The organism is Pseudomonas sp. BIOMIG1BAC (genome assembly GCF_001705995.2).
In the GTDB taxonomy this organism is placed as follows: Bacteria; Pseudomonadota; Gammaproteobacteria; order Pseudomonadales; family Pseudomonadaceae; genus Aquipseudomonas; species Aquipseudomonas sessilinigenes.
The window spans coordinates 6,642,871-6,690,000 of sequence record NZ_CP049045.1; the positions used below are offsets into that span (position 1 = coordinate 6,642,871).

Below are 47,130 nucleotides of genomic sequence, written 5' to 3' on the forward strand. Positions count from 1 at the left end.
CGGTCTGGGGCCTGGCCATTGTGGTGCCCAGCCTGTTGCCGGAGTTCAGCCCGCTGATGCTCAGCTGTGCCCGCTTCACCCTGTATGGTGCATTCTCCCTGCTCCTGGCTGCGCCCCAGGCACGCGAGCTGCTGCAGCGCTTGACCTGGAACGACGCACTGCTGCTGGTGAAGCTGGCACTGACCGGCAACCTGATCTATTTCATGCTGCTGGCCAGCGCCATTCAGTGGGCCGGTGTGGCCAGTACCGCGCTGATCGTCGGCCTCTTGCCCCTGACCATCACCCTGGCCGGGCGCGGGGATGCCGACGCGGTGCCGTTGCGGCGCCTGCGCTGGCCGCTGCTGCTGGTGTTCGGCGGGATCTGCTGCATCAACCTCGACACCCTGCTCACCGCCCAGGGCGATTCGCCGGAGCTGGGCCAGCGGGCCTTGGGCCTGCTGTGTGCCTTCGGCGCGCTGCTGTGCTGGACCTGGTTCGCCAAGGACAATGCTCGCTACCTCAAGAGCAGCCGCTTCGACAGCGGCCAGTGGTCGAGCCTGTGGGGCATCACCACCGGCCTGATGAGCGCCGTGGTCTGGCTGCTGGCCCAGGGCCTGGAGTTGCCGGGCACGCGGAGCGAGGCCAGCGACCAGCGCTGGATGCTGTTCTGGGGCCTGAGCCTGTGCAGCGCGGTGCTCGGCTCGTGGTTCGGCAATCGCATGTGGAATGCCTCGACCCGGCGCCTGCCACTGACCCTGAGCGGCCAGTTGATCGTGTTCGAGACCCTGTTCGCCCTGCTCTACGGCTTCATCTGCCTGCAGCACCTGCCGAGCTTGCTGCAAGCCAGCGCGGCGTTGTTGTTGCTGGCCGGCGTGCTCTGGGCGGTGCGCCGGCACCTGCCCCAGGCTCACTAAGGGCCTCAGCCCGAGGCCGCAGAACAACCCGGAAGCGCCACCGGGGAGCGGGGCAGACGCAGGGCCAGCAAGGCGCCCAATAACGCCAACAGGGCACTGGCGGCGGTGGCCAGCTCGATGCCATAGGCCTGGTTGCCCACCGGGCCCAGGGTGTTGGCCAAGGACACCAGCAAGGCCAGGCCCAGGGCGCCGCCGATCTGCTGGCTGGTGGAGGCCACGCCCGCCGCCACGCCCTGCTCGGTCGCGGCAATGCCCTGCCCCGCCGAGATCCACATGGTGTTCCAGGTCATGCCCTGGCCGATGCTCATGATCACGATCCCGGGTAACAGGCCGACAAAACCCCGGCTGCCCGGTAGCGCCAGGTAGATCATGCCGATGCCCAGGGCCCCGGCCAGCAAGCCGCAGACCAGGACTGCCCGCAGGCTGGCGCGCCGCAGCGCCCGCTCGCCCAGCCAGATGCCCAGGGTGCAGAGCACCGTCGAGGGCAGGAAGGCCAGGCCACTGTGCAACACACTGAACTGGTAGACCTGCTGGAAGTACAGGCTGAGGAAGTAGTACTGCACCCCGAAGCTGCTCATGAACAACGCGGTGATCAGCATCGCCATGCGCAGCTGTGGATAACCCAGCAGACGCAGGGGCATCAACGGGTCGCGCCCCAGGCGCTCGATACGCAGGAACAACCCGAGCAAGGCCAGCGCCAGCAGCAGGCAGGCCAGGGTCGCCGGGGCGGCCCAGCCCCATTCCGGCCCCTGGACGATGGCGAACACCAGCAAGGTGCCGCCCAGGGTCACGCTCAAGGCGCCCGGCAGGTCGAACTGGCGCCCGCGCTGGCGCGGCGGATCGGAGGGAATCCAGCGCCGGGCCAGCAATGCACACGCACCGGCCAGGGGCACGTTGACCAGGAACACCGCCGCCCAGCCCCAGTACTGGGTCAGCACGCCCCCCAGCAGCGCCCCCAGGGCCAGCCCGGCCGCCGACGCTGCGCTCCACACCGCGAAGGCACGGTTACGCGCCGGGCCTTCGGCGTAGTAGGTATTGATCAGGGCCAGGGTCGCAGGGAACAGCATCGCCCCTCCCACACCCTGCACCGCTCGCGCCAGCACCAGCCACAAGGCACTGCCCCCCAGGCCGCCTGCCAGCGACGCCAGGGCATAGAGCCCCTGGCCGACGATGTAGAAACGCCGCTTGCCCAACAGGTCCGCTGCCCGGCCGCCCAGCAGCAGGAAGCCGCCGAAGGTCACGCTGTAGGCACTGACCACCCATTGCAGCTGCTGGGCGGAAAAGCCCAGGCGCTGGCCGATCTCCGGCAAGGCAACGAAGACGATGGTGGCGTCCAGGGCAATGATCAGCTGGGCCGTGGCCAGCAACAGCAGCATCCAGCCCGACGGCTTGGCTAGTGGGTTCGCGGACATCGCGGGACTCCTCGGATGAAATGACGGCGGCCAGTTTCATCGATGCGTTTTAAATGATAAACAAGCCATTCTTTCTTTCAGTAATGACTTTAATCATGGATCTGAACGCCCTGCGCCTGCTGGTCCGAGTGGCCGAAACCCGCAGCTTCACCCGCGCCGCCGGGGACCTGGGGCTGACCCAGTCCGGCCTGTCCCGGGCCATCTCGCGCCTGGAACAGCAGTTGGGCGTGCGCCTGCTGCAACGCAACACCCGCAGCGTCAGCCTGACCCCGGACGGCCAGATGCTGGTGGAGCGTGCCGGGCCGCTGCTGGCGGAACTGGTCCAGACCGAGAGCCTGCTGTTGGAACGCCGCGACTCACCCACCGGCGTGCTGAAGATCAGCACACCCTCACTGTTCGGACGCAAGGTGGTGATGCCGGTGATCGGCGGCCTGACCGAGCGTTATCCGGCCTTGAGCATCGAGGCGGTGATGACCGACCGGATCGTGGATATCGTCGATGAAGGTTTCGATGCCGTGCTGCGTACCGGAACCATCCAGGACCAGCGCCTGATCGCCCGCCCCCTGGCGCCGCTGCGCTGGGTCACGGTGGCGGCGCCGGCCTACCTGGAACGCCACGGCACGCCTCGGGACCTGGCCGAGCTGCAACGCCACAACTGCCTGGCCGTGCGCAACCTGCGCAGCGGCCGGCTGGTGGAATGGCAATTCATGGACCAGGGCAAGCCCCTGGATCTGGCGGTCACGGGGCGTTTGATCTTCGATATCGGCGATGCCCTGGTGGACGCCGTGCTGGGTGGTTTCGGCATCGCCCAACTGATGGAGTTCGCCGTGCGCGAAGCCCTGGACGACGGGCGCCTGCGGCCCATTCTCCAGGCATACGACGGGCGCAGCCGCGAGCTGTCGCTGGTCTACCCGCCCTCGCGCCAGTGCTCGGCAAAACTCACCACATTCGCCGCGGCCCTGGGCCAGGTGAGCTGGTAAGGCACGTCAGCCCTCTTCCGGCGCATCCTGGGTCACACTGAGCACGCGCGGCTGGGCGATCCGCAGGTAGTCCTCGGTGGACAGCACCATGGATGCATCCAGGCGCCCGGCATTGAAGGCGATTTGTTCATAGCGCGAAGTCAGCTGCGGATCGACGATCAACGAGATCCGTGGATCGAAGCTCAGCGGTGGGATGGCTCCGATCACGCAGCCCGTCAGTTCCCGGGCCAGCTCCGGCGCCACGAGCTGGGCTTTCTTGCCTCCCAGGGCCGCGCCGACTTTCTTCATGTCCAGCTTCTGGTCCCCGGACAGGATCACCAGGGCGTAGGCATCGTCACCGCCCTTGAGGCCACACAGCATGGCCTTGGCCCCCTGGCCCGGCTCGGTGCCGCGAATCTCGGCGACCCGCGCCGACTGCCCTTCGGCCGGATGCTCGATCACCCGGTAACGGGCCTGGTGACTGTCCAACAGTTGCACCAGGCGCTGAAAAACATCGTGCATATGAATCCCTTGTTAGAAATGCCCGGCGCCGATTCAAACACCCGCCAGGGGCGCTGGCCAGCACCGCGCAGCTACAAGCGCACCGGCATGGACGATCCTAGACGGCAACGCCTGCGCGGCTACGCCCAGTCCCTGGTTCACACATCGCCAGCCAACGGTAGCTGGCGCCCGTCAAGGCTGTCGCCAATGGCCAGGAAATGCCCGCCGGCCACATGGTGCAGGGTGCGCAGCCGATCATGGCCGTCGAAGTGCCAACGCCCCTCGCTGAACACTCGCGAGTCGGCCTGGGCGGCAATCACTTCGCCGAGGAACAAATCGTATTGCTGGTGGTTGTGGGGCTCGGGTAGCAATCGACACTCCAACCAGGCCACGCAACCTTCCAGCAACGGCGCGGCACAGGTCTGGCCGGCGAAGGTGGCCAGGCCGTAGGCGCTGAATTTGTCGCGACCGGCCCGGCTCATCTCCAACCCTGAGCTGTTGCCCAGGCTCTGGGTGATATCGACCTGTTCCACACAAGGCACGTTGAGCACGAAGCTGCCGGACGCCTCCAGCAGTCGCCGGGTCCAGGTGCTCTTGTCGAGCACCACCGCGACCTTCGGCGGTTGGAAATCCAGGGGCATGGCCCAGGCGGCGGCCATGATGTTGCGCTGCCCTTCATGGGCGGCGCTGACCAGGACGGTGGGACCGTGGTTGAGCAGACGATAGGCCTTGTCCAGAGGGACCGAACGACGAAATGCGGGCATGGCAGGCTCCTGAAAAAAAGCGATTGTAGCGCCACTCCCTGGCGGTGCAGATGGGTCGATTGGATGGATTTCCTGGATTATCCGTCCAGCGCTCGGCGGCTTATCCACAGCGCCCCAGACACTAGACTCAACCTTCATTTCAACAGTTGAAGGATGCGCACCATGGCCGACCATTCCCTGAACGACAAAGTGGTGCTGATCGCCGGAGGGGTGAAAAACCTCGGCGGCCTGATTGCCCGCGACCTCGCCCGCCACGGCGCCCGGGCCGTGGCCGTGCACTACAACAGCGATGCCAGCCAGAACGATGCCCAAGCCACCCTGGCCGCCCTCCAGGAGCTGGGAGTCCAGGCCCATGCCTGGCAGGCCGACCTGACCAGTGCCAGTGCAGTGGAGCGCCTGTTCAGCGAAGCCAAGGCGCGCTTCGGCAAGATCGATATCGCCATCAACACCGTGGGCAAGGTCCTGAAGAAACCCATCGTCGAGATCAGCGAAGACGAGTACGACCAGATGTTCGCGGTCAACGCCAAGAGCGCTTTCTTCTTCATCAAGGAGGCCGGCAAGCACCTGGAGGACAATGGCAAGCTGGTGACCCTGGTGACTTCGTTGCTGGGCGCCTTCACCCCTTTCTATGCCGCCTACGGGGGTTCCAAGGCTCCGGTGGAGCATTTCACCCGGGCAGCGGCCAAGGAGTTCGGTGCCCGTGGTATCTCGGTGACCGCGGTGGGACCGGGGCCGATGGACACGCCATTCTTCTACCCGGCCGAAGGTGCCGATGCCGTGGCCTACCACAAGAGCGCTGCGGCGCTGTCACCCTCGAGCAAGACCGGCCTTACCGATATCGAGGACGTGGTGCCTTTCATCCGCCATCTGGTGACTGAAGGCTGGTGGATCACCGGGCAGACCTTACTGATCAACGGCGGCTACACCACCAAGTAATCCTGGCGCTCAAGGGGTAAATTGGCCTGCCGGGCTGCACGTAGCCCCAGGCTGAAGTCAACCGGCATTCCCCGAACCAGGACAGTTGTGACGATGGATAAACTTGAGCAGTACCGGGTATTCATCCAGGTGGCCGACATGGGCAGCTTCATCAAGGCCGCCCATGTCCTGGAATTGCCCAGGGCCACGGTGTCATCGGCGGTACAGCAGTTGGAGACCGGCCTGGGTACCCGCCTGTTGCACCGCACCACTCGCCACGTACAACTGACCGCCGACGGCGCCATTCTCCTGGAACGGGCCCGCCGCCTGCTGGCCGACGCGGCAGAACTCAACCAGCTGTTCCAGCATCGCCAAGTGGATGTCAGCGGTCGCTTGAACATCGACGTCCCCAGCCGTATCGCCCGGCGCCTGGTGGTTCCAGCGCTGCCCCAGTGGCTGGCGCAGTACCCCGGCCTGCAACTGGCCCTGGGGGCGTGCGATCGCAGTATCGACCTGGTCCAGGAAGGCGTGGACTGCGCGATCCGTGTCGGCAGCCTGGCCGACAGCAGCCTGGTGGCCCGCCCCCTGGGGCAACTGGCCTTGATCAATTGCGCCAGCCCTGGCTACCTCGCCGCCCATGGCGAACCCCACACTCCCCAGGACCTGCAGAACGGCCAGTGGATGATCGGCTACGCCTCTCCCGACACTGGCCGCGAGCAACCCTGGGAATACCAGCTCGAAGGGCGCGAGCACCTGCTCAGCCTGCCCAGCCGGGTGATCGTCAACAACGTGGAAAACTACATCGCCTGCTGCCGCCAGGGACTGGGGCTGATCCAGGTGCCGCGCTTCGATGTGCAGCACCTGCTGGACCGTGGCGAGCTGGTGCAAGTTCTGCAGGGGCTGCCAGTGGCACCGATGGACATCTGCGCGCTGTACCCCGACCGGCGCCATCGCTCGCGGCGGCTCAATGTATTCATCGAATGGTTTGCCGAACTGGTCCGGCCACACCTGGAACCATGAGCGACGGGCTTGCCCAAGGGCAGCGAGTCATGAGATGAAGGCGCCCCCAACGGACTGAGGCACACGGACCATGGCGCACCTGCTGATCGTCGCCCCACAGCTTGACGACCTGAATGACCTGTTGGCATTCGAAGAAGAGAATCGCGCCTTCTTCGAAGCCTCGATCAACGCACGGCCCCCCAGCTACTACTCCAGCGAAGGCGTCGCCCAGGCCATTGTCCAGGCGCAACAAGACGCCGAGGCTGACCGGGGCTATCAATTCCTGATCCGGGAAAGTGGCTTGCTAGTGGGACGAATCAATCTGCATCGGGTCCAGCGCCCGTATTTCAACTGCGCCGAACTGGGCTACCGGGTCGGTGCCCGCTTCACCGGTCGCGGGATCGCCAAGAACGCGGTGACCCAGGTGCTGCAACGGGCATTCGAGGAGTTGCGCCTGAGCCGTATCGAGGCCAATGCCCGGCCTGAGAACATCGGTTCGGTACGCGTACTCGAAGCTTCCGGCTTTTCCCGCTATGGCCATTCACGCCGCAGCTTCCAGTTGCACGGGCAGTGGTTCGATCGCTTGCACTACGAATGTCACTCACCGTTGCTGAGCTGACCTGACGAGCGCCCGCCACGCAGACGAGCGCCCCTGGCGACAGGCGACTCAGGTCGACAACTGGTTGGCGAACTGCCCTACCGCACTGACCACTTTCTGCGCCCCGTCCTGGATCTCGACGATCACCGTCCCGGCTTCCGCCGCCAGGGCCAGGCCCTGCTCGGCGCGTTGCTTGCCTTCGGCCATCAGCTCCACCGCCGTACGCGCCATGTCCTGGTTCTGGCGCACCACGCCGACGATCTCGTCGGTCGCGCTACTGGTACGCGAGGCCAGTTGCCGCACCTCGTCGGCCACCACCGCGAAGCCACGCCCTTGCTCGCCGGCCCGGGCTGCCTCGATGGCAGCATTGAGCGCCAGCAGGTTGGTCTGTTCGGCGATCCCGCTGATGGTCTTGACGATACTGGCGATCACCAGAGATTGCGCGCTCAAGGCTTCGATACCGTCGCCCGCGTCCTGCATGTGCCTGGCCAGGTCCTGCATCACGGTCACCGCTTCGGTCACCACAGTAGTGCCGCGCTGGGCGCAGGTGTCGGTCTGCAACGAGGTGTTGTAGGCGATGCTGGCGGCTTCGGCCACCGCCAACTCCTGGTTCACCTGGTCGGTGATCACTGTGGCGAACTTCACCACCTTGTAGAGCTTGTTGTTGGCATCCAGCACCGGGTTGTACGAGGCCTCCAGCCAGACCACCCGGCCATGGGCATCGACGCGCTTGAAGCGTTCAGCGATGAACTCGCCGGCGTTCAGGCGCCGCCAGAACTCTTGGTAAGCCGCGCTGTTGTACTCCTCGGGCTCGCAGAAGATGCGGTGATGCTTGCCTTGGATCTGCGCCAGGCTGTAGCCCATGCTCGACAGGAAACGCTCGTTGGCGCTGAGGACGTTGCCGTTGAGGTCGAACTCGATCACTGCGGTGGAACGCACCAGGGCGCCGATCAGGTTCTCGTGCTCGCGGGATGCCTCGATGGTACGGGTCAGGTCGCTGGAGAAAATCGCGAAGTACTTGATCCGTCCCTCGGAATCGCGCACTGGCTGGGAGATCGAACGCAACCAGGCTTCCTGGCCATTACCGCGCAACAGGCGCACCGCCCCGGCAAAGTGTTCGCCGCGGGTCAGGGTGTTCTTGAAGCGCAGATGGAATTCATCGTGCTTGACGTGCGCCGGGACGATGTCTTCCAGAGGACGTCCCACCAGGTCGCCGCTCTTGTAGAGCATTTCCTGGGCGAAGTTGTGGTTGACCGATTGAATCCTTCCATCGGCGCTCAAATTGATCACGAGCATCTCGCTTTCAAGGCTTTCCTTCACTTGCTGAAGGCTCGAAAGTTCTTCACGAAGAGTCGACAGCTCTTGCTTCAAGCGTTTATTGAACATGGGGATGTACCGGGGGACTGAAAAAATAAGCTGCTTTGGGCCTAACATCGGCCCTGAAATACATTTCTTAATAGCCGTTGGAAGCTGTCCGACGAAAATAATTCAACGCCCCGCAACCCCCGTTGAAACAGGGCTTTGGCCAATGGTTCGAGCTCTCGAAGAGCGCGTATAGTCCAAACTTTGGAAAATCAATGACGATTGACGGAGTTGGACCATGGACGCATCACGCAAGGCACTTTTCCAGCAGGCCGCGGCACGAGTCGGACACTGTTTCGAAGGGGAAATGCGCATTGGCGGCAACTATGTACCGGCCGTACGCAATGACGATGAGGTCTACGTCAGCGGCCAGATTCCCCGCATCGACAACACCGTGATGGTCGTGGGCCGGGTGGGCGCCGAGACCTCCCTGGAACAGGCGCGGCATGGCGCGCAGATCTGCACCTTGCGGGCCCTGGCGATCCTCGAGCAGATGCTCGGCGATCTGCAGCGGATCAAGCGCATCCTGCGGATCAACGTCTACGTCCAGAGCGCGGCGGACTTCACCCAGCAGAGCGAAGTGGCCGACGGTGCATCGGAAATCCTGTACTCGGTATTTGCCGAGGCCGGCGTACATACAAGGACCTCGATAGGGGTCTACCAGTTGCCGAAAAACGCCTCGGTGGAGGTCGACATGATCGTCGCCCTGCATCCCGGATCGCACCAGGACTGAAGGGCAGCACGCTGGCCGGGCAACCACTTCGGACCCGGCCAGCGCAGCGGCAGGCGGGCAGTGGCCATCCATGGATCAACTGCCATTGTTACGGCACTGGCCCATGATCTGGTACTCGATGGTCATGAGCTGGCCCGTGGAGTCCTCATAGGTCATGCGCGAAGGCACCACCTCGCAGGACTTGATCGGCGGGGTGATGCTGACCACCTTGGCGATGTCCAGCTTCATGCCATAGCGATAGTTCTGTACCACTGGCGCGGCCTTGCCCTGCTTCGCCGCATAGCGCTCCATGGCCTTCTCGTTTTGCTCCATGGCCCGGGCAAAAGTGCGATCGCCGCCACCTTCGGCCAACGCCAGGGAAGAGATGGCAAACAACATCGCGGCAATGCTCAAGTTAAGTGGTTTCATGACAATCTCCTCGTTCGGTTGACAGCTACGAGGATAAGAAACCGACCCTGTCAGAATGATCGCGTGCGCATTACTTATCTGTAAGGCGCCTCTCCGGCCTCCGGCCAGCCTCAGGCAACGCCCGGCCCACAAGGGCTACAGCTCATCCGGGCGATCCCTCGCCAGCCCTTTTCTTGCGCAATTGTAATGGTCGGGTCACCCCGTCGTTATCTGCGGTTTGCAACTATCGACAGCGGTTCCGGGCGCGGCGATGCCCCGGCGGCCAAACCAATAAGAACGCCTGCGGCGATATAAAAACCGATAGCCGCACACTCAGGAGCGCCCTCCCATGCGTATCAACCCTCTTCTGTCCCTGTCCGCACTCACTGCGGCACTGGGGCTCGGTCCTATGGCGGCGGTAGCTGCCGAGGAACGTCCCGAAGGCTTTATCGAAGGCAGCCAGCTCAACCTGCTGCTGCGCAACTTTTATTTCAATCGCGACGATCGCAAGGGCCAGTCCAGCCCCACCGGCAACGGCTACTCCGAAGCCTGGACCCAGAGCCTGATCGGCAAGTTCGAGTCAGGCTTCACCCAGGGCACCGTGGGTTTCGGCCTCGATGCTTTTGTCATGCATGCCTTCAAGCTCGACTCGGGCACAGGGCGCAGCGGCGGCAAGGGATCGTTCGGCATGCTGCCGGTGAACGGCAGGAACGAGCCGGCCGACAGCTATGGCAAGGCGGGGGGTGCCGTGAAACTGCGGGCCCTGGATACCGTGGTCAAGGTCGGCGACGTCTTCCCTACAACCCCCGTACTGCAGTACGGCGATTCGCGGGCACTGCCCCAGAGCTTTCGCGGCTTTACCCTGGAGAACACCAGCCTCAACGACCTGAAACTGCAAGCCGGACGCATGCATGGTGTGGGCTCGATGAACCAGAGCAGCCTGCGCGATAGTTTCGTCACTTTCTACAAGGAAACTCTGAAAAAGACTTTCTGATTTGGCAAAATACCGCGACCCCACCCACCGAGTTTCCCGATGAAGCAGATGACCTTCGCCGACGCCGAGTACGCTGGCAAGCGCAAGCAAACCCGCAAGGAGTTGTTCCTGATCGAGATGGATCGGGTGGTGCCGTGGAAGGGCTTGATTGCTTTGATCGAGCCACATTATCCGAAAGGTGAAGGTGGCCGTCCGGCCTACCCGTTGATGGCGATGCTGCGTGTGCATCTGCTGCAGAACTGGTTCGGCTACAGCGATCCAGCGATGGAGGAAGCGCTGTACGAAACCACGATCCTGCGCCAGTTTGCCGGGCTGAACCTGGAGCGCATCCCCGACGAAACCACCATTCTCAACTTCCGCCGCTTGCTGGAGAAACACGAGCTGGCGGCCGGCATCCTCGCTGTCATCAATGGCTATCTGGGCGACCGCGGCCTGTCGCTGCGCCAGGGCACCATCGTCGATGCAACGCTGATCAATGCGCCCAGTTCGACCAAGAACAAGGACGGCAAGCGCGACCCGGAAATGCACCAGACCAAGAAGGGAAACCAGTATTATTTTGGCATGAAGGCCCACATCGGCGCCGATGACGAATCGGGTCTGGTGCACAGCGTAGTGGGCACGGCGGCCAATGTGGCGGATGTCACCCAGGTGGACAAATTGCTGCATGGCGACGAAAACGTGGTCTGCGCCGATGCAGGCTACACCGGTGTCGAAAAGCGGCCCGAGCATGAAGGACGTGAAGTTATCTGGCAGGTGGCGGCACGCCGCAGCACCTACAAAAAACTCGATAAGCGCAGCGTGCTGTACAAAGCCAAGCGCAAGATTGAAAAGGCCAAGGCTCAGGTGCGCGCCAAGGTCGAGCATCCGTTCCGGGTAATCAAGCGCCAGTTCGGTTACACCAAGGTGCGCTTTCGCGGCTTGGCCAAAAACACGGCGCAACTGGTGACACTGTTCGCTCTGTCGAACCTGTGGATGGCGCGCCGACATTTACTGACGAATGCAGGAGAGGTGCGCCTGTAATGCGGGAAATGGCCACCGGAGTGGGGTCCGGGTGGCGAAAACGTAAGAAATACTCGTCGAATTGATTGTTTTTTGATCATTTGGCGAGTTTAAAAGTTGCGCTAGGTGGTATGCCGGGGAAATACATGGCTACTTCAGACCATCCACAAGGGCCCGGTGGACTCGCCCTGGGTCAGCTACTTCGGTGGCGACTACCAGATCAATCCCAACCTCGGTTTCAGTCTCTACGGCAGCCGCCTCAAGGAGGTGTGGGACCAGCGCTACTTCGGCGCCTCGGCCAAGTATCCGGTGTCCAACCAGCTCACGCTGTTCAGTGGCTTCAACTACTACAACGTGGTGGACGAAGGCCGTAAGGAACTGGGCGAGTTGAACAACAACATCTGGAGCGCCAAGGTCGGTGCCACGCTCGGTGCCCACACCCTGGCCTTGTCCCATCAACGCAACAACGGCAACAACCCCTTCGACTACCTGCGCCAGTCGGATTCGATATTCCTCGACAACTCGATCCAGTACAGCGACTTCAACGCGCCCAAGGAGCGCTCGTGGATGGTGCGCTACGACCTCGACATGCAAACCCTGGGCATCCCCGGGCTGACGTTCATGGCCCGTTACGGACGAGGCAGGGGGGCCGACTACAGCCACGCCAATGCCCAGTACATGCAACGCGATTCGGCAGGCGCTCCGTTGACCGGCCAACGTCGCTGGGAACGGGACATCGAGGCCAAGTACGTATTCCAGAGCGGGCAGCTCAAGGACCTGTCGCTGCGTATCCGCCAGGCCACCGTCCGCTCCAGCCGGTTCGAGTCGGACCTGGAGGAATTCCGCCTGATCGTCGAATACCCCCTGGCACTGCTCTGAAGGCTCTGGCCGGGCAGGTTGCAGCCTGCCCGGTGTTAAAACTTCTTCACAGACGCTTGGCTTTCAGAACTGTAATATCAGCCTCACCTTCTCGTTAGGTTGGTCTCCATATACTCCCGGACATACTTCGATCCGCTGTGTTCCTACCAGCGACCGGCCTGCCAGGAGAGAGAACATGCGCCCAACCCAGCTATTACTGACCGGCCTTCTGGCTGTCACCTGCTCCACCGTGTGGGCCGCCGATGGCAGCGAACGTTCGCAACAAGCCCGCACAGCTTTCCTGGCCAGCCAGGAACAGATACACGGCGAATCCGGCCGGGAAACGGAGACCGCCACCACCGACGCCCCTTCTACGCCCAGCAAGGCTGGCGAAGATATTTGACGGCGTGGGTCCACAGAGCACATTCATCTCTTGAAGCGTTTTCATGATGCTCCTTTGGAAAGAGATGAATTTTCAGCGCCCCTCGGGGCGCTTTTTTTTGCCTTCCTCTCGCCCGCCTTCATGACAACACCACCGATCGCAAGCCCCGCAAACCTGTAGCCACTGCCGCAGGCTGCGCCCGGGCGCATAGCGGCCGCAACATGAGGTCGATCGGTCGATCGCCGAAGGCCCTACGGGCCTTGTCGCAGCCTCGCGTTGCTCGGCAGCGGCTACAAGGAAAACCGGATACATCTGCCAACAAGCCGGGTCAGGGCTAGGTTGAGACCAATCGTTCAACCTGATGGAGCGCAAGGGAATGAGGGACTGGCCTGATGGTTACCGTCTGTTCAAGGGACGGCGTTCGGAGATTGGCAGGATCTATTCCGTGACGGTTGTCACCGAGCACCGGCGCAGAATGTTCGACGACTCCCAGCTCGGCCGTCTGGTGGTCGAGCAACTCAAGGGTCAGCACGAGGCAAGCCTGACTCGGACCCTTGCCTAGGTAGTGACGCCCGACCACTTGCATTGGCTGTTTCAGCTGCAGAAATGCTCTCTGGAGGAGGCGTTGTGCCGTCTCAAGTCCAGGAGCGGACGCATTATCAACCTGCGCCTGAACAACCTTGGCCGACTTTGGCAGAAGGGGTATTACGAACGGGCCGTGCGCCGGGAGGAAAACCTCAAGACAATTGCCCGTTACATCATCTGTAACCCGGTCCGCGCCGGCTTGGTCCAGCGTGTAGGCGACTACTCCCTTTGGGATGCGGCTTGGCTCTGACCTTTAGCCGCAGCCCGCAGGGCCTTCAACAATCGACCGGGCATTCTCATGTCGCGGCCGCTGCGCGTCCGTGCGCAATCTGCGGCAGCGGCTTCACGCAGCCGGTCCCGGGGGCGATTACACAGGCATCACTCCTCCCGGCGGTGGGCCCATTGGTACAGCGCGGGCAGTACCAGCAGGGTAAGGATGGTGGAGGACAGGATGCCGCCGATCACCACCGTAGCCAGGGGCCGTTGCACCTCGGCTCCAGTACCGGTGGCCAGGGCCATGGGCACGAAGCCCAGGGACGCCACCAGCGCCGTCATCAGTACCGGGCGCAAGCGAGTCAGGGCGCCCTCGCGGATGGCCATGGGCAACGACCGCCCCTCCTCCCGCAGGTTGCGGATGAAAGCAATCATCACCAACCCGTTGAGCACCGCGACCCCCGACAGGGCGATGAAACCGACCCCCGCCGAGATCGACAGCGGAATGTCCCGCAGCCACAAGGCCATGATCCCGCCTGTCAGGGCGAAGGGAATGCCGGTGAACACCAGCAGCCCATCCTTGAGGTTGTTGAACATCATGAACAGCAGGCCGAACACCAGTAGCAGGGCCACCGGCACCACCACCCGCAGGCGCTGGGACGCCTCCTGCAACTGTTCGAACTGGCCGCCCCAGGTGGTCCAGTAACCCGCCGGGACTTTCACCTTGTCGGCGATCAGGGTCGTGGCTTCCTCGACGAAGGAGCCAATGTCGCGCCCCCGCACGTTGGCGCTGACGATCACCAGGCGCTTGCCGTTTTCCCGGCTGACCTGGTTGGGGCCCAGGACCAGGTCCAGGCTGGCCACTTCCGACAGCGCGATGAAACCGATCTGCCCATTGACGCTGCCTGCCGTCGCGGGGATTGGGACCAACAACCGCGACAACCCATCGATGTCAGTACGCAGCTGATCGGACAGGCGCACCACCATGTCGAAGCGCCGATCGCCCTCATACAGGATTCCAGCCTGGCGCCCACCCACGGCCACCGCGATGGTGTCTTGCACATCACCGACGTTGAGGCCATAGCGCGCGGCTTTGTCACGGTCGATATTGATGGTCAGCACCGGCAGCCCGGTCGTCTGTTCCACCTTGACCTCCGAGGCGCCCGCCAGGCCCTGCAAGGCGCTGGCGATCTCGTTGGCGGTCTTGTTCAGCACCGTCATGTCGTCGCCGAAGACCTTGACTGCCACATCGCTGCGCACCCCGGAAATCAGTTCGTTGAAACGCAACTGGATCGGCTGCGACAACTCATAGGCATTGCCCGGCACCATGGCGCTGGCGCGCTGGATATCGGCGATCAGCGCTTCCCGGGACTTGCCCGGATCTGGCCACTGGGCCTTGGGCTTGAGCATCACGTAGCTGTCGGAAATGTTCGGCGGCATCGGGTCCGAAGCGATCTCCGCGGTGCCGGTGCGGGCGAACACTCGCTCAACCTCCGGCACCTGGGCCAGCAGGGTCTTTTCCAGGCGCTGCTGCATGTCCACCGATTGCGAGAGGCTGGTACCCGGCACCCGCAGGGCCTGCAGGGCCAGGTCGCCCTCGCTGAGGCTGGGGATGAACTCGCTGCCCATGCGGCTGGCCAGCAGGCCGCTGCCCACCAGGACCGCGCCGGCCAGGGCGAAGGTCAGCCCGCGCCGTTGCATCACCCAGTCCAGCACCGGTGCATAACCACGCTTGGCGTTGCGCATCACCAGGTTCTCCTTCTCCTGGACCTTGCCGGTGACGAACAGCGCAATGGCCGCCGGGACGAAGGTCACCGAGAGGATCATCGCCCCCAGGAGGGCCATGACCACGGTGAACGCCATGGGGTGGAACATCTTCCCGGACACGCCGGTGAGGGCGAAGATCGGCAGGTACACCACCATGATGATCAGCTGGCCGTAGATCAGTGGGCGCCGGGCTTCCTTGGCCGCGGCAAAGACTTCATGCAGGCGCTCCGAGCGGGTCAGCATGCGCCCGTGGCTCTGCTGGGCATGGGCCAACCGGCGGATGGCGTTCTCGACGATCACCACCGCCCCGTCGACGATGATCCCGAAGTCCAGGGCGCCAAGGCTCATCAGGTTGGCACTGACCTTGTTGCTGAACATGCCGGTGAAGGTGAACAGCATCGACAGCGGGATCACCAGGGCGGTGATCAACGCCGCGCGGATGTTCCCCAGGAACAGGAACAGGATGACGATCACCAGCAGTGCGCCCTCGAAGAGGTTCTTCTTCACCGTGGCGATGGCTTTCTCCACCAGGTTGGTGCGGTCGTACACAGTGACCGCCACCACGCCCTCGGGCAGTGTGCGGTTGATCTCTTCAAGCCGCTTGGCCACCGCCTGGGACACCGCGCGGCTGTTTTCGCCGATCAGCATGAACACCGTGCCCAACACCACTTCACGGCCATTCTCGGTGGCCGCGCCGGTGCGCAGCTCACGGCCGATTTCCACCTGGGCCACGTTGCGCACACGGATCGGCGTACCGTCGCTGCTGCTGATGACGATGTTGGCGATGTCGTCGATGGAGGCCAGTTGCCCCGGGGCACGGATCAGCAGCTGTTCACCGCTGCGCTCGATATAGCCGGCACCGACGTTGGCATTGTTGCGCTCCAGGGCCGTCACCAGGTCAGTGAGGGTCAGGCGGTGGGCCGCCAGGCGCTTGGGGTCCGGAGCGATCTGGTATTCCTTGGCGAAGCCGCCGATGGTGTTGATCTCGGCCACCCCGGGAACGTTGCGCAACTGCGGCTTGATGATCCAGTCCTGGATCACCCGCAGGTCGGTGGGGGTATAGGGCGTGCCATCTTCCTTGCGTGCCCCCTCCTCGGTCTCCACGGTCCACAGGAAGATTTCTCCCAGCCCGGTGGAAATCGGCCCCATCTGCGCCTCCACCCCTTCGGGCAGTTGCTCGCGAGCCACCTGCAAACGCTCGTTGACCAGTTGCCGGGCGAAGAAGATATCGGTGCCGTCCTTGAAGATCACCGTTACCTGGGACAGGCCCGAACGCGACAGCGAGCGGGTCTGCTGCAAGCCGGGCAAGCCGGCCATGGCAGTCTCGATGGGAAAGGTGATGCGCTGCTCGGTCTCCAGTGGCGAGAAGCCCGGCGCCGCGGAGTTGATCTGCACCTGGACGTTGGTGATGTCGGGGACGGCGTCGATCGGCAGCTTCTGGTAGCTGGCGATGCCGATACCGGCCATCAGCAGTACCCCCAGCAGGACGATGATGCGCTGCTCGATGGCGAATTGAATGATGCGTTCAAACATGGATAGTCACTCTCCGCTGGGGCCTGTTCAGTGGCTGTGCTCGGCCGAACCCTTGCCCAGTTCGGACTTGAGGGTGAAACTGCCGCGCGTGGCGACCTGGGCGCCGGCGGCGAGGCCTTCGCGGACTTCAACGAAGCCATCCTGGCTGCCCCCAAGCACCACAGGCGTAGCCTGGAAACCCTCGGCCACACGCACGAACACCGAAGGCCGGTCTTCTACGGTCTGGATCGCCTCCCGGGGCACGCTGACCGGCACCTCGACGGCCGCGGTGGCCACCTCGACCGCCACGAACAGCCCCGGACGCCAGCTCTCCTTGGGGTTGGCCAGGGTCACCCGAACCGTGGCGGTACGGGTCTGCTCTCCCAGCAAATTGCCGACATAAGCCACCTGCCCGCGGACCTGGGTGCCCAGCTCGCTGGAGCTGACATTCACCGACTGGCCGACCCGGACCTTGTCCAGGTCCTTGGGAAATACACCGAAGGTCGCCCAGACCCGGGACAGGTCGGACAGGGTGAAGGCCGCCGTGGTCTCGCCCACCACTTCGCCGACACTGAGGTGCTTCTCCACCACCACGCCATCGAACGGCGCGCGCATTTCATAACGGTTGCCCCCCGCCAGCTGGGCACTGCCGCTGAGCGCCGCCATCTTCTGCCGGGCGTTGCCCAGGGCGATCTCGGCCTCTTGCAGCACCTGCCGCGCCAGCAGGTAGTCCTGCTCGGCGGAGATCTGGTCGACCCACAACTGGCGCTCACGCTCGAAAGTAGTGCGGGCCAGTTCCACCCGCCGGCCGGCCGCCGCCAGCTCGCTGCGCTGGTCGGAAACCTGCTGGCTGGCAATCACCGCCAGCAGGTCGCCACGCTTGACCGACTGGCCGAGGTTGGCCTGCACCGACTCCACCACCCCGGCGGCACGCGGCACGATATGCGAGGTGCGGTCCTCGTCGAAGCGGATTTCCCCCGGCAGGCTGAGTAGGCGATCCAGACGCCGCGGGCCGGCCTCGGCCAGCTCGATCCCGGCCGCCGCGATCTGCTGGGCATTGAGCTCCACCAGGCCCTCATGCCCCTCTTTTCCATGGCCCTCTTCGCCCTGCCCTTGCTCGGTATGCCCTGGCTCGCCATGCCCGGCGGGCGCCGTGGAGGCTGAAGGCTGGTCCGTGGCCGGGGGCTCTCGATTGACCAGGCCAGGCAGCAACGAGGCCGCCAGCCCCAGGCCGGCCACCGCCACTATGGCCACAACAAGGCTGCGTTTTTTGTCCATGGATGCTCCTGAAAATGTCGAGGGTCGGCGGCGCAGGCGCGGCCTTACGAAGTGGACGGAAAGAAAAACTTCCCCAGGGCCCGGTGCAGTTCGTGCACGCACCAGTGCCGGGGGGGCTCGTCGCTGCTGGCCGGAGGCACCCGGCCGCAGTCGCTGAGCAGCAACAGGGCGAAGTACGCAAGGCCCCGCAGCCAGGGTTTCACCAGCGGCTGAGGTCGCCGTAGATACGTTCGATCCGCACCCAGGCATCCGTGCTTTGCGCTACCGCCACCAGGTACTGGTTACGGGCGCCGATCAATGTGCGCTGGGCGTCGAGCACCTCGAGGAAGCTGAACTTGCCCATCTCGAAGCCACGGGTGGCGCTGTCTACCGCGCTCTGGGCAGCGGGCAGGATGGTCTGGTTGAACGACTGCACTTCGCGTCGGGCCGTCTCCCATTGCTCCAGGGCCTGGCGAGTCTCGGTACGCAAGCGCAATTCAGTGGCGTTGCGCAGGTCCCGGGCCTGGTCGGCGCGGCGCGCGGCAGACAGCACGTTGCCCTGGTTGCGGTTGAACAACGGCAGCGGCATCGACAGCCCCACCAGGTTGATCCGGTCCTTCTTGCTGCCGTCTTCGTTCCGGCTGGCGTCGTATTGGCTGCCGATGCTGATGTCCAGGTCGGGAATGCGCTGGGCCTTTTCCAGGTCCAGGGAGGCTTCGCGCTGGACGATCTCCTGCTCCGCCAGGCGCAGTTCCGCGGTCTGGGGCAAGCGGTTCAGCAGCTGCACCGACGCAGGCGGCACGGTGATGATCCCGGCTTGTTCCTGTACGGCAGAAAAATCCGCGCTACCGCTCCCGGTGACCCTGGCCAACTGCCGATAGGCGTTGTCCTGCTCCAACTGGCCACGGTTGAGTTCCAGGCGGATCTCCGCCAGTTGCACCTGGGCCCGGGTAGCCTCCACCGGCGATGCCTTGCCGGCACCGACCCGCCCCTGGGCCACGGTAAGGCCGCGCTCGGCCAGGGCCAGGGAGCGTCCGGCCAGTTGCGTACGCTCCTGGGCTCGCAGCGCTGCGTAATAGGCTTCCAGCACATCGGCCCGCAGTTGGTTGCGCCGCCGATCCAGTTCCAGTTCCGCCAGCATCTGCCCCTGGCTGGCCACCTCCACCCGCGCACCGCGCTTGCCGCCCAGTTCCAGGGTCTGGCTGAGCTTGACCGACGTGGTGCCTTGCCCGCGCTTGGTGTTCTCGATATCCGTGGACAGCACCGGGTTGGGGATCAGCCCGGCCTGCTGGCGGGCGCCCTGGGCAATATCGATTTCCCAACCAGCGGCGGCCAGCTCTGGGTTGTTGGCGAACGCCCTGGCCATGGCGCTGTCGAGGCTCAACGCCGATTGCCCGGCGGCATTCGCGGCTTGCCCCGCCAGGACCATTAATAAAACCGTGCAGCAACTCCTTGCGGCCCGGGCGCAGATTCTCGGGAAATTCGGCATATCAGGTTCCGACCCTTGCTGAAACGAAGTCTTGGCGCAGGTACGGCGGCATATACCGGTACATATAAAAGGGTTATTCGACCGATATGAATTACACCGCTGTACTTGTCGACAGGGAAATATTCAAGATCGGCAAACTTTAACTTTCGGTCCTTATCAGCAGGGTGGCGCAAAAATTACAAATCTGTAATCAAGGTTTACGGCCCGGGCTTCTGTATTAATATCCCAACAACAAAGCCAAGGCCCACGGCGCTTTCACGCTCAAAAAGAGATGCTTCAAAAACAACTTAAAAACTTACCAACGACAACTTACCCATAACTTAAACAATAACTTTCCAGTGTTTGTCGACTACCAATTTCAATTGCAGAGAACTTCCTCAACATGCGTATCCTGGTTATCGAAGACGAACTCAAGACTGCCGACTACCTGCAACAGGGATTGACGGAAAGTGGTTATGTGGTGGATTGCGCCAACAGTGGCGCCGATGGGCTGTACCTGAGTCGCCAACATGCCTACGACCTGGTGATCCTCGACGTCAACCTGCCGCAGATCGATGGCTGGGGCGTGCTCGGCCAGATCCGCCAATACAGCAATACCCGAGTCATGATGCTCACGGCCCAAGGCCGGCTGGCAGACAAGATCAGGGGGCTGGACCTGGGGGCCGACGACTACCTGGTCAAGCCGTTCGCTTTTCCCGAGTTGCTGGCCAGGGTCCGGACCCTGATGCGCCGCAGCGAGCAGTCGCCAGTGCCAGATGTGCTGCGGGTCGCCGACCTGGAGCTGGACCAGGGCCGGCACCGGGCCTTTCGCGGCAAGCAGCGCATCGACCTGACCACCAAGGAATTCGCCCTGCTGCACCTGCTGATGCGCCAGAGCGGCGTGGTGCTGTCACGGACCCAGATCATTTCCTTTGTCTGGGACATGAACTTCGACTGCGACACCAATGTGGTGGAGGTTTCGATCCGCCGCTTGCGGGCCAAGATCGACGATCCCTTCGAGCGCAAGCTGATCCATACCTTGCGCGGGGTCGGCTACGTGCTCGAGGAGCGTGACTGAACAACAGCCCACCGGTGCTCAGTGATCGTGTTCCTGCTCATGGAATCCGGCCTGTTCCACCTGCAAGGTAACGTGGGCAATTGCGAAGCGCTCCTGTACCAGCTCGGTGACCTGGGCCAGGATCGCCTGCTCATCGCAGCTGTCCAGCTGCGCTACGAGATGGGCACTGAGTACATTCTTGCCACTGGTCAGGGCCCAGATGTGCAGGTCATGCACCTCGCTGACCCCTGGCACGCCACGGATGCCCTGCTCCACCTGGTCGATATCGACTCCGTCCGGCACGCCCTGCAGCAGTACGTTGGTACTCTCCTTGAGCAGGGTCCAGGTCCGTGGCAGCACCCACAGGCCAATGGCCGCCGCCACCAGTGAATCGACCCAACCCCAGCCGGTGAACATGATCACCAACGCCGCGAGGATCACCCCGAGCGAGCCGAGCATGTCGCTCCACACCTCCAGGTAGGCACCCTTGACGTTGAGGCTCTCGCTGCTGCCGGAAGCCAGGAGGCCCATGGAGATCAGGTTGACGATCAAGCCCAGCACCGCGATCACCAGCATTCCCGTGGACTGGATCTCCGGGGGCGCCTGCAGGCGTTGCCAGGCCTCGAACAGGATGTAGAAGGCCACCACGAACAGCAGCAGGGCATTGAATGCCGCGGCAAGGATCTCGAAACGGGCATAGCCGAAGGTGCGCTTGCGATCCGCCGGACGCTTGGCGACCTGGATCGCCACCAGGGAAATCGCCAGGGCCAGGGTATCGGTGAGCATGTGCGCAGCATCCGACAACAGCGCCAGGCTGCCGGTGACGAAGGCACCGATGACCTCGGCGATCATGAAACTGCCGGTCAGCCCCAGGGCCATCCACAATTTGCGTTCGTGCCCGGCCCGTACCTGCCCGTGACTGTGTCCTGCGCCCATGGAGCCTCCTGCGATGTAGTGGAAAACCTCGGCCTGATGATAGTCCGGTTGAGCGCCGGGCAGGCTCACCCGGGCGAATTGTCATCGGGCTGTTATCTGCCGGTTATCCAGCGTGCTCCGAAGCCACTTGCGGCCCGCGCGCTCATGTCGCTTTTGTGCCGGCCGCGGCCCTGTAGAATGCCCGCTTCATTCTTCGTCCAAGGGATCGCCATGCTTCGCCAGCCCCGGATCTTCGCTCTGGCCACCGCCCTGCTGCTCGGTGCCGGCAGCGCTTGGCTGCCAGCGCAAGCCGCCGCGTTGGACTGCGCGCACATCGAATACAGCCAGCAGGTCGATCGCTGTGCCCAGCAAGACAAGGAGCGGGCCGACAGCGCCCTCAACCAGAGCTACCAGGCGCTGCTGGAGCGGGCGCACCAGAGCTATCCCGGCAACCTGCTCCAGGAGCAGGAGTACCTGGGCAAGCTGAAGAACGCCCAGCGCGCCTGGATCAAGTATCGCGACAGCACCTGCGTGCTGGAGGCGGTCGACGTGGAGCCGGGCAAACCGGCCCACGCCACCTTGATCAACCGCTGCGTGACCCGCCTGAGCAACGAGCGCAGCCACTACCTGGACCAGTTGCTGGTCGACTGAGGCCAGGCCGCCACCTCAACAGCAGCCGGCTTCCTGGACCTGGGACCGGCGGGCCTCCCCGACCCGGGTACCGAAATACCCGGCACTGGCGGCCCCGATCACCCCCATCGCCGCACAGAACATCACGCAGATCCAGGGGCTCCAGGGCATCAGGGCGATCAGCAGCAACGGCGTGGTGCTGGCCCAGAGGGCATAGGCGATGTTGTAGGTGAAGGAAATCCCCGATACCCGGATCCGCGCCGGAAACAACCCGACCATCACCGACGGCACCGCACCGACCACCCCGCAGCCCAGCCCGGCGACGGCATAGGCCAGGCCGACCCATTCGCCGCCACTGATCAGGCAGCCATAGAGCACGGCAATGCCCATGGGCAGCAGCAGGCTGTAGAGCATCACCGTACGCCAGGCGCCCAGGCGGTCGACCAGGAGCCCGGCCAGGACACAGCCCAGGTTGAGGAAAACAATACCCAGGCTGCTCAGGGCGAAGGTATGGCCGGCACTCATGCCAAAGCTCTTTTGCATCATGGTTGGGGTAATGACCACGAACACCACCACCGCCGAGGTCAGCACGCAGGTGAGGATCAGCGCCGGCAGAATCGCCAGCCGATGGTCGCGCAACACGGTGCGCAGCGGCAGCTCGCCGGCGCTTTCACGTTGCTGCTGCAGGGCCATGAACACCGGGGTCTCGCTCAGCCAGCGACGCAACCAGACACCGATCACGCCGAAGACCCCACCCAGCAGGAACGGATAGCGCCAGGCGTGATCGAGGATTTCCTCGGGGCTGAAGACCTGCGCCAGCAAGGTGGCAGTCAAGGCACCCAGCAGGTAGCCGAAGGTCAGCCCGGCCTGGAGAAAGCCCAGGGCATAACCGCGATGAGCGCGGGGGGCGTGCTCGGCCACGAACACCCAGGCGCTGGGAACCTCGCCCCCCACGGCTGCGCCCTGCAACACCCGCAGGGCCAAGAGCAGCAAGGGCGCGAAGTAACCGATCTGGGCATAGGTGGGCATGCTGCCGATCAGCAGGCAGGGCAGCGCCATCATCAGGATGCTCAGGCTGAACACCCTCTTGCGCCCCAGCCGGTCGGCAAAATGGGCCATGAGGATGCCGCCCAGGGGGCGGGCCAGGTAACCGGTGACAAAGATGCCGAAGCTCTGCAACAGCCGCAGCCACTCGGGCATTTCCGGAGGAAAGAACAGTTGGCTCAGGGTCAGGGCGAAAAATACGAAGATGATGAAGTCGTAGATTTCCAGGGCACCACCCAGGGCGGCCAGGCCCAGGGTCTTGTAGTCCGCGCGGGAGAAACGGGCCGGCGACGATTCGGTGGCAAGGGTCATAGGGGCAACTCAGCTGGCAGGGCAAGACAAAGGCGCCCATGGTCTACGCAAAAGATCCGCGGAACAACCCGTTCCCCTCCCGGCCCCTTTGGCCGGCTCAACCGCCCTTCGCCATGGCGATGGCGGCCTGGATGGCCGCACGGGCCTGGGGGCTGTTCTTCCAGCAGCTCGACCCCACCAGGGCCGAGGCCTGGGTGACGATGTCCAGGGCATCGGCACCGGCCAGTTGCGCCAGGGAAACGATGCCCAACTGCTCCAGCCGACCGACGACGGTAGGCCCGACACCCTTGACCTTGAGCAGTGCAGCGCGTTCTTCAGGGGAAAATGACATAGCGGTTCAGTCCTTTGCAGTCCGTGGCAATTGCCGCATTCTTGCACAGTTCTCGACCGCTCCTGTCCGGGGCGGCCGACCTCCTTATAAACATAAGAAATCCGAGGTACTTTCGTGGCCGCCGATATTCAAGATAGCCGCTCTGCCCGCTTCGCCCTGGGCTGCTCCAACTGGGCCGAACGCTGGTTTCCCGATTCCTGGGTGTTCGCCGCGCTGGCGGTGATCATCGTCGCCCTGGCCACCCTGGCCATGGGCGCCAAGCCCACCGATACCGCCATGGCCTTCGGCGATGGCTTCTGGAGCCTGATTCCCTTCACCATGCAAATGGCCTTCGTGGTCATTGGCGGTTATGTGGTAGCCAGCTCGCCACCGGCGGTGAAGCTGATCGACAAGCTGGCGCATGTTCCAGGCAACGGGCGCTCCGCAGTGGCCTGGGTAGCGCTGATCTCGATGCTGGCGTCGCTGCTCAACTGGGGCCTGTCGCTGGTGTTCGGCGGCCTGCTGGTCCGGGCCCTGGCAAGGCGCACCGAATTGCGCATGGACTACCGCGCCGCCGGAGCGGCCGCCTACCTGGGCCTGGGTGCGGTCTGGGCCCTGGGCCTGTCGTCCTCGGCGGCGCAATTGCAAGCCAACCCAGGCAGCCTGCCCCCCTCGATCCTGGCCATCACGGGCGTGATCCCCTTCACCCAGACCATCTTTCTCTGGCAGTCGGGAGTCTTGCTGCTGGCCCTGATCGTGGTCTCGCTGGTGGTTGCCTACGCCACTGCCCCGGGCCCCAACAGTGCCCGGGATGCCCAGGCCTGTGGCGTCGATCCAGGCTTCAGCATGCCCAAGCCACAGCCCCGCAGCCGCCCAGGCGAGTGGCTGGAGTACAGCCCGTTGCTGACCATTGTCCTGGCGCTGCTGGCTGCCGGCTGGCTGTATCACGAGTTCGCCACCAAACCTGCGATCACGGCCATTTCCGGGCTCAACACCTACAATTTCCTGTTCCTGATGGCCGGGGCCCTGTTGCACTGGCGCCCGCGCAGCTTCCTGGACGCCGTGGCCCGGGCCGTGCCGACCACCACCGGAGTGCTGATCCAGTTCCCGCTGTACGGTTCCATCGCAGCCCTGATGACCGTGGTCAAGGGCGTGGACGGCCAGACCCTGGCCCACCATATCTCGACCTTCTTCGTGCAGATCGCCTCCCACGATACCTATGCCCTGCTGATGGGCCTGTACTCGGCGGTACTGGGCTTCTTCATCCCCTCCGGCGGCGGCAAGTGGATCATCGAGGCGCCCTACGTGATGCAAGTGGCCAATGACCTGCAATACCACCTGGGCTGGGCGGTGCAGATCTACAACGCCGCTGAGGCCCTGCCGAACCTGATCAACCCCTTCTACATGCTGCCGCTGCTGGGAGTCCTGGGCTTGAAGGCACGGGACCTGATCGGTTTTTCCTTCGTCCAGTTGCTGGTGCATGCCCCCCTGGTGCTGGTACTGCTCTGGGCCCTGGGCAGCACCCTGGCCTATCTGCCACCGATGACGCCCTGAGGCACAGGCCCAGTTGTCCACGGGGCGCCGCTTGCAGTGGCGGCCTGTGGATAACCTGCGCTAAGGCCCGGGCTTGAGACTTTTCTCGGCTGGCCATGCTGTTCCAGGAAAGTATTCCTGTAGTCTTTGCGTCACATTCGGTTGTTACCGTGCGACCGAAATACTTTGTAACTATTTCTAAGAGAGACGAGCAAGGAGCCTCCATGAGCGACGATACCGACCTGCGTGACACGGCAGAGCCTGCCACCGACCAACCCACAGACACCAGCCGCCGCCGCTTCCTAGGCGGCGTCGCGGTTCTGGGGGTCGGTGCCACCCTGAGTGCCTGCGGCAAGGCCGGCGAGCCCGGGAACAAACCGGACGAGCGCCCACTGTCTCCCGTTGAGCTGGACAAGGCCCTGCGCGAGCAAGTGAAGAACGTGGTAGTGGTCTTCGCCGAGAACCGCAGCTTCAATAACCTGTTCGCCAACTTCCCGGGTGTGGAACAACCGCTGTCGGCGCTCAAGCCCGAGGCCTACCAGCAACGTGACCGTGATGGCAGCCTGCTGAGTAAATTGCCGCCGATCTGGGGCGGTATCTTGCAGGTGGGTCCGCAAACAGTGGATGGCGTCACCTACCCGGTGGAAACCCAGTTCCAGGAAAACCTGCCCAACGCGCCGTTCGCCCTCAAGGGCCCCAATGGCGAAGACCTGCCCCTGGGCCTGGTGACTCGCGACCTGTGGCACGTGTTCTACCAGAACCAGATGCAGATCAACGGTGGCAAGAACGATGGTTTCGTGGCCTGGGCCGACTCCGGGGCCCTGACCATGGGTCACTATGCCCAGACTCGCTACTCCCTGCGCCTGTGGGACGTGGCCCGGGAGTTCGTGCTCTGCGACAACTTCTTCCAGGGCGCCTTTGGCGGCTCGTTCCTCAACCACCAGTACCTGATCAGCGCCAAGGTGCCGTTCTACCCGGACGCTGCCAATTCGGTGGCCAAGTCGCAGATTGCCTCCGTACAAGGCGATGACCCCAAGGGCACTCGCCTCAAGCCCCTGGAGAAATCCCCGGCCAGTGCCATGGACGGTGCGCCGCAATTCGGACCCAGCGCACTCACTCCGGATGGCTACGCGGTCAATACCATGGCCCCGCCCTACTGGCCGACCTGGATCCGCGACCCTGAACGCCCGGACTACGCCAAGCCCGACCTGCCCAGCGTGCTGGTACCCCAGACCCACGAGCATATCGGCGACAAGCTGTCGAAGAAGAATGTCGACTGGGCCTGGTACGGCGGCGCCTGGCAGGCCACCATCGACCAGTTCAAGGACTCCAGCGGGATTCCCAAGATCCCCAACTTCCAGTACCACCACCAGCCGTTCAACTACTTCCTGCGCCAGGGGCCGGAGAACCCCGGCGAACGGGCCAAGCGCCTGCGTGACGGTGGCCTGGGCGATGAGGCGAGCACCAACAAGTTCTTCGCCGACGCCGAGGCCGGCAAGCTGCCGGCAGTGACCTTCTACAAACCCCAGGGCAACCTCAACCTGCACGCCGGTTATGCCGATGTCGCCGCCGGCGACCGACATATCGACCGGGCGCTGAAAGTGCTGCGCGAGAGCCCGCAGTGGAAAAACATGGTGGTGATCGTCACCGTCGACGAGAACGGCGGCTGGTGGGACCACGTGGCACCGCCCCAGGGCGACCGCTGGGGCCCGGGTACCCGGATTCCGGCGCTGGTGGTATCGCCGTTCGCCCGCAAGGGCACAGTGGACCACACGGTCTACGACACCGCCTCGATCCTGCGCCTGATCACCCGGGTCTTCCAGCTGGAAACCCTGGATGGCATCAAGGAACGTGACGACGCCATGATCGCCCGTGGCCAGAAGCCCATGGGCGACCTGACCAACGCCCTGCACTTCAAGGCCTGACCAGGCCAGGCTGGCGCTCCGCTCGGAAGCGCCAGCCTGGAGCCCCCAAGTTGTGCACCCTACACAACCTGGCGGACTCGACAGTCTTTAGCGCCGACCTTTAGCGCCAATAATAGCCATGTGACATCATTCGCTTTACCCCTTCCCCTGCCGGGTAATATCCTGCGCGCCACTTATCTGTTTCACACGTTTTGCGCCAACAAGGGAGTGCGTCGTCATGATCGTAGGCATCGACCTGGGAACCACCAACAGCCTGGTCGCGGTCTGGCGCGAAACATCCAGCGAGCTGGTGCCCAACGCCCTGGGCCAGTTACTGACACCCAGCGTGGTCGGCCTGGACGACGAAGGCCGGGTCCTGGTGGGACAAGCCGCCAGGGAACGCCTGCATACCCACCCGCACCTGACCACGGCCTTGTTCAAGCGCTACATGGGTAGCGCCACCGAAGTGCGCCTGGGCGAGCGCTCATGGCGGCCGGAAGAACTGTCTGCGCTGGTCCTCAAGAGCCTCAAGGAGGATGTCGAACGCGCCTATGGCGAGCCAGTGGTCGAAGCCGTGATCAGCGTTCCGGCCTACTTCAGCGATGCCCAGCGCAAGGCCACGCGGATCGCTGGCGAACTGGCAGGGCTGAAGGTGGAGAAACTGATCAACGAACCCACCGCCGCCGCCCTGGCCTACGGCCTGCACCAGCGTGACAAGGAAACCTCGTTCCTGGTCTTCGACCTGGGCGGCGGCACGTTCGACGTTTCGATCCTGGAGCTGTTCGATGGCGTCATGGAAGTGCGCGCCAGCGCCGGGGACAACTTCCTTGGCGGCGAAGATTTCGACAGCCTGCTGCTGGAGCATTTTCTCGAACAGCACGCCCAGGCCCCGGGCTTTCCCGAACGCCACGAGGTACTCCAGCCCTTGCGTCGCGAGGCTGAGCGAGTCCGCCGCGCCCTGGGCCAGGACAGCAGCGCCGAATTCACCTTGCGCCTGGATGGTCGAGAGTGGAACCAGGTCATCACCCAGGCGCAGTTGGCGCAACTCTATGCACCGCTGCTGGAACGCCTGCGAGCGCCTATCGAGCGCGCCCTGCGCGATGCCCGGATCCGCGTCAGCGACCTGGATGAGATCCTGCTGGTGGGCGGCGCGACCCGCATGCCGCTGGTGCGCAAGCTGGCCGCCGGGCTATTCGGCCGCTTTCCCTCGATCACCCTCGACCCGGACCAGGTCGTCGCCCAGGGCGCCGCGGTGCAGGCTGCGCTCAAGGCGCGTGCAGCGGCGCTCGAAGAAGTGGTGCTGACCGACGTCTGCTCCTACACCCTGGGTATCGAGACCTCCCAGCAATACGGCAAGCAGATCGAAACCGGGCACTACTTGCCGATCATCGAGCGCAACAGCGTGGTGCCGGTCAGCCGGGTCAAGACCGTGCATACCCTGCACGACAACCAGGAACAAGTGCTGCTGAAGATCTTCCAGGGCGAAAGCCGCCTGGTCCGCGACAACGTCGCCCTGGGCCAGCTGGAAATGAATGTGCCCAAGCGCCCGGCGGGGGAAGTGTCGCTGGACGTACGCTTCACCTATGACATCAACGGCTTGCTGGAGGCCCAGGTCACCATTCCCCTGACCGGGGAAAGTCATTGCCTGGTGATCGAGAACAACCCCGGGGTGCTGAGCCCGGAAGAAATCCAGGAGCGCTTGCAGGCCCTGGCGCAATTAAAAATCCATCCCCGGGATCAACAGGTCAACACCCTGCTCAGTGCCCGCCTGGAACGCCTCTACCAGGAAAGCCTGGGGGATCTACGCGAGCAGATCGGTTACTGGGCCGGGCAGTTCCAGCAAGTGCTGGAGACCCAGGATGAACGCCGGATTCGTGAGGTGCGCAGCCAGCTCAACGAACAATTGCAACGCCTGGAACACGGCCACTGGCACTGAGGGAGCCGCGACATGGACTGTTGGTCGCTACTGCAACTGCCGGAAGACGCCGATGAGCGCACGATCAAGCGCAGCTATGCCCGGTGTCTCAAGACCCTGCGCCCGGAGGAGGATGCCGAGGGCTTCCAGCGCCTGCGTGAAGCCTACGAACAAGCCCGCTCCCACGCTCGCCAGCGCCAGGAGCCAGCCGCTGGCATACAGGCGCCTTCGCCATTGCTGGCCGTCCAGGCCGAACCGCAGAACCTGCGGGAATGGTCACGGCTGCTGGACATCGACTCCCCAGCTCCCGAAGCCAGGACAGTCGATCAGCCCCAGCGCCGGCTGCTGCAGGGCCTGACGCCGGAGAACCTCACGCAGCGCTGGCAGCAAGCCCGGCGTTCAGATTGTGCGCCAGGCTTCGAGGCCGGCCTGTTGCAGCATTGCTTCGAGCGCCCCCAGGTCCGTGTCGCCATCGCCTCGTGGGCCGTGGAACACCTGCAATGGCTGACACCCTGGCAGCAGGTACCGATGAGCGCCGGGCAACAGCAAACCCTGGCGCAGACCCTGCTGCAGCACTACTGCAAGAGCCTGCAAGCCCACCTGGAGGTCGAGGACGACCGGGCCTTCCTCCAGCAACTGGCCGCCTATGACAAAGAACCCTGGCTGCAGGTGTTCGATCAGCGCCAGAGGTGGCAAAGCCAGGTACTGCAATTGCTCAACGACCACTCGTGGAGCCTGGCGCTACTGGAACAGGTATGCCAACTGTTGCACTGGGACGACAAGAACGGCGTGCATCCGGAACCCGCCGAAGCCTGGGAAAGCCTGATGCAGCGCCGCCAGCAGGAGAGTTTCTATCGGCTCCAGCAGCTCAAGAGCGAAGATGAACGAATCTGGGAGCCCGACATCCTCGCGGCCCACCTGCTGCTCAAGCCCATGAGAGCCAGGCAGCAACAACAGCTCTTGCGCAACACCGACCAGCATCATTGGCAAGCCTTCCACCGCCTCGCGCAAATGCTCTCGCTGCGCTACCCGGCGCTGCTCGAACGGCTGCCGCAACCGGACGTGTACTACTGGCTGCGCTACCTGCAACGCCCCGTCGCCGAGCAGTCATGGACCAGGCTCTGGGCCGGCACCAGCTTGGCATTGGCCTTGTATTTCCTCGGGCAGAACCATTACTCGCCGGGCTTTAGCATCATGCTCGCGGCGGCGCTGGGCTGGGTTCCGGTCTGGATCGGCTTACTGTTCATGAGCCGCTGGATACGCCTGGCTCCCCATGTGATCGTGCAGGACCTGTGGCTCAGCGAGCGCTGGATTCCAAAGGCCTTCGATCCCGAGGGCAAGTGGCTGGTGCTGCGCCACGGCCTTCCCCAGCTGGCGCTCCTTGCCCTGTTCGGTGCGATCCAGGGCACGCTGGGCCTACTCACCTACCTGGGCATGATCCTGCTCAATCTGCTGCAGTCCCAGCGAGTGGGCCGTATCGACCCGCAACTGAGCGCCAGCCATCCATGGCTGACGGCCTTGCATTGGGCGCACTGGAGCCCGCTGCAGATGGTCTTCCTGCCGCTGATGGTCCTGCTCTGCGTGTTTTGCCATTTGTACTATCCTGGCTTTCCGCTGACCTCGCTGTATCCGCCCTGAGCGATCGGCTGCGCTTGAAGGCAGGGAACTTCGCGACCTCTGCAACCTGTTTTGCCCCTTTTGGGGGTTCACGCTGAAAAGGATCTGAGCATGTTCAAGACTGCAGGACTGGCCCTCGCCCTGGCCACTACCGCCCTCTGCGCCACGGCCCAGGCCGATGTCACAGTCGACCTGGGCAGCCCCCAGCGAGTCACTCGGCTGTTCGCCTACCCCAACAACTGCAACGTCATCTGCTATCGCAACTGGAGCCTGGAGCAGACGGTGGCCCACTACCTGACCCAAAGCGTGCAGCGCGACGGGTATGCCGGCGCCAAGGTCAGCGTCAAGACCGAGGGCGACAAGGTGCTGGCCTCCATCACCGGCGTTCCGGCCGGCTATGACAAACCCCTGAGCGCCCTGCTGGATGCCGGGGACCTGGCGTACAAGGGCGCCAGCCAGCTCAACAGCGACGGTCACTGGAACTACAGCTGGTATCTGTTCCTGCCCCTGGGCATGGCCCTGGAGAATCGCAAGAGCGTAGAGCTGCTGCATTTCCCACCGGACTATTCGCTGACCCGCTACCAGGACTACCTGGAGTCGGCCACGACCGATCGCTGGGCCACCCTGCTCACCGCCAATGGCATCGCCAGTACCCAGACCCCGGCCTACCAGACCATCGTCGACATCGCACCGATCGCCGCTCCATCCAACGCAGGCAAGGACCTGGAAGGCGTCTACAGCTACTTCAACAGCTACCAGACCACCATGGTCAAGCAGGTCAGCCAGGGCACCAAGGGCGTGGCCTTGCCGATGGTGGCCTTCGGCGCGCCGGTACGCAGCTGGCTCAAGCAACAGTACGGGGTCACGGTCAATGTGCTGGGCCTGGCACAGATCAGCCCCAGCGAGGGCCTCAAGGTGCCGGTGCTGGGCTCCAACCACCCCAGCTACATCTGGTACGCGGCGGACCCGGCCAACTACGACAATGACCAGGCCAAGGCCGATGCCGCCGGCTTGAAGGTCATGGGGCAGGATCTGAGTGCGGCCTGCTGGCAGGCTGGCATGGGCAGCAAGCCCGGGAGCGACGCCAAGGTACTGCTCGACCGCTGCACCCAGACCTGGCAAGTCACGCAGAAGGTGCAGACTTGCGAGATGTTCTACACCTCGGTGCGCAAGCTGGACGAGCAGCAGGCCGCGGCCAAATGCAGCAGCGCGCCGGTCAAGCTCCAGCTCGACCAGCTCAAGGCCCCGGCGCCGGCGCCGAGCACCGAGGTGCCACACTTGTAAAGCCTCTGTAGCGCTGCAGCGGCTATCGCCTGCAGCGCTACACGGTGGAGGGCCTAGACTGCGCCCACCGGGCGCAGGCGGTACTGCGGCGGCAACTGCTCGGAGCCACTGATGGTGGTGTTCAGGCTCTTCCAGCGACCATCCTTGATGCCATAGATGCAGCCGTGGATCGACAGGCTCTGACCGCGGTGCCAGGCGTTCTGCACGATGCTGGTGTGGCCGACGTTGGCCACTTGCTGGATCACGTTCAACTCACACAGGCGATCGACCCGCTCCTCCTCCGTGGCCAGTTGTCCCAGCGCCTCGCGGTGCTCGTAGTACAGGTCGCGGATCGACCGCAGCCAGCCATCGATCAGGCCCAGCTGGCGATCCTGCATCGAAGCCCGCACGCCACCGCAACCGTAGTGGCCGGTGACCAGGATGTGCTTGACCTTGAGTACGTCTACCGCGTACTGGATCACCGACAGGCAATTGAGGTCGGTGTGCAGTACCACGTTGGCCACATTGCGGTGTACGAACAGGTCGCCTGGCAACATGCCGACGATCTCGTTGGCAGGCACTCGCGCGTCCGAACAGCCGATCCACAGGTACTCCGGCGTCTGCTGGCGAGCGAGCTTGGAGAAGAAATCCGGATCCTGCTGCTTGATCGCTTCGGCCCAACGCTCGTTGTTATCAATCAGGTCTTGTAGTTCGTTCATGCTGTGAAGCCTCAGGAATGATGCGCAGGTTTGACAGACGACCATCGGTCGGGGTCACGCGGGAGACTCAGATACCGTTCATCCCTGGAGGGGGAATCTTCACCGATGGGGCCGGGTCTACCGCCTTGTCCGCCCCTGAGCATGAGTAGTCGCCATGACTGAATCACGACGCCCCTACAGGGCTGTACAGCCCGCTCCCATCGATGATGACCAGGACCGCATGGGCTCCATGGAGGAGTTGCACTTCAATGACCTGGCTCCCGGCAGCGGCCATGGCCACACAATCACCGAAGACGGCTCAACCGATGACGACCTCAGCCCGGAGATCCTGATCCCCGAGGATGGCGCCCGTTCCGCTTGGGAACAGGGGGCCAACAAACCGGCCGACTGGGACCTGAGTATCGTCGATGAAAGGGATATCGGGGGTGGCGTCGGTCTGGATGAAGCCGAACTGGCCAGGCGCAAGCCACTGGACGGCAAGCCCTGAATCGAACATGGCCTGCCGCCAGCCGACCGGGACTCAGTCCACCAGGGTGCAGGCCATGACCAGGGCGTCTTCGCGCCCACCTACCGCGGGGTAGTAGTCGCGGCGACGCCCGACTTCATTGAAGCCATAACGTTCATAGAGCCGATAGGCGGTCTGGTTACTGGAGCGCACTTCCAGGAAGCATTCCCGAGCGTCCTTCTGGTAGGCGCGCTTCATCAGTGCCTCCAGCAGGTGCAGGCCCAGGCCGCGGCCCTGGTTTTCCGGCTTGACGGTGATGTTCAGCAGGTGGGCCTCGTCGATGATCACCTGGATCACCCCGTGCCCCACTTGCTGGCTGCCTTCGAACATCAGCCAGACTTCATAGGATTTGAAGGCATCCATGAAGATGCCGCGGGTCCAGGGGTGGCTGAACGCGGCATATTCGATCTTCAGGATGGCATCCAGGTCCGCCTCGGTGGCCAGGCGGAAGGTCAACGCGTCACTCATCGCTACTCTTACTCATCATTGCTTTTCCAGCGCGCCATCAACCGGCGCATGGCTTGCCAGACATCGGCCTTGCGCTGTGGCTCTTCCATCAACAACTCCAGCCCGGGCAAGGCCCAGGCCGAACCCAGGCCTTCGACCTCCAGTTCGCGGTTGTAAGCCTCGGCATCGGCCTCGCCGGCAAAACGTATGGCCGGCAGGCCTACCAGCCACAGGCAGGCACAGGGTTGTTCTTCGACCCGCATGCCGACAAAGGCCTGGACGAAATCCCGTGCGGCCTCGGGGCCCTGGTCCAGGTTGCCCCGGGTCAGGCGTGGCCAGCTCACCGGCTCGGCGAGGATTTGCGGGCTGTCCGGCAGGCCGGCGGCGCGCAGCATGTCCTTGAGCAGCAGGTAGGCTGGGTCGCGGCTCTGGAACGCCTCGCCGGTGGGCAATTCCACCAGCAACAGGCAACGTCCGGCCCGCAGCAGTTGCAGGGCGAAGCGCGGCGGTGGCACCACCGGCGCCTTGACCACCGGGGCGGCTTCCTCGTCCTCGACCACGGGCTTGGCGGCCGGGCGGGCAGAGGCCGCAGCCGGGCGCGGCACTTCGATCTTCGGCCGCTCGACACTGCGCACCACCGGGGCCGCTGCGGCCCGGGCCTCGGCGACGGGCGCAGGCGGCGCCTCCACCACCGGCTCCGGCAAAACCAGCAGTTCGGGGCGCGAGGGGGCGGCAAAGGGCAATTCGCTGCGCGGCAACCAACTGACCACCTGCATGGCGGACAGATAAGCGCGACGACGGGACTCGATAAGCAAGGGTCGGCCACTTGTGGATAACTGAGGTGGGGGATTCTACCGTCCTTCGCCGAAGATCGCCCGCAGTTGATGAGGCCCAAAAGCGACAGTCCGTCTCTTAGCTGGGCCCGGGGGTGAATTGTCAGCCCCCTGATGCAGTACAATCGCCGCTTTTCATTGCCAACCAGCCGGCCATTCCGATGATCGAACCCAAGCGCGTGTTGCGCGCCCTAGCCGAACACTGGGCACTTCTGGAGCCACTGTGCGAGCACTTCGACCAAGGCACCCTGAGTCTTGCCGAACTGCGCTCACAACTGGCCACCCAGCAACTGGACAGTACGCCCCAGGACATCACCAACCTGCTGGACGTATGGATACGCCTGGACATCCTGGTCCCGGTGGCGAAAAGCCCGAACCGCTTCGAGCTCAACGCGCAGATCCACGACTTCCTCGCCTACCTGCGGCGTGAACACCGCCTGGGCCTGTGCCTGGAGATCGAAGCCTACCTGCGCCACCTGGAGCGCCTGGCAGGCTACATCCAGGACGCCTTTGAGATCCGCGACGGCCACGACCTGGCGCGCCAGCTGCGCCTGCTGGACATGCGGGTACGCGATGTCCTGAAGAAACTTGCCAACGACGAACAGGCCCTGGTGGCAGTGGCCGAACGGGCCAAGACCAGCGACCGGCAGATCCCCCTGCGCCAGCGCTACGCCGAGGTGCTGGCCACCTGGGACGAATACGTCGAGCCGATGATCCAGCTGGTGAACGCCGACGGCGCCTTCGAGCAGGGCGTGCGCAAGGTGGAGAACGTGCTGCTGCGCATGCTCACCGAACAGCAGCGCCTGGGCCACCTGGTGGACGACGACATGCTGCTGCGCACCCACGCGCGGATCCTGGAGATGCAGACCAGCGCCCAGCTGACCCTGCGCCATGCCCGGGAACTGCTGCTGCCGCTGCGCGAAGAGGCCCGCCGGCACAATGCCGTGACCCGCGGCGCCGCCCTGGCCCTGTCGGTCATCCGGCGCAAGGGCATCGACGCGGTGCCCCAGGCAGCGATGCCGATGTTCACCCGCCCGCAGAGTACCTTCCTCGGCAGCTCCGGCCAGGTGGAGGCCTATGTCTACGCCCTGGCCCGCTTCGAGCCCAAGCCGGCGCGCTTCCCCAAGGCCCACAAGACCCACAAGGGCCTGGCCCCCAAGGCGCCACGCACGGTCCGGGAAATGCTCGAGCGTTGCGAGAACGCGCTGCCGATGCCGGACCTGATGAGCTGGCTGCTGGACCAGGAACCGGACGGCGCCACCGACGAGCTGCTGTACTGGTTCTCCCGCTTGTCCCGGGAAAAACGCTTCAAGCGCGAGCGTCTCGAACGCCGCGAATACCACACCCAGGAGCATCAGGTCAGCCTGCGCTCCTTCGCCCTGCTCTCGGCTCGCGACGACCAGCCCGAGCAAACTGCGAGTAATGCCAATGCATCTTGATCTTTCCGAACTGTCCCAGCTGGCGCCGATCTTCCGCGAGCTGTTCAAGGGCTACCACGTCAGCCGCCGCGATCCGGAGCTGTACGCGCAACTGTCGAACTTCCAGGACCAGTACCGCACCCTGTTCAAGGCCCTGGGCTTCGAGCTGGTGTGCGATACCCGCGGCTTCTATTACTTCGTGCCGGACAACGCCGCCGCGCAGGTGAACAAGACCGCCCAACGCCTGGCGCTGTTCACCTTCATCCTGGTGGAGCACCTGGCCGACCAGGGCCGCGACCCGATCGCCGTGCTCGACGGCGGCAGCCTGGGCCGCGACGAGCTGCCCTCGCTGCTGGACAAGTACCGCGACCTGTTCATCCAGGCCGAGGTGCAGACCCAGGAAGAGCTGGAAGAAAAGATCATGCGCCGCATGACCCAGCTGGGCTTCGCCCTGGAGGAACCGGGGATCTACCGCTTCCTGCCGCCGATGCACCGCTTCCTCGACGTCTGCCTGTCGGTACAGCAAGACCGCGACCTGGCGGCCAGCCTGCACAGCGTGCTGCCATTGCCGACCCCGGTGCTGGTGGACGAGGACAGCGACGAGAAACTGCTGCAAACCGATGACCCGCTGGACCTGAGCGAATTCGACGAGTCCGAGGAAAGTGAAGAAGACGCGCTGGCCCGGGCCATCGCCGAAGAACAGGAGCTCGACGCATGAGCAAGGAACGCTACGGCATCCGCCGCTTTGCCCTTTTGAACACCGCTGGCTACAGCCTGGGCCTGTTCCCCCTGGAAGAGCCGCTGTCGGTCTACGGTGCGAACAACCTGGGCAAGTCGGCGTCGATCAACGCCCTGCAATTCCCGATCCTGGCGCGCATGTCGGACATGAGCTTCGGCAAGTACAGCCTGGAGCAGTCGCGGCGCTTCTACTTCGCCTCCGACACCAGCTACATCCTGGTGGAAGTCTCGCTGCCCCACGGCCCCCACGTGATCGGCGTGTCGGGACGCGGCCCGGGCGGCGGCTTCGGCCACCAGTTCTTCGCCTACGCCGGGCAACTGGACCTGGCCCACTACCAGAAGGACGACACCTGCCTGCGGCAGAAAGAGCTGTTCACCAACCTGGAGCGCCATGGCCTGAAGGCCTACGAGCTCAAGCCCGATGAACTGCGGCGCCTGCTGGTCGGTGGCCACACCTCGATTCCCCTGGACCTGACCCTGATTCCGCTGCGTTCCACCAGCGAACAGAGCCTGAAGACCTTCCGCGCGCTGTTCATCAACCTGCTGCACATGCGCGAAATCACCGCGGCCAAGCTCAAGCAGCTGTTCCTCGATGCCTTCGAACACAGCCTGCGCTCGGGCAGCGTCGACTACATCGCCGCCTGCGACGAGGCGTTCCGCGATGTGCGACGCATGGAGCAGGACTACAACTCGCTGGTGGCCGCAGGCCCGCTGGTGGAGGCCCTGGCCAACGGCGTGAAGCAACGGGACATCCTGCGTGGCAAGCTGCATCGCCTGTCGCCGCTGCTGGACTCGCTGCTGGGCACCTGGTCGGACTACGCCAGTGCGCGCAAGGAAGAGCTGACCATCCAGGCCGAGCACTACCGCAACGAGCAGGACGCCCTGCAGAACGACCAGCGCAGCAGCACCCAGGAAATGATGCGCCTGGAACGGGAAATCACCGGCACCCAGCGCTGGCTGGGCGAGCTGTCGGTGCTCAAGCACCGCTTTGCCCTGGTGGATGACGTCAAGGTCCTGGAGCAACAACTGCTGGCGGCCAAGGATGCCCACGACGAACTGGCCGGCGCCCTGGCCCAGTCCCGGCAGTTCTCCGCAGAAGACCTGGAAGAGCGCCTGCGCGACCTGGAAAAACGCCTGAAGTCGGTGAAGCAGCAGCTCGACCACGCCGACAACAACAGCTACGCCCGCCTGCGCGAGGAGTTCTCCCAGCAGGATGTGGAACGCCTGATGCGCCTGTTCAACAGTGCGCTGTTCAGCCTGCCCCTGGGCGAGCACGGCATCGCCCTGGACGACAATGGCGAGTGGGTGAAATCCGTGGAGCTGATCCTCGACGGCTTCAAGGGCGAGCGCTTCGAAGTGCCCGGCCTGACCATCGACATCTCCCATATCGAACCACCGGCGTTGCAGGCGCTGGCCGACCGCGCTGCCCTGCGCGACCAGAAGGAGCGCCTGGAGAAGGAGCTCAAGCAGCTCAAGACCCAGGCCGCCGTGGCCGCCGACCGCGCCGCGAGCAAGACCCAGACCGAAGCCCTGTACCAGCAGGTACTGGATGCGCAGAAAGCCCTGGAAGACTTCCGCCGGACCCAGACCCTGAGCGCCGAGGAAGGCGAGAAGCTGGAGCAGCTGGCACAGATGGAAGCTGCCCAGGACGAACTCAAGCGCTCCAGCGACGCCTTCACCGAGCGCGTCCAGCAACTGTCGGCCAAGCTGCAATTGGTAGGCCGCCAGATCAGCGACATGGAAGCCAAGCAGCGCACCCTCGACGACGCCCTGCGCCGTCGCCAGTTGCTGCCGGCGGACCTGCCGTTTGGCACGCCGTTCATGGAGCCGGTGGACGACTCCATGGACAACCTGCTGCCGCTGCTCAACGACTACCAGGACAGCTGGCAGGGCCTGCAGCGAGTCGATGGCCAGATCGAGGCGCTGTATGCCCAGGTGCGCCTCAAAGGCGTGGCCAAGTTCGACAGCGAGGATGATGTCGAGCGTCGTCTGCAGCTGTTGATCAACGCCTATTCGCACCGCACCGAGGAAGCCCTGACCCTGGGCAAGGCGCGCCGTGCGGCGGTCACCGACATCGCCCGGACCCTGCGCAACATCCGCAGCGACTACGACAGCCTGGAACACCAGCTGGCGCTGTTCAACCGCGAGATCAACAAGCGCCAGGTTTCCAACCTGCAGAGCTTCCGTATCGTCCTGGCGCCGAACAAAGAGGCGCTCAAGCACATCGACCAGATCATCCACAGCGCCGGCCAGTACGAGGAAGGCGAGACCCTGTCGGTGTTCGACCTGAGCCAGAGCGCCGAGCAGGACAACAAGAACGAAGAGGCCAAGGAGTACCTGGCGCGGCTGGTGGCGGCCAACCACAACCAGCTGGGCCTGAAGGACCTGTTCGAACTGGCGTTCGAGATCACCAAGGTCAACGGCCAGCCGGTGATCCATACCGACATCGATGGCGCGGCGTCCAACGGCACCACCATGACCATCAAGGCGCTGACCAACATGTACTTGTTGCTGCACTTGATGGACCGCGACCAGGCCGGGCGTATCCGCCTGCCCTACTACCTCGACGAGGCGGCGGACATCGACGAACGCAACCAGGCGGCGCTGCTTGAAACCAGCCTGCAACTGGGCTTCGTGCCGATCCTGGCCAGTGTGAAGCCGCAGGTCTCGGCCCAGGTGGCCATCGACCTGGAAGGCGGTAGCGGCCCGAACGGCATCTATATCGATGAAGCGGACTGGAAGTTCATCCGGCGCCACGACCAGGTCAAGGCGGTGATGAACGAACACGCCGAGGATGAAGCACAGACGGAGTTGGACGAAGCCTGATTTCCCTGCGCTGAAATACAAAGGCCGCCCTCTTGTAAGGGCGGCCTTTTTTATTGGGTTGGCGCTAGCGTGTTACCGGGGCGGCCGGTTGCTTGCCGAGGGGAATCTTCGGTGCCCAGGTCAGCCATTCATCCTCGAACTGGTCGAACAGCGGGAACGTCTGCTCGGGCCGCGCCGGGTTGCCCATGCGCTCGCCATCCGGGGTGGCGAAGGCGATGCCGCCCTGGATCAGGGTCTCCAGGGATTCAGTACGCACGGTCGCGCCCTTGAACAAGCCGAAATCCACGCCAAAGCCGCTGCTGTTCCAGAAGCGCGTGCCACTGCGTACCAATGGCGCGTACTTGGGCTCGATAAGGATATGGATCAGGACCCGATCGGCCGTTTGCCCCAACTCATAGCCGGTGACCTTGCCCACCGTTATCTCGCGGTAGGTCACCGGTACGCCGATCTTCAGCGAACCACGCCGGGCAGCGCTCAGCACCAGGCTCAGGCCGGGCTCCTGGACACTGGCCTGTGGTGGCTGTGGCAGGGCCACGAAGCTGGTTTGCCCGCCGAGGTTTTTTTCCGGTGGCTGGACCTCGATGTACTGGCCGGTGACCAGGGTCTCCAGGTTCGAGGTCTTCATCAAACCCAGCTCGGGCTTGACCACCCAGAACTGGCTACCGACCCGCGCAATACGCTCGGGTACCTCGGTGATGCGTGCCTTTAGCATCACCGACTGCATATCGGGACTGAGGGTGACTTGCTCGAGCTTGCCCACATCCAGGCCCTTGAAGCGCACCGGGGTGCCGGCACGCAGGCCATCGGCGCGATCGACCTTGATCTGCACCACAATGCCGCGCTGCGCTGCCTCTTCCTGGTTGGCGAACAGGCGGAACCTCGGGATGCGCTTTTTCAACGGTACGTCGGGTATTGGCGTATCGAAAGCGATGCCGCCGGCCATCAAGCTTTGCAACGACTCGCTCTTGATCTGGATGCCACCGGTCAAGCCACCCGTGAGGGTGATGCCGCTGACATTCCAGAAACGAGTCGAGCCGTTGACCAGCTTCTCGTACTCCTTCTCGATATGGACGCCGATCACCAACTGTTTGCGGGTGTGGGAGAACTGGTAGCTCTGCACCGCGCCGACCTTGACCTGCTTGTAGAGGATCGGGCTGCCGACCTCCAGGGAGCCGAGATTGTCGGTGAACAGCACCATGTGCAGGCCCGGTGTGCGCAGGTCCAGCGGTGGCGCCTTGGCCCGAGCCTCGAATTCACGCTGCGGTGCGGCGCCCTTGTCGCCCGGGCGAACGGCGATGTAGTTGCCCTTGAGCAGGGCCTCCAGGCCGGTGATGCCCGCCAGGGTGATGGATGGCTTGACGGTCCAGAACTGGGTGCCCTGCACCAGGTAATCTTCGGCCAGTGGGTCGAGGGTCAGTTCGGCGGTGGCGCTGGTCAGGTCGGAATCGACTTTCAGGGCTTTCAGGCTGCCGACCTGAATGCCTTTGTACATGACTGGGGTATGCCCGGCCTGCAAGCCTTCGAAATCGCTGAGCTTGACCTTGACCCGGATACCGGCCTGGGCGGCGTCGAAGTCTTCGTAGAGGCGAAACGGCAGGCTCGGATCGGTTGGCGGGCTGTCCTTGCGGTTTTCCGGAGTGGCGAAGGCAATACCGCCGGCCACGATACTGGCCAGGGATTCACTGCGAATCTTCAGCCCGCTCAGGTTGGCATCGACACTGATCCCGCTGGCGTTCCAGAAGCGCGTGTGCTTGCGCACCAGGCTGGCGTAGGTTGGCTCGATATAGACCTTGAGCTCGACAGTACTCTGGTCTTCGGAGAGCAGGTAGCTCTTGATCTGGCCGACCTGGATCTGTTTATAGAACACCGGGCTGCCGCGGGTCAGTGAGCCCAGGCGGTCGGCCTTGATGATCAGGTGCAGGCCGGGCTTGGCGTCGGACAGGGGTGGCTCTTCGACCAGCGCGGTGAATTTGCGTGTGGGGTCACCGCCTTCTCCCGGGCTGACGGCGATATAGTTGCCGGAGACCAGGGTTTCCAGGCCAGTGATGCCGGCCAGGCTGACGCTGGGCTTGACCAGCCAGAAGCGCGTGTTGGTCCTCAGGTACTGCTCGACGTCCTTGTTCATCTCGACGGTAGCGATCACGCCCCTCGAATTGCCTTCATCGTCCAGAGCGAGCGCCTTGACCTTGCCGACGGGCATGCCCTTGTAGAACACCTCGGTCTTGTTGGCCTGGACTCCTTCCCCGCTTTCAAAACGCAGTTGGATCTCGATTCCTGTCTCACTGTAGGCTCGCCATCCCAGCCAACCGCCAATAATCAAGGCAATGAGAGGTAACACCCAGATGGCCGACCAGTTGGAGGCCGGGCGGGTTTTGGCGGTAGGCAAATCACTCATGGTCGTCGTCCGACTCCGTGTTGTCCCAGATCAGTCGGGGATCGAAGGTTATTGCAGCCAGCATGGTGAGGATTACGACGCTGGCGAAGGCGACCGCTCCGAGATTGGCCTCGATGCTGGCCAGCCGCCCAAAGTTGACCACCGCCACCAGGATGGCGATGACGAAGATATCCAGCATCGACCAACGACCGATGAACTCGATGAAGCGGTACATGATGATTCGCTGCCGAGCAGACAACGGTTGGTGGCGCTGCACCGAAAACAATAGCAGGGCGATTCCCACCAGCTTGAAGGTAGGTACCAGGATACTGGCGACGAACACCACGATGGCAATAGGGATCATGCCGTGCTGCACCAACTGGATGACACCCGACATGATGGTGCTGGGGCTACCCTGCCCCAGGGCACTGACCGTCATGATTGGCAGGACATTGGCCGGGATATAGAGAATCGCGGCAGTCAGCAGCAATGCCCAGGTGCGCAGGATGCTGTTAGGGCGACGAGGGTGGATCATGGCTCCGCAACGGGTACAGGTTTGTCCCTTGCTGTTGGCTTGTTGCCGGTTCAACTCATGGCATTCGATACAAATCAGAATGCCTGCATCAATCGCCCGCATGTGCATCCTCTCCAGAAAGTGCCTGCCAAACCTGGTGAGGCGACATCACCACTTCCAACCAGACCTGTATCAGCAACAAAGAGATAAAACACACCAGGCCGAGGCCTAGGGTAATGGACGCCATATCGGCCAGTTTGACGATGGCGACCAGCACCCCCATGAGATAGACCTCGAGCATGCCCCAGTCCCGCAGGTGGTGATAGATACGGTAGAGCAGCAAGCCATAACTTCGGCCGATATTCCAACGGATGCTGAGTAACACTAGTAGTTGGCAGATCAACTTGAGCAAGGGGATCCCCATGCTGCACAGGAATACCACTACAGCCACGCCTTGCATGCCGGTGTCGAACAGTCCCAACACACCGCTCCAGACCGTGTCCTTGGAAGACTGGCCTAGCAGGTTGAGTTGCATGATGGGAAGGAAATTGGCCGGGACGTAGAGCAACAAGGCGGCGATCACCAAGGCCAGGCTGCGCGATACAACCGCTTGGCGATGGGCGTACAGCTCGTAGCCGCAGCGGGGGCATTGGGCCTTTTCCCCATGGGCCAGCACTGGCTTGCGCATCAGCAAGTCACACTCATGGCAAGCGATCAACTCGCTCAGTGGTAGTTTTGACCCCCCGGGAGGGTCAACCGGATCCAGCATAGAGGGCTCAAGGATAAGGGGAACGGCCACTATTCTAGTGTTCTGACCTGAAAATAACTGCGCAATTTTTCATTCGAACAAGAGTGTTTTTGTCAGCGCAAAGACAAAACCCCAACTGCTTTCGCAATTGGGGTTTCGGAATTTAATCTTGACGATGACCTACTCTCACATGGGGAAACCCCACACTACCATCGGCGATGCATCGTTTCACTGCTGAGTTCGGGATGGGATCAGGTGGTTCCAATGCTCTATGGTCGTCAAGAAATTCTGTAGCTGAGCCGTTGTTTGGGCAACGTTCCAGCGAATGGGTATGTAATAGGTTTGTGTGCTGCAAACTTTCGGTTCGTGCGTCTTCACACACCGCAACTCGCTTCTTAAGCAAATTGCTTGGGTGTTATATGGTCAAGCCTCACGGGCAATTAGTATTGGTTAGCTCAACGCCTCACAGCGCTTACACACCCAACCTATCAACGTCGTAGTCTTCGACGGCCCTTTAGGGGATTCAAGATCCCAGTGAGATCTCATCTTGAGGCAAGTTTCCCGCTTAGATGCTTTCAGCGGTTATCTTTTCCGAACATAGCTACCCGGCAATGCCACTGGCGTGACAACCGGAACACCAGAGGTTCGTCCACTCCGGTCCTCTCGTACTAGGAGCAGCCCCTCTCAAATCTCAAACGTCCACGGCAGATAGGGACCGAACTGTCTCACGACGTTCTAAACCCAGCTCGCGTACCACTTTAAATGGCGAACAGCCATACCCTTGGGACCGGCTTCAGCCCCAGGATGTGATGAGCCGACATCGAGGTGCCAAACACCGCCGTCGATATGAACTCTTGGGCGGTATCAGCCTGTTATCCCCGGAGTACCTTTTATCCGTTGAGCGATGGCCCTTCCATACAGAACCACCGGATCACTAAGACCTACTTTCGTACCTGCTCGACGTGTTTGTCTCGCAGTCAAGCGCGCTTTTGCCTTTATACTCTGCGACCGATTTCCGACCGGTCTGAGCGCACCTTCGTACTCCTCCGTTACTCTTTAGGAGGAGACCGCCCCAGTCAAACTACCCACCATACACTGTCCTCGATCCGGATAACGGACCTGAGTTAGAACCTCAAAGTTGCCAGGGTGGTATTTCAAGGATGGCTCCACGCAGACTGGCGTCCACGCTTCAAAGCCTCCCACCTATCCTACACAAGCAAATTCAAAGTCCAGTGCAAAGCTATAGTAAAGGTTCACGGGGTCTTTCCGTCTAGCCGCGGATACACTGCATCTTCACAGCGATTTCAATTTCACTGAGTCTCGGGTGGAGACAGCGCCGCCATCGTTACGCCATTCGTGCAGGTCGGAACTTACCCGACAAGGAATTTCGCTACCTTAGGACCGTTATAGTTACGGCCGCCGTTTACCGGGGCTTCGATCAAGAGCTTCGCTTGCGCTAACCCCATCAATTAACCTTCCGGCACCGGGCAGGCGTCACACCCTATACGTCCACTTTCGTGTTTGCAGAGTGCTGTGTTTTTAATAAACAGTCGCAGCGGCCTGGTATCTTCGACCGGCATGGGCTTACGGAGCAAGTCCTTCACCCTCACCGGCGCACCTTCTCCCGAAGTTACGGTGCCATTTTGCCTAGTTCCTTCACCCGAGTTCTCTCAAGCGCCTTGGTATTCTCTACCCAACCACCTGTGTCGGTTTGGGGTACGGTTCCTAGTTATCTGAAGCTTAGAAGCTTTTCTTGGAAGCATGGCATCAACCACTTCGTCACCTAAAAGGTAACTCGTCATCAGCTCTCGGCCTTAAGATCCCGGATTTACCTAAGATCTCAGCCTACCACCTTAAACTTGGACAACCAACGCCAAGCTGGCCTAGCCTTCTCCGTCCCTCCATCGCAATAACTAGAAGTACAGGAATATTAACCTGTTTTCCATCGACTACGCTTTTCAGCCTCGCCTTAGGGACCGACTAACCCTGCGTCGATTAACGTTGCGCAGGAAACCTTGGTCTTTCGGCGTGCGAGTTTTTCACTCGCATTGTCGTTACTCATGTCAGCATTCGCACTTCTGATACCTCCAGCAAGCTTCTCAACTCACCTTCACAGGCTTACAGAACGCTCCTCTACCGCATCACTTACGTGATACCCGTAGCTTCGGTGTATGGTTTGAGCCCCGTTACATCTTCCGCGCAGGCCGACTCGACTAGTGAGCTATTACGCTTTCTTTAAAGGGTGGCTGCTTCTAAGCCAACCTCCTAGCTGTCTAAGCCTTCCCACATCGTTTCCCACTTAACCATAACTTTGGGACCTTAGCTGACGGTCTGGGTTGTTTCCCTTTTCACGACGGACGTTAGCACCCGCCGTGTGTCTCCCATGCTCGGCACTTGTAGGTATTCGGAGTTTGCATCGGTTTGGTAAGTCGGGATGACCCCCTAGCCGAAACAGTGCTCTACCCCCTACAGTGATACATGAGGCGCTACCTAAATAGCTTTCGAGGAGAACCAGCTATCTCCGAGCTTGATTAGCCTTTCACTCCGATCCACAGGTCATCCGCTAACTTTTCAACGGTAGTCGGTTCGGTCCTCCAGTCAGTGTTACCTAACCTTCAACCTGCCCATGGATAGATCGCCCGGTTTCGGGTCTATACCCAGCGACTAAACGCCCTATTAAGACTCGCTTTCGCTACGCCTCCCCTATTCGGTTAAGCTTGCCACTGAATATAAGTCGCTGACCCATTATACAAAAGGTACGCAGTCACAGAACAAAGTCTGCTCCCACTGCTTGTACGCATACGGTTTCAGGATCTATTTCACTCCCCTCTCCGGGGTTCTTTTCGCCTTTCCCTCACGGTACTAGTTCACTATCGGTCAGTCAGTAGTATTTAGCCTTGGAGGATGGTCCCCCCATATTCAGACAAGGTTTCTCGTGCCCCGTCCTACTCGATTTCACTTCTAAGATCCTTTCGCGTACAGGGCTATCACCCACTATGGCCGCACTTTCCAGAGCGTTCCGCTAAAATCAAAGAAGCTTAAGGGCTAGTCCCCGTTCGCTCGCCACTACTAAGGGAATCTCGGTTGATTTCTTTTCCTCAGGGTACTTAGATGTTTCAGTTCCCCTGGTTCGCCTCTTACACCTATGTATTCAGTGTAAGATAACCATCTTATGATGGCTGGGTTCCCCCATTCAGAGATCTCCGGATCAAAGTCTGTTTGCCGACTCCCCGAAGCTTATCGCAGGCTACCACGTCTTTCATCGCCTCTGACTGCCAAGGCATCCACCGTATGCGCTTCTTCACTTGACCATATAACCCCAAGCAATCTGGTTATACTGTGAAGACGACATTCGCCGAAAGTTTGCAATTATTCACAAACTTTACCTTAGCCTGATCCACTACCAGTGAAAGTAGTGTTCAGTCTATCTTTCTATCACATACCCAAATTTTTAAAGAACGATCTAATCAAAAGACTAGAAATCAACATTCGATTTGAATGCTCATTTCTAAGCTTTCAGAAGCAGTTTATGGTGGAGCCAAGCGGGATCGAACCGCTGACCTCCTGCGTGCAAGGCAGGCGCTCTCCCAGCTGAGCTATGGCCCCATAACAAAATTGGTGGGTCTGGGCAGATTCGAACTGCCGACCTCACCCTTATCAGGGGTGCGCTCTAACCAACTGAGCTACAGACCCAATTTCGAGCTTGTAACTGTTAGCTTGGAGCTATCAGCTTGGAGCTTAAAGCTGCTTCTATCGTCTTCTTCAATGAATCAAGCAATTCGTGTGGGAGCTTATGAAGCAGCTGATGTCGTCGATTAAGGAGGTGATCCAGCCGCAGGTTCCCCTACGGCTACCTTGTTACGACTTCACCCCAGTCATGAATCACACCGTGGTAACCGTCCTCCCGAAGGTTAGACTAGCTACTTCTGGTGCAACCCACTCCCATGGTG

Annotated in this window: 36 protein-coding genes, 2 tRNA genes, 3 rRNA genes and 4 pseudogenes (2 of these 45 cut by a window edge); 22 read left to right on the top strand and 23 right to left on the bottom strand. The window is 62.6% G+C overall.

Annotation, left to right across the window (positions count from 1 at the left end; all coding sequences use genetic code 11):
* Positions 1–893 carry the 3' portion of a DMT family transporter gene (locus ATY02_RS30885; RefSeq protein WP_068575825.1) on the top strand. 37 nt of this gene lie to the left of the window's left edge, so 893 of the gene's 930 nt are visible here — the last part of the coding sequence; its start codon lies beyond the left edge, outside the window; it ends in the stop codon at positions 891–893.
* Between the two features lie 5 nt (positions 894–898).
* Here the strand turns inward: ATY02_RS30885 and ATY02_RS30890 are convergent, their stop codons facing one another.
* Positions 899–2,305 (bottom strand): MFS transporter, encoded by a 1,407-nt coding sequence (locus ATY02_RS30890; protein WP_068575821.1) that lies wholly within the window; start codon positions 2,303–2,305, stop codon positions 899–901.
* 95 nt (positions 2,306–2,400) lie between these two features.
* Here ATY02_RS30890 and ATY02_RS30895 point away from each other — a divergent pair, with 95 nt between their 5' ends.
* Positions 2,401–3,285, top strand: coding sequence for a LysR family transcriptional regulator (locus ATY02_RS30895; protein WP_068575819.1), 885 nt, complete (start codon positions 2,401–2,403; stop codon positions 3,283–3,285).
* 6 nt (positions 3,286–3,291) lie between these two features.
* Here the strand turns inward: ATY02_RS30895 and ATY02_RS30900 are convergent, their stop codons facing one another.
* On the bottom strand, positions 3,292–3,786 hold the full coding sequence (locus ATY02_RS30900) for a YbaK/prolyl-tRNA synthetase associated domain-containing protein (protein WP_068575817.1): 495 nt from the start codon (positions 3,784–3,786) through the stop codon (positions 3,292–3,294).
* Positions 3,787–3,923: 137 nt separating this feature from the next.
* Entirely contained in the window at positions 3,924–4,529 is a 606-nt protein-coding gene (locus ATY02_RS30905; RefSeq protein WP_068575815.1) for a flavin reductase family protein, read from the bottom strand.
* A gap of 162 nt (positions 4,530–4,691) precedes the next feature.
* Between ATY02_RS30905 and ATY02_RS30910 the strand changes: the two genes are divergently transcribed.
* From ATY02_RS30910 to ATY02_RS30920, 3 genes are all read left to right on the top strand, one after another.
* Complete coding sequence (locus ATY02_RS30910) at positions 4,692–5,465, top strand: SDR family oxidoreductase (protein WP_068575812.1); 774 nt, start codon at positions 4,692–4,694, stop codon at positions 5,463–5,465.
* A gap of 93 nt (positions 5,466–5,558) precedes the next feature.
* Positions 5,559–6,464, top strand: coding sequence for a LysR family transcriptional regulator (locus ATY02_RS30915; protein WP_068575810.1), 906 nt, complete (start codon positions 5,559–5,561; stop codon positions 6,462–6,464).
* A gap of 70 nt (positions 6,465–6,534) precedes the next feature.
* The gene (locus tag ATY02_RS30920) at positions 6,535–7,062 is read left to right on the top strand and encodes a GNAT family N-acetyltransferase (RefSeq protein WP_068575808.1); all 528 of its coding nucleotides are present in this window, start codon (positions 6,535–6,537) and stop codon (positions 7,060–7,062) included.
* 48 nt (positions 7,063–7,110) lie between these two features.
* Here the strand turns inward: ATY02_RS30920 and ATY02_RS36755 are convergent, their stop codons facing one another.
* Positions 7,111–7,542 carry a methyl-accepting chemotaxis protein gene (locus ATY02_RS36755; protein ID WP_241110202.1) on the bottom strand — a complete coding sequence of 144 codons (432 nt, stop codon included), beginning with the start codon at positions 7,540–7,542 and terminating at the stop codon, positions 7,111–7,113.
* Between the two features lie 162 nt (positions 7,543–7,704).
* Positions 7,705–8,475 (bottom strand): annotated as a pseudogene (locus ATY02_RS36760) (PAS domain-containing protein); the annotation flags it as partial.
* Positions 8,476–8,641: 166 nt separating this feature from the next.
* Between ATY02_RS36760 and ATY02_RS30930 the strand changes: the two are divergent.
* The gene (locus tag ATY02_RS30930) at positions 8,642–9,136 is read left to right on the top strand and encodes a RidA family protein (protein ID WP_068575804.1); all 495 of its coding nucleotides are present in this window, start codon (positions 8,642–8,644) and stop codon (positions 9,134–9,136) included.
* 75 nt (positions 9,137–9,211) lie between these two features.
* Here ATY02_RS30930 and ATY02_RS30935 read toward each other — a convergent pair whose 3' ends face one another.
* Positions 9,212–9,544: a DUF2790 domain-containing protein gene (locus ATY02_RS30935; RefSeq protein WP_068575802.1), complete on the bottom strand. Its 333-nt coding sequence runs from the start codon at positions 9,542–9,544 to the stop codon at positions 9,212–9,214.
* A 328-nt stretch (positions 9,545–9,872) separates the two neighbouring features.
* Here ATY02_RS30935 and ATY02_RS30940 point away from each other — a divergent pair.
* The 5 genes and pseudogenes from ATY02_RS30940 to ATY02_RS36765 all read left to right on the top strand — a co-directional run.
* Positions 9,873–10,490, top strand: a pseudogene (locus ATY02_RS30940) (OprD family outer membrane porin); the annotation flags it as partial.
* Positions 10,491–10,556: 66 nt separating this feature from the next.
* Positions 10,557–11,537: an IS5-like element IS1384 family transposase gene (locus tag ATY02_RS30945; RefSeq protein WP_010466230.1), complete on the top strand. Its 981-nt coding sequence runs from the start codon at positions 10,557–10,559 to the stop codon at positions 11,535–11,537.
* Between the two features lie 138 nt (positions 11,538–11,675).
* A pseudogene (locus ATY02_RS30950) lies at positions 11,676–12,395 on the top strand (OprD family outer membrane porin); the annotation flags it as partial.
* Positions 12,396–12,570: 175 nt separating this feature from the next.
* Entirely contained in the window at positions 12,571–12,777 is a 207-nt protein-coding gene (locus ATY02_RS30955; protein ID WP_068580336.1) for a hypothetical protein, read from the top strand.
* 355 nt (positions 12,778–13,132) lie between these two features.
* Positions 13,133–13,591: pseudogene (locus ATY02_RS36765) on the top strand (REP-associated tyrosine transposase).
* Between the two features lie 128 nt (positions 13,592–13,719).
* Here ATY02_RS36765 and ATY02_RS30965 read toward each other — a convergent pair.
* From ATY02_RS30965 to ATY02_RS30975, 3 genes are all read right to left on the bottom strand, one after another.
* On the bottom strand, positions 13,720–16,854 hold the full coding sequence (locus ATY02_RS30965; RefSeq protein WP_068580334.1) for a CusA/CzcA family heavy metal efflux RND transporter: 3,135 nt from the start codon (positions 16,852–16,854) through the stop codon (positions 13,720–13,722).
* A gap of 27 nt (positions 16,855–16,881) precedes the next feature.
* On the bottom strand, positions 16,882–18,111 hold the full coding sequence (locus ATY02_RS30970) for an efflux RND transporter periplasmic adaptor subunit (protein ID WP_068580332.1): 1,230 nt from the start codon (positions 18,109–18,111) through the stop codon (positions 16,882–16,884).
* Between the two features lie 199 nt (positions 18,112–18,310).
* Complete coding sequence (locus tag ATY02_RS30975; RefSeq protein WP_068580330.1) at positions 18,311–19,579, bottom strand: TolC family protein; 1,269 nt, start codon at positions 19,577–19,579, stop codon at positions 18,311–18,313.
* A 382-nt stretch (positions 19,580–19,961) separates the two neighbouring features.
* Between ATY02_RS30975 and ATY02_RS30980 the strand changes: the two genes are divergently transcribed.
* The gene (locus tag ATY02_RS30980; protein ID WP_068580328.1) at positions 19,962–20,636 is read left to right on the top strand and encodes a heavy metal response regulator transcription factor; all 675 of its coding nucleotides are present in this window, start codon (positions 19,962–19,964) and stop codon (positions 20,634–20,636) included.
* A gap of 18 nt (positions 20,637–20,654) precedes the next feature.
* Here the strand turns inward: ATY02_RS30980 and ATY02_RS30985 are convergent, their stop codons facing one another.
* Entirely contained in the window at positions 20,655–21,551 is an 897-nt protein-coding gene (locus ATY02_RS30985; protein ID WP_068580325.1) for a cation diffusion facilitator family transporter, read from the bottom strand.
* 210 nt (positions 21,552–21,761) lie between these two features.
* Here ATY02_RS30985 and ATY02_RS30990 point away from each other — a divergent pair, with 210 nt between their 5' ends.
* Complete coding sequence (locus tag ATY02_RS30990) at positions 21,762–22,181, top strand: lysozyme inhibitor LprI family protein (protein ID WP_068580323.1); 420 nt, start codon at positions 21,762–21,764, stop codon at positions 22,179–22,181.
* A 15-nt stretch (positions 22,182–22,196) separates the two neighbouring features.
* Here ATY02_RS30990 and ATY02_RS30995 read toward each other — a convergent pair whose 3' ends face one another.
* Complete coding sequence (locus ATY02_RS30995) at positions 22,197–23,516, bottom strand: MFS transporter (protein WP_068580321.1); 1,320 nt, start codon at positions 23,514–23,516, stop codon at positions 22,197–22,199.
* A gap of 97 nt (positions 23,517–23,613) precedes the next feature.
* Complete coding sequence (locus ATY02_RS31000; protein WP_068580320.1) at positions 23,614–23,847, bottom strand: Pathogenicity locus; 234 nt, start codon at positions 23,845–23,847, stop codon at positions 23,614–23,616.
* Between the two features lie 114 nt (positions 23,848–23,961).
* Here ATY02_RS31000 and ATY02_RS31005 point away from each other — a divergent pair, with 114 nt between their 5' ends.
* From ATY02_RS31005 to ATY02_RS31025, 5 genes are all read left to right on the top strand, one after another.
* Entirely contained in the window at positions 23,962–25,380 is a 1,419-nt protein-coding gene (locus ATY02_RS31005; protein WP_068580317.1) for a short-chain fatty acid transporter, read from the top strand.
* Between the two features lie 203 nt (positions 25,381–25,583).
* Positions 25,584–27,284, top strand: coding sequence for an acid phosphatase (locus ATY02_RS31010; protein ID WP_068580315.1), 1,701 nt, complete (start codon positions 25,584–25,586; stop codon positions 27,282–27,284).
* Between the two features lie 217 nt (positions 27,285–27,501).
* Positions 27,502–29,199 (top strand): molecular chaperone HscC, encoded by a 1,698-nt coding sequence (locus ATY02_RS31015; RefSeq protein WP_068580313.1) that lies wholly within the window; start codon positions 27,502–27,504, stop codon positions 29,197–29,199.
* Positions 29,200–29,211: 12 nt separating this feature from the next.
* Positions 29,212–30,816 carry a J domain-containing protein gene (locus ATY02_RS31020; RefSeq protein ID WP_068580312.1) on the top strand — a complete coding sequence of 535 codons (1,605 nt, stop codon included), beginning with the start codon at positions 29,212–29,214 and terminating at the stop codon, positions 30,814–30,816.
* 90 nt (positions 30,817–30,906) lie between these two features.
* Positions 30,907–32,079, top strand: coding sequence for a hypothetical protein (locus tag ATY02_RS31025; RefSeq protein WP_068580310.1), 1,173 nt, complete (start codon positions 30,907–30,909; stop codon positions 32,077–32,079).
* A 53-nt stretch (positions 32,080–32,132) separates the two neighbouring features.
* Here the strand turns inward: ATY02_RS31025 and can are convergent, their stop codons facing one another.
* Positions 32,133–32,777 (bottom strand): carbonate dehydratase, encoded by a 645-nt coding sequence (gene can, locus ATY02_RS31030; RefSeq protein WP_068580308.1) that lies wholly within the window; start codon positions 32,775–32,777, stop codon positions 32,133–32,135.
* A gap of 154 nt (positions 32,778–32,931) precedes the next feature.
* Between can and ATY02_RS31035 the strand changes: the two genes are divergently transcribed.
* Positions 32,932–33,264: a serine kinase/phosphatase gene (locus ATY02_RS31035; RefSeq protein WP_068580306.1), complete on the top strand. Its 333-nt coding sequence runs from the start codon at positions 32,932–32,934 to the stop codon at positions 33,262–33,264.
* 33 nt (positions 33,265–33,297) lie between these two features.
* Here the strand turns inward: ATY02_RS31035 and rimI are convergent, their stop codons facing one another.
* Positions 33,298–33,750, bottom strand: a complete 453-nt coding sequence (gene rimI / locus ATY02_RS31040; RefSeq protein WP_053132139.1) for a ribosomal protein S18-alanine N-acetyltransferase — start codon at positions 33,748–33,750, stop codon at positions 33,298–33,300.
* Positions 33,751–33,758: 8 nt separating this feature from the next.
* Complete coding sequence (locus tag ATY02_RS31045; RefSeq protein WP_083235700.1) at positions 33,759–34,544, bottom strand: energy transducer TonB; 786 nt, start codon at positions 34,542–34,544, stop codon at positions 33,759–33,761.
* Between the two features lie 179 nt (positions 34,545–34,723).
* Between ATY02_RS31045 and mksB the strand changes: the two genes are divergently transcribed.
* Genes mksB through mksF form a run of 3 tightly spaced genes read left to right on the top strand, consistent with a single transcriptional unit; the run spans position 34,724 to position 39,544 of the window.
* On the top strand, positions 34,724–36,001 hold the full coding sequence (gene mksB / locus ATY02_RS31050; RefSeq protein WP_053132175.1) for an Mks condensin complex protein MksB: 1,278 nt from the start codon (positions 34,724–34,726) through the stop codon (positions 35,999–36,001).
* Entirely contained in the window at positions 35,991–36,698 is a 708-nt protein-coding gene (gene mksE, locus ATY02_RS31055; RefSeq protein ID WP_068580302.1) for an Mks condensin complex protein MksE, read from the top strand. The genes mksB and mksE overlap by 11 nt, the downstream gene beginning before the upstream one ends.
* Entirely contained in the window at positions 36,695–39,544 is a 2,850-nt protein-coding gene (gene mksF / locus ATY02_RS31060) for an Mks condensin complex protein MksF (protein ID WP_068580300.1), read from the top strand. Before mksE ends, mksF begins: the two co-directional genes overlap by 4 nt.
* A gap of 64 nt (positions 39,545–39,608) precedes the next feature.
* On the opposite strand, the gene ATY02_RS31065 is transcribed toward mksF, so the two are convergent.
* The 8 genes from ATY02_RS31065 to ATY02_RS31100 form a co-directional block, all read right to left on the bottom strand.
* A complete protein-coding gene (locus tag ATY02_RS31065) occupies positions 39,609–41,939 on the bottom strand; it encodes a PqiB family protein (RefSeq protein ID WP_068580297.1) in 2,331 nt (776 codons plus the stop codon).
* Positions 41,932–42,555, bottom strand: a complete 624-nt coding sequence (locus ATY02_RS31070) for a paraquat-inducible protein A (protein WP_068580295.1) — start codon at positions 42,553–42,555, stop codon at positions 41,932–41,934. Before ATY02_RS31070 ends, ATY02_RS31065 begins: the two co-directional genes overlap by 8 nt.
* Complete coding sequence (locus ATY02_RS31075) at positions 42,542–43,201, bottom strand: paraquat-inducible protein A (protein ID WP_068580293.1); 660 nt, start codon at positions 43,199–43,201, stop codon at positions 42,542–42,544. Before ATY02_RS31075 ends, ATY02_RS31070 begins: the two co-directional genes overlap by 14 nt.
* Positions 43,202–43,347: 146 nt before the next feature.
* Positions 43,348–43,463, bottom strand: a 5S ribosomal RNA gene (gene rrf, locus ATY02_RS31080).
* Positions 43,464–43,599: 136 nt separating this feature from the next.
* Positions 43,600–46,491 (bottom strand): 23S ribosomal RNA (locus ATY02_RS31085).
* 219 nt (positions 46,492–46,710) lie between these two features.
* Positions 46,711–46,786: transfer RNA gene (locus tag ATY02_RS31090), tRNA-Ala, on the bottom strand.
* Between the two features lie 10 nt (positions 46,787–46,796).
* A tRNA-Ile gene (locus ATY02_RS31095) sits at positions 46,797–46,873 on the bottom strand.
* Between the two features lie 123 nt (positions 46,874–46,996).
* Positions 46,997–47,130, bottom strand: a 16S ribosomal RNA gene (locus tag ATY02_RS31100); it runs 1,403 nt beyond the window's last position.
* The 16S, 23S and 5S rRNA genes sit together here with 2 tRNA genes alongside, the layout of an rRNA operon.

Coding starts and splice junctions, on each gene's coding strand:
- ATY02_RS30990 (WP_068580323.1), top strand. CDS start 21,762: ATGCTTCGCCAGCCCCGGATCTTCGCTCTGGCCACCGCCCTGCTGCTC.
- ATY02_RS31020 (WP_068580312.1), top strand. CDS start 29,212: ATGGACTGTTGGTCGCTACTGCAACTGCCGGAAGACGCCGATGAGCGC.
- ATY02_RS30920 (WP_068575808.1), top strand. CDS start 6,535: ATGGCGCACCTGCTGATCGTCGCCCCACAGCTTGACGACCTGAATGAC.
- ATY02_RS30955 (WP_068580336.1), top strand. CDS start 12,571: ATGCGCCCAACCCAGCTATTACTGACCGGCCTTCTGGCTGTCACCTGC.
- ATY02_RS31000 (WP_068580320.1), bottom strand. CDS start 23,847: ATGTCATTTTCCCCTGAAGAACGCGCTGCACTGCTCAAGGTCAAGGGT.
- ATY02_RS30935 (WP_068575802.1), bottom strand. CDS start 9,544: ATGAAACCACTTAACTTGAGCATTGCCGCGATGTTGTTTGCCATCTCT.
- ATY02_RS31015 (WP_068580313.1), top strand. CDS start 27,502: ATGATCGTAGGCATCGACCTGGGAACCACCAACAGCCTGGTCGCGGTC.
- ATY02_RS30965 (WP_068580334.1), bottom strand. CDS start 16,854: ATGTTTGAACGCATCATTCAATTCGCCATCGAGCAGCGCATCATCGTC.
- ATY02_RS30910 (WP_068575812.1), top strand. CDS start 4,692: ATGGCCGACCATTCCCTGAACGACAAAGTGGTGCTGATCGCCGGAGGG.
- ATY02_RS31025 (WP_068580310.1), top strand. CDS start 30,907: ATGTTCAAGACTGCAGGACTGGCCCTCGCCCTGGCCACTACCGCCCTC.
- mksB (WP_053132175.1), top strand. CDS start 34,724: ATGATCGAACCCAAGCGCGTGTTGCGCGCCCTAGCCGAACACTGGGCA.
- ATY02_RS31075 (WP_068580293.1), bottom strand. CDS start 43,201: ATGCTGGATCCGGTTGACCCTCCCGGGGGGTCAAAACTACCACTGAGC.
- ATY02_RS36755 (WP_241110202.1), bottom strand. CDS start 7,542: ATGCAGGACCTGGCCAGGCACATGCAGGACGCGGGCGACGGTATCGAA.
- ATY02_RS31070 (WP_068580295.1), bottom strand. CDS start 42,555: ATGCGGGCGATTGATGCAGGCATTCTGATTTGTATCGAATGCCATGAG.
- ATY02_RS30980 (WP_068580328.1), top strand. CDS start 19,962: ATGCGTATCCTGGTTATCGAAGACGAACTCAAGACTGCCGACTACCTG.
- mksE (WP_068580302.1), top strand. CDS start 35,991: ATGCATCTTGATCTTTCCGAACTGTCCCAGCTGGCGCCGATCTTCCGC.
- rimI (WP_053132139.1), bottom strand. CDS start 33,750: ATGAGTGACGCGTTGACCTTCCGCCTGGCCACCGAGGCGGACCTGGAT.
- ATY02_RS30970 (WP_068580332.1), bottom strand. CDS start 18,111: ATGGACAAAAAACGCAGCCTTGTTGTGGCCATAGTGGCGGTGGCCGGC.
- ATY02_RS30930 (WP_068575804.1), top strand. CDS start 8,642: ATGGACGCATCACGCAAGGCACTTTTCCAGCAGGCCGCGGCACGAGTC.
- ATY02_RS31035 (WP_068580306.1), top strand. CDS start 32,932: ATGACTGAATCACGACGCCCCTACAGGGCTGTACAGCCCGCTCCCATC.
- mksF (WP_068580300.1), top strand. CDS start 36,695: ATGAGCAAGGAACGCTACGGCATCCGCCGCTTTGCCCTTTTGAACACC.
- ATY02_RS31065 (WP_068580297.1), bottom strand. CDS start 41,939: ATGAGTGATTTGCCTACCGCCAAAACCCGCCCGGCCTCCAACTGGTCG.
- ATY02_RS30890 (WP_068575821.1), bottom strand. CDS start 2,305: ATGTCCGCGAACCCACTAGCCAAGCCGTCGGGCTGGATGCTGCTGTTG.
- ATY02_RS30895 (WP_068575819.1), top strand. CDS start 2,401: ATGGATCTGAACGCCCTGCGCCTGCTGGTCCGAGTGGCCGAAACCCGC.
- ATY02_RS30945 (WP_010466230.1), top strand. CDS start 10,557: ATGAAGCAGATGACCTTCGCCGACGCCGAGTACGCTGGCAAGCGCAAG.
- ATY02_RS30905 (WP_068575815.1), bottom strand. CDS start 4,529: ATGCCCGCATTTCGTCGTTCGGTCCCTCTGGACAAGGCCTATCGTCTG.
- ATY02_RS30985 (WP_068580325.1), bottom strand. CDS start 21,551: ATGGGCGCAGGACACAGTCACGGGCAGGTACGGGCCGGGCACGAACGC.
- ATY02_RS30995 (WP_068580321.1), bottom strand. CDS start 23,516: ATGACCCTTGCCACCGAATCGTCGCCGGCCCGTTTCTCCCGCGCGGAC.
- ATY02_RS30915 (WP_068575810.1), top strand. CDS start 5,559: ATGGATAAACTTGAGCAGTACCGGGTATTCATCCAGGTGGCCGACATG.
- ATY02_RS30900 (WP_068575817.1), bottom strand. CDS start 3,786: ATGCACGATGTTTTTCAGCGCCTGGTGCAACTGTTGGACAGTCACCAG.
- ATY02_RS31010 (WP_068580315.1), top strand. CDS start 25,584: ATGAGCGACGATACCGACCTGCGTGACACGGCAGAGCCTGCCACCGAC.
- ATY02_RS30975 (WP_068580330.1), bottom strand. CDS start 19,579: ATGCCGAATTTCCCGAGAATCTGCGCCCGGGCCGCAAGGAGTTGCTGC.
- can (WP_068580308.1), bottom strand. CDS start 32,777: ATGAACGAACTACAAGACCTGATTGATAACAACGAGCGTTGGGCCGAA.